This window comes from Capsulimonas sp. (assembly GCF_039929585.1).
Classification (GTDB): domain Bacteria; phylum Armatimonadota; class Armatimonadia; order Armatimonadales; family Capsulimonadaceae; genus Capsulimonas.
This window is the reverse complement of the sequence record NZ_JBDSQY010000187.1, coordinates 1-56465: the sequence shown is the minus strand read 5'-3', so window position 1 is coordinate 56465 and position 56465 is coordinate 1. Positions and strand designations below refer to the sequence as shown.

Here is a 56465-nt window from a genome sequence, read left to right as displayed (position 1 = left end):
ATATACACCCCGCCGGGCTATGAGCGGGGCAAAGGCAAATATCCGGTGCTTTACTTGTTGCACGGAGCCGGCGATAGCGACGACTCCTGGCCATCGGTGGGGCGCGCCGGATTTATCCTGGACAATCTGATTGCGCTGGGCAAAGCGAAGCCGATGATTGTGGTGATGCCTGCGGGACATACTCCAAGAACGCCGGGCATCACCATGAATGGGATGTCCGATGAGTTTCTTAACGATTTCGTCGGCGACATTATGCCGTATGTCGAAAAGAACTACCGCGTTATTAATGACCGCGACCATCGCGCCATCGCCGGGCTCTCCATGGGCGGCTGGCAGACGCTCAATATTGCAGTGGCTCATCTCGATACGTTCGCGTATGTGGGGGTTTTCAGCTCCGGCCTGTTCGGCATTGCGCCGCGAGCGGGCGCCAATAGCGCGACAGTGTCTCCCAACTCGCACTTCACCTGGGAAGACCAGCATATATCGGACCTGAACAATACCGATACGAAAAAGGGCCTGAAACTGCTCTGGTTTAAAACAGGCGTGGACGATTTCTTGCTGGGCACGACGACGGCGACCGTGGAGCTCTTTCGGCGACATGGTTTCGATCCGGTGTTCGGCCAGTCGCCCGGCGGCCATACCTGGAGCAATTGGCGCAAATACCTGGTAGAGTTTGCGCCGCAGCTATTTCAATAGAATGACGGCCTATCGCTAAAAGAACGGGCGCACTTCGGCGGCTTCCACGGCTTTACCCAGACGCGAGAGCCGCCGGATCCCGGATGATATCACGGGCAAAGCCTTGGATGTAAACCCGCGATACAGATGAGCTTGCGTAACATCAGTTACCAGGTGAAAGAACTATAAACATTGATCTCGAAATTTATCTTAAGTATCGGTATCACAGTGCTTTCGGGCCTAACGCTGCCGAGTTTGTCACACGCTCAGGCGGCCTCAACCTCAACGAGTAGCACCATGATCGAACTGAACGGGACAGCTGGTGGCGACCGGTTCGACGGGATCGGCGCCGTCAGCGGCGGCGGCGCTACATCGGTTCTCCTGAAGGACTATCCGGCGAAACAGCGAAGCGAAGTGCTGGACTTGCTGTTCAAGCCGCAGTTCGGCGCTTCGATTTCGACATTGTACGTCGAAGTGCCAGGCGACGGCAACAGCACGCAGGGCACGGAGCCAAGCCATATGCACTCTAAAACCGAAGAGAACTACTATCGCGGCTATGAGTGGTGGCTGATGAAGGAAGCCAAGAAGCGAAACCCGACGCTCAGCCTCGATGCCTGTGCGTGGGGTTGTCCGGGCTGGGTCGGTAACGGCAACTTCTGGTCGCAGGATATGTGCGACTACTATGTCAAGTGGATCAAGGGGCTCAAGAGTGCGCACGGAATTACGCTAGACGCCATTGGATGCCGCAACGAAAAGGGCGTCAACGAAGACTTTATCAAGATGTTCCGCAAAACTCTGAGCAGCCACGGCCTGAACGCGGTTAAGCTGCATGGCTTTGACAACTGGGGCGACAAGAAGTGGGACTGGTGCAAGGATCTGCTCACCGATCCCGAACTGGCAGCGTCCGTTGACGCCATCAGCAACCACACCATGACCGAGGTCGGCACGCCTGCGTCGGTCCGTCAGATCAGCAAAGATTTGCACAAGCCGATCTGGAACAGCGAGGAGCATGTGTACAAGGACGGATTTGATTGTGAAATCAGCATCGTCCAGGCGTTCAATAAGAACTATATTCGCGACGGCGTTACCAAGATCACGAACTGGTACCTCGTGGCTTCCGTGTACGACACCGAGCCTTATGGGGTGCAACCCTCTATGCTGATCGCTAATTCGCCGTGGAGCGGCGAATATAGCATTCGGCCCGCGCTGTGGGGGTATGCACACTATGGCCAATTTACCAAACTTGGCTGGGAATACCTGAACGGCGGCTGCGCCAATCTGGCCGATGGCGGCAGTTATGTGACGCTCAAATCGCCGGGCTCCGACTACAGTGTTATCGCCGAAACCAAAGGCGCATCCCAGCCGCAGACTGTGCACTACCATGTCAGCGGCGGTCTATCAACTGGCAAGCTCTGCGTCTGGCGCAGCAACGCTACCGAGCAGTTTGTAAGACTGCCGGATATTCAGCCTGTGAATGGCGCCTTCTCGATAACGTTAGAGCCTGACGCCATCTACTCGCTGTCCACCACGACCGGCCAGCAGAAAGGCTCGTTCGAGCCGACTCCGCATGCGGCCTTCCCGCTTCCGTATCATGAGACATTCAACCACTACTCCACCGCCAAGGCGTGGGGTTACCTGCCTCACTATACGGCCGATATCGTGGGCGTTTTCGAACTGGCGGATCGGCCGGACCATAAAGGCGGCTGCCTGCGACAGGTGATCGGTGACAAGGCGCAAAGCTGGGCTCCGGAATGGATGCCTTATACCGTGATTGGCGATTCTGACTGGAAAGACTATGAAGTGAGCGTGGAAATGCTGCTGGACAACGGCGGCTCGGCCGGCCTGCTGGGCCGTGTCATCAGCACCGGCAATGGCTGGAACAACTCGCCCAAAGGCTACTACATGACCGTGAGCGCCGATGGCAGCGTGGACTTGCGCTCGTCCACGCAAGCCGGCAACAACCCGCCGGGTGATCAACTCGATTCGGGGACAGTCCCACAGTTCGATTCCAAAGTCTGGCACACGATCAAGCTCCGATTTGTCGGCGGCCGTATCGACGGATTTGTTGACGGCAAACAGGTCGTCAAAGCGGATAGCACGGTATGGGATCATGGCATGGTCGGCCTACTCACTGGCGGATTGGACGACAAGCGCAACACGGCGTTATTTGATAACCTGATCATTAATACGATCGACGGTTCGCTACCGCCCGCGACGGTGTTTGCGCAGGATATCAGCCCGATGTATAAATAACGACAGAACGATGGCAGTGGAAGTATCAAGAGGGCTTGGCCAACCGGCTCGCCATTTTAAGATATCTGGCGAGCCGTAATTATTCGGTTCCTAAAAATAGCGCGCTACTGTATCTGCTGACGTGAAGCCAATGGTTGGCGGGTCTGTCAAATAAACAGTGCTTTTGCTTTGAAAATTAATCGTTGAGTTTGCCCCGTCCCTCGAAAACGATCGATAACTGCGTCCGGATTTGCCCTCCAATGGACAATGCGCATCGTCCATTCTATGAACTGTTTAAGCTTAAGGTGGTTGCGTGAATGCATAAAATCACATGCCAAGAGTGTGCAAAGAACACAGTGGGAGGATAGACTACGAGTGCGCGCCCCTACCCTCCAAAGAGCAAGGACTGAGACGCCACTCGATACCGCCGCTAAAGCGTAAAATTACTATTCATCATAGAAAAGGTTTTATTTGCAGAAGAACTCACCGCCGCCGAGAAGCAAAGGGGCCTCGCTGGTATCGTCCAGTATGTCAAACCGACCGAACACCGCGTTGAAATACAGCTAAGGGGCTCACTGAACAAATGAGACTTTTCATTCTTCACACCTACTTGTCGAGCGAGCAAGGACAATAATTATCAGCACCCCTTTTACCCTGCGAAGCCGCTTGTTGGGAAAAAGAGCGGGCGCCCCTTGGGCGGACGCGCTAAAGCGCCTGGGGAATAGGGACTAATGGCAAATAGGAACGAACGGAATAGAGCCTACTCCGCCTCCCCCAAATACTTATTCACCACCCGCACCAGATGATCCGGGCCGAACGGCTTGGTGATGTACTCGTTCACCCCCACATCCATTCCCTTTTGAATATCCTCTTCCTGGGCCTTCGCGGAAAGCATAATGATCGGCATCTCGCACGTCTCCGGATCCGCCCGCAGAGTGCGGGCGACTTCGTAGCCGTCAATACGCGGCATCATGATGTCCAATAAGACGAGATCGGGTTTGTGCTCGCGGACCTGGGCGAGAGCTTCCTCGCCATTGACCGCGACCAGCATTTGATGTCCCTGCCGCGCGAGAATGAATTCCATCAGGCGGACGATCGGCGGCTCGTCGTCCACTACGAGTATCTTGTAGGGCATAATATTCTATCTTTTCTCAACGGATTGTACCATACTTGGCGCCCAATGTTCAGACCGGATGGATCGCCGTCCAGACCTGTCGGAGCAGCAGGAAGAGCGACAAGGATGCGGCGATCACCGTGGTCGTCCACGCAACAAAATTCATGCCGATCGAGTTTTTGTGATGGCCCATGATGCGTCGCCGATTAATCAAGATGAGCATCAGGATCAGCTCCACCGGCAGCAGAGCGCAGTTCACAATCTGAGCATTCAGAATGATCTGGATCAGGTTGGAATGCGCGGGCAGGAACATGATCAGCAGGCCGCTCATTAAAATCAAGGCGCCGTAGGTGCCATAGAACAACGGCAGTTCGCGGATGCGCCGGCCCAGGCCGCTCTCCCACCCCAGCGACTCCGTGACCGCGTAAGCCGAGGACAGCGGCACGACCATCGCGGCCATCAGCGAGGCGTTCAGCAGGCCGAAGGCGAACAGGATCGATGCGTACTTGCCGGCAAGCGGCTGAAGAGCGACGGCGACTTGGCCGGCGCTTTCGATATGCGTGATTCCGGCGCCGTGCAGCTCCTTCGCGCAGGTTATGACGATAAACATCGCGACGATGGACGACAGCAGGCAGCCCAAAATGGTGTCCCATTTCGCCAGCGCGTAGTCCTTCATCGAGATGCCCTTGTCGCGGACAGCCGACTGCTGATAGAACTGCATGTACGGAGAAATCGTCGTGCCGATCAGCGTCACGATCATCACGATCAAATCCCCGCTCCAGGGAAGTTTGGAGAGCGGCGGCAGAAACGTCGCGTGCAGGACTTGTCCCCACGGAACACCGATTTTGAGCGCCGTCACGATATATGTCAGGAATATCAGCGAGGCAATGAGGAAGACACGCTCAATCTTCTGATACGATCCCCGCGAGACGACACCCCAGACAATCAGCATGGCGACCGGCACGATAATCTTGCGCGCGGAGTGGCCCAAAAACATTTCGCCCACGGCCGCAATGCCTGCGAATTCCGACACGGTGATGGCGAAGTTGGCGATCAGCAAAACGATCATGGCGAACATCGTGACTTTGAGCCCGAAGTTTTCGCGGATGAGGTCGGCGAGGCCCTTGCCGGTGACGGCGCCCATGCGCGTGCACATCTCCTGCACGACGATCAAGCCGATCGTCACGAGGGCGAGGCACCACAGAAGCGTATATCCGTACGTAGCGCCGACTTGGGAAAAGGTGGTGATGCCGCCGGCGTCGTTACCAGCCGCAGCGGAAATGATGCCGGGACCGAGGACCGAAAGCAGGGCAAGCCAGCGCGACCGCCGCCTGGGCGCCGGAGCGGGGCTCGGCGTGCTGGAGACGGACCCGGACGAGGCCGGCGGAGGCGTGGCCGACGACGCCGACATGGTGGCGAGCGGCGACCCTTCCGCTTCGCGAATGTCGCGTGGCTCGGGCATGGGCGTTATTCATCGACGAGCCGCTCCGGTGAGCGGGCTCCTGCGAACGATTGTGGCTGGGACTGTGACTGTCCATGGGATTGATTTTTCGGACGCCGGGAACGATCTGTATGAGGACGACATTATAACCCTGACGCGCCAAGTGATTGTAGCCGCGAGGCGTATGTTTTGTCAACGCCTCCGTTGGGGATAACGTGGGGATAATCACGCATAAACGCGCATCTGCCGGTATAACCGAGAAATCTACGGTTATTTAGAAAAGATACAGTCATGAACAAGGATGTACAGGCGTTGATCTACGGATCCAGCCTTCTCTCAATCGTCGCCGCGATCTACATATTCGTCAGCGGCAAACGCGATTTGGGTATTTTCGTCGGCCTTTGGGCCCCCACAATCTTGAGCCTCGGCGCATTTTTCAATACGGAGCGACCACCGTTCAAAACAGATTCGGCTCAACCGGGCGAGAAGGCTTGACTTCCGCAACAAGCGGGGGTATACTCATTTTCGTTCTCGGGCGGTTGGCGCAGTGGTAGCGCACTTCGTTGACATCGAAGGGGTCACAGGTTCAAATCCTGTACCGCCCACCATAACGCAAGAGCCCGCTCATCCATCGCTGGATCGGCGGGTTTTTGTTTTTCTATCCATCATACATATTGTCTTTAAATCGCCGCTTCTACGCCTATCAAAATCCACGGCAAGACCCCGTTTGAAGTCTTACCTTCACGTTGATATCCTAAAAGACTTCTAGTTTCTTTGCCGATAATTATGCCGGGCTGATAAATAAATTCGTTGCGCCTCGCTTGCTTGCAGGATTTTTTCTTTTTTTGTTGCAATTCTCTCTTTTCGCACCAACCATTGGCGGCCTCCGAAGAGGGAACAGGAGAATTGCATGTCGGATTGGAAAGAAGCGGCGATCAGCGCCTATGAATCGGATAAAGAATCGAAGCTTCAGCGGCTTCAAATGATACGTGTGAAGCAGGCCAGCCAGTTTCGCGAGAATCTATCGCAGCTGCTTCAAACCGAGATTGAGGAAGACGCAATCACCATTCCCGGCGCGGACAAGACCGGATGGCCGGAAGCCGAAATGGGCGAAGTGACATTCGTCTGCGAGTCTGGCGCCGAACATGTCGATATCCGCTACTCCTGCCTGCAATGCGGCCAGGTGATTGTGGAGCGCGTCACGAACCTCACATCCGTCGGACGCATCCTCAGCGGCGACATCGAGCACAAATGCCACGAAGCCGTTGCCACAGATCAAACCGAGCACACGCCGGAACAGCAATTAATCAACGCCCTCAGGGCCGTTCTTTCATAGGGAAGCGCGGCGCGGGGCCAGCAAATGGTCACACGCCTTCGGTGGACCGTCAAAGGAGAAACCGATGGCTACGAACCATGGAACTACAAAAACCGTCGAGGAAATCGGCGATCATCTTTACCGGGTGACATTCACCACACAAGATGAATCCGCGCGCCTGTTTTGCATCGTAACCGGCCGCTTGACTGCGGACGGCTCGGTCAACCTCGGCAACATTGAATATGGCCGCCCCGGCAATATGCCGGTGCTGGTGGATAAAATTCGCGAAGAAGCGATCGCAGAAATCAAGGCGAAGGCCGCTTAGTAGAATGGCCGGCGATGGAAGTCGCCGGCCATTCTCGTATCAAATTCCCTCAAGTCACAGCGGCTTCAGACCGGCTTCGATCTGTGCCCGATGCGGCTCAAGGAATGGCGGCAGCGCAAGCGCTTCTCCCATGTGCTCTTTCGATTCGTCCGTTGCGAAGCCGGGACCGTCCGTGGCGATCTCGAACAGAACGCCGTTCGGCTCGCGGAAGTAGATCGACTGGAAGTAGAACCGGTCGATCTGGGACGACGCCTGCAATCCCGCCGCCGTAATCCGCTTCAGCCACTCTCGCTGCTCCTCGGCATTGGGCGTCCGGAACGCAACATGGTGCACGCCGCCAGCGCCCTGCCGCGCCTGCGGCAAGTCGGAGCGCTCGATCAGATGCACTTCCGTCCCAGCCCCACCCGCTCCCGTCTCATAAACCACGGCGTCATACCCGTCGGCAGTTTTGTACGTTCTGGTCTGGCGGAAGCTCAGCACGTCCGTCAGCACCTTCGCCGTCGCCGCCGCGCGGCGCACGGTGAGCGTCACCGCATCCAGACCTTTGATCCCCTGCTCCACCGGCACGGGGCTCTTATCCCATGGCGTTCCGCCGGGAGCGCCGTCGTCCGTCACCAGCGCCAAACGCTGTCCCTCGGGATCGGTGAATGTCAGCCGCGCCCGCCCCGAAATCTTCTCAATCTCGCCGTGCGGGACGCCTAGACTATCAAAGCGCGCCGCCCACCAATCCAGCGCCTCACGGCTTGCCACGCGCAGAGCTGTCGTCGAAACATCTCCCGCTCCAGGACGATGCGGCGCGGACAGGGACCAGTCAAAGAACGTCATATCCGTCCCGGCGTTCCCAGCCTCGTCGGCGTAGAAAAGATGATACGCAGACACGTCGTCCTGGTTCACCGTCTTCTTCACCAAACGCATGCCCAGCGTCTGTGTATAAAACGCCAAATTCTCCGAGGCGACCTTCGTAATCGCAGTCACATGATGCAGGCCAGTCAGTTCCATATCAGCGCTCCTTTGCTCTTGCGAGCGACAAATCAATCAATGTTAATTTGCTCAACATTAAACTAACATACTCACCAGACAATAGGTTCCCGAACGAATAGGATGATATAATACTTCATTGGCGCCTTAGGTGGATACGATGACAATCAGGCAAAGCTATCGATATATCGGCGCCGACGATCTCCTGGATCTCAACACCGATCGCCAATGCGTGCGGCGGCAAGCAGATGTTTTGTCCTGGATTGCCACAACATCACAGCGTCTTCAGAACCAGTCCATCACAGCGACTTTTGTAATCGATACTGAAGGCTGGCTCTGGATCGCCGACCGCCGTTCCGAACATGTCGCCTGCGCACGCGGCGGCCGCGTGCTTTCGGCTGGAGAAATGACGTTCGACATGCAGAACGGCGTTTCCGTTACTGATGCCACCAATCAGTCGTTAGGATATTGCCCCGAACCTGAGTCATGGCTCGCCGTCGCCGACGCGCTGACACGCGCCGACATTCCGGGTCCACCGGACTTTACTAACGCATATATTATTCGGCTTTGTGAGACGTGCAAAACGAAGAATATCGTCAAAGAGGGCGTCTTCGAATGCGAAGTGTGTGAAAGCGCCCTGAGCGGTCAATGGAATCTTGATCCTGCATGCGTGTAAATGCCCTCTCGCTAAAAGTCCGTGAACATGACGCGACGCACTTCTTCGATAGTGGTTATACCGGCGACGACCTTACTCACGCCATCCGCAAGTAAAGTACGCATGCCGGCTCTAACCGCAATCGTCATGATTTCCTCATGGCTCCCAGCTTGGAGGATTTGGGTAACGAGCTTCGGGTCACATTCGAGTACTTCCTGGAGCCCCATCTGTCCACGGTACCCGGTATTACGGCATTCGGAGCACCCGCCGCTTCATAGAGAATTGGATTTTCAGGAATCACATACCCTCCGAACGATGGATGGCGGCGCACTTTTTCCAGAATGATGCTTGCATCATCAGGACCGACGACAGTCTTACACACTGGGCAGAGACGCCGCACCAAATTAAGGCTGACAATCCCTGTCACAGACGCGGCGATTAGGGGCGGTGCGGCGCCCATGTCCGCCAAACGCAGCAGCGTGCTCCGAGCATCGTTCGTATGCATGGCTGCCATCACAAGACATCCGCTGAGGGCAGCTTCGACAGCCGTTTGCGCATTGTCCAGATCGCGCAGGGCTTCCATCGTAACGAGCTGAACCGCCGGATCGTTGATCGTGGACAAACATGCGTTCAAGAAGGTCGTTTTTCCTGCCCCAACCCGCCCTGCAGCGATTACCATGCCGCTCGGCTTCGACAGGACACGCTTGACCGTTGTCATTATCACCAGATCAAAACCAAGAGTGTCGATACTGAGCGGGACAGATGAATTGTCGATCACGCGCATGACAATCTTCTCCCCAAAAAATGTCGGTATACAGCTGACACGCAGGTCGTACTCTACCCCCAAGAGATTGATCTGTATTCTTCCACACTGTGGCGCTCGCTTTTCCATCACGCTCAGGCCGGCCATTCCCTTGAACCGCGCCATCAAAGCATTATGTAACGACATGGAGATACGACGTCCGGGATACAGCACGCCGTCAAAACGATGGCGAATGAGGAGTTCATGGCGCTTCGGCTCACAGTGAATATCGCTGGAGCCAAATTGGAGCGCCTCTAGGATCAATTGATTGGCAATCGACGCAATCTTTTCTTCATCGCCGCCCAGCGCCGCCAACACTCCCATTTCGGCGGCCAATGCATCCAGATCTGCCCATTCGCGCATATCCACGCCTTGCAAACTTCCATTCGTCATTGCCGCCTCGCTTCTATTATGCTTCTGCGCTTTCCTCAATTTTAGTACGAATGGGAGTAATCAAACTCTTTAGCAGGAAGAACAAGATCCGCTTTCGTCCACGTCTTATTAATCGGGCCAAGGGGCATTGCCTGGCTGAATTCGACAACGGCGGTTTGCGGGAGGCTCCTAATATTCGGCGGCAAGGACAGGACTACTCCGCCGGGTTTGTCGAGCAGGCGCCAGGTTCCACGAGCCGTTTTGAGTTGTTGGTCGGTCGAACGGTAGTACGTTCCCGGTGCGGGTTCTTGACACTCGAATTGATCCCAATATTTTTTTGGATTTTTCCATGCCTCGACCCCCGCATCTCGTGGAGGGTTGCCATGCTTCTCGCCGGAGGTATTCAGCCGGGCCTTCGAAGCCAGAGTGTTCCACTGACCTGCACTGTGCTCCGACCAGGATGTCCCTGCACTCTGCAGAACAGAATCGGCCTTGATCCCCTCGTCCGTATCCTTCGCCTGATCGTAGGAGCCGTCCGGATGAAGACAGAACCGATCCGTGATGGTGGTCTTATCGTTCGGCTGCTCGGAATGTTGATACAATGCAAGCGTTGATTTATGGCGATCACCGATACGCTGAAATTTATCTGCGGGAATGACGCAGTCTCTCCGTCCGGCGTTTTCATTCGGCCGCCCGAACGGCAGAGTTTGATCGAGCTCAACAATGGCGGCGGCGGGAATGTCACCAGCGGTTTGAGGCATGGAAAGCAGAGTTCCGCCAGGCTTGTCTCGAAGCCGCCAGGTTCCCTTTTGCGTCGCCACTATTGGGTTGGAATCATTGTCAGCAATGGCAGTTGTGTCAGAAAAGGCATTCGGGCTTGTGAAGTCAGTGACCATCCGTTTCTTCCTCTGCTCGTAAGTGCCGTCCGTATGAAGTTTCACAATGTCAACAATCGGATCGCCCGCGCCGCTCGTATCCATTTGTTGGTAAGACGCCACAATTGCCGATGCCGGAGTTCCCTGGCATTGAGAGGCAGCGAGCAGGCAGCCGCCTAGTAAAAATATCGTGCCTATCTTGCGTGCAGTCATGGTATGATCCCTCACATCCGCCGGCGATATTTTTTTTATTATGCCATGATATTTCCGGTGCAGATAATTATCCAGCAGATGCAATCGACTTCGCGCTAAAGATTGCCTGCTTGTATTAGACTTAGGAAAGATCTATGACAATGGCTACTCATGATTTGACATGAGCGGAAAGCGCTGACCTGCATGATACTCAAATTATCCCTGGATTTGCCGGAGGAGATTGAATACATCCGTCTCACTCGCGTGCTCGGTAAAAGTACGCTGGAATGCATGAACGTCATACTCACTGATATTGAAGATGTCGAAACGATTCTCAGCGAGCTGACAAGCAATGTCGTCCGCCACGCTCACTCCATCGACGGCCGATATGGCCTCGTTCTGGAATACTACGCCACAAAGCTGGTCATCATCGTAAAAGACAAGGGGCGCGGCTTCTCAGCTGCGGACGAAAGCAAAAAGCCCGAAGAGCGAAAGGGCCTGCATGGCGAAGTGCGCCTCGGCGGTTACGGTCTCAAAATCGTCCAGGGTCTCTCCGATCGCCTGCAATTCACACAATCCGACCGGAATGGGACAACCGTCCGCGCCGTAAAGCTATTATCATACAACTCCAGTGACGACGCCGCCTTCGCCAATAAGCTAAACGCCGGCCCCTGCGCCTCTCCGCTGACGGTTTCGATATGAATGGTTTTACGGCATCGTAGAGATTACGGCGCCGGAATAATGTACATATCATAAGGCGTTGACAGACCGGACCCCACAATGACGCTCAAATGCTTGCTGTCCGGTGTCCACTGCAATGCACTGGGATAATCTCCACGCCCATCCTGTGGATCGGCATAGCCAGCCGTACGCCAGTGCGCGCCGTTCCGATTAGACACCCAGATCTCCATACGCTTGCCGGCGGCCCCTTTGTTAACCACGCGCCACACCAAACTCTTTCCATCGGGCGAAAGCATCGGCAGCGGAAACGCGGGCACGGGAAGCGAAATCCGCCTTGCCTTTGCCATCACCTGAGGACGATTGAGTGCGAACTCGTACAGCGTGACGCTGCGGTCTACGGTATTGTTATCGCCCGACCCGACAACCGCCGCACCGGCCGGGGTAAAGCCGACAAGATACGTCGGCGCATTGGGACGATGCATCACATTGGGAATGCGTTTTTCCTGCGGCGGCAGCTTCACCTCCACTCGCCGCCACCTGTCTGGGCGCATACGATCGAAGATCGTGGCGTAAAGCAGGCCATGACCGCCATCGGACACAATGACCCAATGACGGTTATCCGCCATCCAGGGATGCACATCGCCAATCAGCGCCATGTCGTCAATGCCATTCTGAAATCGGCTTGCGGGAATGTTGAACGGACGCATCTTGCCGAAGGTCGGCATCAAATACCAGTGAAACACGTCCGTCGCCTGAGGGTCCGTCGCGACGGCCCACTGACCATCCGGCGAAACACCCAACGTCGATCGCAGCTCAGGAACAGCCATCGGCGTTTCCTGCTTCGTGATGAGATTGTATACAACCCACCCTTCCTGGGCCGGACGCCCCTGCTGCGGACCCCGAAATCGAAAACAGACGAGTTCACTGGCGTTTTTCCACGAGTAATTCTCAACAATCCCCGGCAGCCGAATTTTTCTCGCGTGCGCAAAGAGGGATACCGTGGGAGGCGGCAGAGCGCGTTTCGATTGCGGCGCGGCCACAGAGGGCGGAGTTGTCAAGATGAGACAGCTGACTGTCAGTCCAAAAAGCAGACGAAAGTTTGAGAATATCATTGAGGGGCCTTATTTGGTCCTGACGGGTCTGGAAATGTGCAGTGGCATTATCTTACCAGAATCTTCGACGCCTCGTGATTAGGATGACATTGCTCGCAAAAATCCACGTGAAGAAGCGAACCCGTATAGGAAACTTGGTGTTCTTGAAAGTGCAACGCGGAACTTCGAAAGCGTCAAACTAAGGAGACAGAACAATGGCTGACAAGAAAGTCGCATTGATTACCGGAGCGAATAAAGGCATCGGCAAGGAGATCGCCCGGCAGCTGGGAGTGCAGGGTTTCACCGTACTGATCGGCGCGCGGGATGCGGGCCGGGGCGCGGAAGCGGTCGCGGATTTGACGAAGGACGGCATTGAAGCCCAGGCGATCCAGCTTGAGGTGACGGATCAGGCGAGCATTGAAGCCGCTGTCGTGAAAGTCGAAGCGGATTATGGCAAGCTGGATGTGCTTGTCAACAATGCTGGGGTATATTTCGAATCGGGCGCCGCGAGCGAGACCGATATCGAAACCTTTAAGAAGACCTATGACACCAATGTCTTCGGCGTGTTCGCTATGATACGGGCGTTTCTGCCTTTGGTCAAAAAAGCGGAAGTGGGACGGATCGTCAACATGTCCAGCGGTTTAGGGTCGATTACGCAAAACAGCGATCCCAACTGGGCGTTTGCCGCCGCCAAACCCGTCGCTTATAACTCGTCGAAATCGGCGGTGAACGCGATCACGGTGATCTTCGCGGCGGAACTCAAGAACACGCCGATCAAGGTCAACGCCGCCGATCCGGGATATGTCGCCACGGACCTGAATGGAAACAGCGGCTACCGTACGGTGGAGCAAGGCGCGACCGCCGCCGTTCGGCTCGCGACGCTCCCCGCCGACGGCCCGACCGGCGGCTACTTCGATGAAGACGGCGCGATTCCGTGGTAAACGATTCCGCCCCTTATCCTGCGACTGGATAAGGGGCGATTTTGAGAGGAATCCCCTGCCCCGCCGCCGAATTGTTCTCCACTCTGCAATGAAGCGATCCGCAAGCCTCAGTTTTATTTTTGTCACCCTTTTGATCGATGTTCTCGGCTCCGGACTTCTGGTTCCGATCCTGCCGGGCTTCATCGGCCGGCTTTCGCACCATGGGCTCAGCGCGTCGGCGCGCGACTATGGGTGGCTGCTTTCGCTTTACGGCGCGATGCAGTTTCTGTTCGCGCCGCTCTTCGGCGCGCTCAGCGACCGTTTCGGCCGCCGCCCCATTCTCCTCATTTCCCTGCTGTTCACGGGGTTCGACTATATCATCATGGCCCTGGCGCCGACACTGCCATGGCTCTACTTCGGACGGATTCTTTCGGGGATCACGGGGGCAAGCTACACGGCGGCGACGGCGTATATCGCCGATATCAGCCCGCCGGAGAAACGGGCGCAGAACTTTGGGCTGGTCGGGGCGGCGTTCGGAGTCGGGTTTATCATCGGACCGGCCGCCGGCGGATTTCTGGGAGCGATCGACACTCGCCTGCCGTTCTGGGTGGCGGCCGGGCTGTCACTGACGAACTTGCTGTATGGATTCTTCGTCCTTCCGGAATCGCATGCCGTGGAGAACCGGCGTCGCTTCTCATGGCGCGAAACGAGCCCCATCGGCGCAATGATTGTGTTGGGGAAGTACCCGATTGTTTGGGGACTGACGGGCGCGCTGGCGGCGGCGAACCTGGGAATGCAGTGTCTGAACAGCACGTGGGTGCTGTTCACGACAGCTAAGTTCGGCTGGACGGTCCGGGATAACGGCATCGCGCTCGCGGCCTTCGGCCTGATCGCGCTGGTCTCGCAGGTCGGCCTGTCGCGGCTGATCCTGCCGCGGCTGGGTGAGAAACGGGCGATGCTGGTGGGTCTGGCGGTGGGGGCGTTTGAATACGCCGCCTATGCATTGGCGCCCCAGGGCTGGATGATCTATCCCGTCATGATGCTTGGAGCGATCGGCTTCGTCTCCGGTCAGGCCACGCAGGGTCTGCTCTCGCGGCAGGTCAGCGAGCGCGAGCAGGGCGCATTGCAGGGGGCGCTGGCGAGCCTGGCCAGCCTCACAGGAATCCTCGGCCCAGTGATCGGCGCCGGCATCTTCGCTTACTTCACCAGCGACCGAACGCCCTTAACCCTTCCCGGGGCTCCGTTTCTGCTCAGCGCCTTCCTGAACCTCGTCGCCCTGGCCCTGGCCGTGCGGACCATGCAAAGACTGCGCACGTCCACGAATCAAGATCGGCCCTTGGACGTTAGTTCGTAGCACACGGCGCCGGGAACGGTGTTCACCGTAAATTGCCGCCACTTTGCTCCGACCTTTGATGACGTGATTGGAACACCCTCAAGCACGCGGCCATCCACGCTCATCGCTTTCACCACCAGCTTCCCAGAATGCAGTCCAAGCGCGGCGGGATCGAAGGCGACGGTGAATAGTATGTCGCGCGGCATGGGAGTCACACGCCACTTCAAGCCGCCATAGCACTTCATCATCACGCTTTCGTCGGTGGCGATCGGCCCGAAGTTGATCGGCGTAGAAGGGCGTGTCGGATGTTCCACGGAGGCAATCGCCGAAACTGGCGCCACACGCTGAAGCTCGATCTTGGCGCCCTGGTCACGGACATGGAGAACGCCGATCTCATAGCGCCGGCCGCCGTCGTCCTTGGAGTTCAGCGCCAGCCGGTCGCCTTGTTCGGGCGAATACAGCCCCGTGCGAATGGAGTAATCGCCGTCCGGCAGATCCGCCGGCAGCGTGACGGCGGCGTTCTGGCCTTCCGTGCGGCCCGTCGGCCAGTCCTGGGGCGCAGGTATGGCGGCGGGCATTTGAAACAAAATCACATCCGACGACTCTGAACGCACGACATGCACGAAGGTCGCTTCGCCGATGGGGATCTTTTCACCAGTGTTCCATGCGAAAGTGATATCGAATGTCCGTGCGCCTGTCTGAGTGAAGCGCGCCACGGATGGCTTGGCGTCCCATTGTTTCGGCGCCACGGTCATGGAAACGGCGCGGCAATTGGCGAAGATGCTATCCGGCGTCCGCGCAAAGTCCACGATCCGGCCGCCGCGCCGCGCGGTATACGCCAGCAGGTCATGCCCCTCGGCGATCCAGCCAAACGGCGCCAGCGTCACCTTCCCGCCGCCCGCCGGCACAACCCAGTCTTTGTCTCGCCCATTAGCCGTGACTGTCAGACCGTTGGCGTAAGTCACGCGCGCGCGATCAAACGACGCCCTCGCCGCTACCGCCGCATTTGTGTCGACCATGGCGCCATTCACTTCGTATTGGATGGAGCGTACGGGTGTCGCGGCATAACGACGTGTGACGGGCAGGACTAGATTGTGTTCCTGCCAGAGAAACGGCAGGGAATCGACGAGCGGATTGGCGACAAATCCCGAATGCCCATAGATTAGTTCTTGCATTCGGTACTGGTCCAGCAGGCGCGCGGGAAGCGTCCAGGTCGCCGGCGGCGTCATCCAGCGCTCCAGATATCCCATGCCATGATTGAGCATTCGGGGATGGACCTTAAGCAGTGCGAAATCGACGAACAGCGGCGCGGTCTGGCCGCCATTGCTGGGAACTCCAACGCCGAACTGTCCTTCGACCCCATCCAATAAGCCCGCCCAGATCCAGTCATGCGATCCTTCCCCGAGCGCTGGTCCGCCGTAAATTTTTCGTGTCAACGCCCAGAGCTGCGTGTTTGCCTTGCGCATCGCCTGCACCTTGCCGGCGTCGGGCCTGCCTGCCTGGAAGTCGATATGGAAGCTGGGACCGGTGGAGGAGTTCACATCGAGATATCCCGCGTTGGGCGCCAGGGTGTCATGAATTTTCGCCGTATGAACGCCCGCGATCTTCACAGTCGACGCAGGCGCGACGGCGTAAGATTGGATGAGGTTCTTCCATGCCAGCATCGGCTTGCCGTCGGCCTCATGGGCGACATCGGCCCAGTCGAACGAAGGGGCGTTCGGGTAAAGATCGGCGTAGTTGTCATGCAGTGCAATCATCTCGCCGTGACGCTTCGCCGCCGCAATCCAGGCGCGCATTCCCTCGTCGCCGCCCAGCGACGCCTGCGCAGGCGTAGTGTCCGGCAGCTTGTTGTCGTAGCCGCCGTTCTGCCAGTCATGAACGATGGTCAAAGTGTCCGTCAAGCCGTAGCTTGCCAGCAGATCCAGCCAGGCGGCATTCTCGGCGAAGGGGACATGACGCCAGTGGTCCACGATAATCTTGCCGCCCAGCGCCGCCCGGTACGGCGAAACGGGGTTCGGCGGCGTCGGAAGCACCGACGCGAAATCGGGTGTGACGGCGAAGTACGCAGTCTCGCGCACGGGATTGCGCGTCCCATCGGTCAGCGCGCCGTAACGCGCCGTCGCTCCATCGATAGTGCTCGCCTGAGAGCGAGCAAAATCCACGAACACGCTGGTGAACATGGCCTGATCCGGAAGATACTGCACCGTCCCATTTTGCAGATAGGGAACCAGAATGCCGCGCCGCATCGCCGTCGGACCAATCATCCCGAAGTAAACTGAAGCGATATACGGATCGTCGCTGCGCACATCAATCCGCGCGCTCGATCCTTTAAACGAGTAGATGTCGCACGCCAGCCGCACCACACGAGAACCAATCGTATATGTCATTTGGCGATGGATCACGCCGTCCCGGGTGATATTCTCCGTCACCTCGGTCTTCACGGAAGGATTGCTGGACGACATGATGCTTCCATCCGGCGCGACCAAAGTCACCGCTGCAAAATTACCGAAGGGTAAATTCAACGGCTCCGCGTGAGAACCTTTGGGGCGAGTGACGACAAAGCGCAGCCCACCCGCGAAATCACGCGGTTTACGAACGATCTGCGTATCGACCTGAACGCCGGGCTTTACGGACACAGGAAAAGTCGGCGAGGATGTCCCCCACCCCGCAACCTTGGAGTCCAAACGATACTGAGGAGCGTCGCCCATTACTTTCGTCGCCGCAGCAGCGCCGGAAACTTCAATACGACGGTTGCCCCACAACGCGTAGTCAAAGCCCGAATCATGGCTCGGCCCCGGATCGGTCTCAAACGTCACGACCACCGTGCGCCCCGCCTTGGCGCTCAGATCAATGTCCGCATCCGCCCACGTATCCGACGCCGTATTCTTCTCGAAAACACAGGCGCCGTCCACCATCACCCGGAACGTCACGCCATCCGACTTCCCCACCGCACTCGTCCCGATCGCCACCCCAAACTTCAGATGGACGCTCTGGGCCTTCGGCAGAGTCCACTGATAGCCCTGGTCGGCGTTCCCCGCCTGCCCACGCCACATCGGATGCAGCAGAAACGCCCGCCGACCATTCTGCTCCCCATACTCCGTCGCGGACACCCCCGTCTGGTCGTCGAACATCCCGACCCACCCAATCGGAAACGCCCCCGTCTTCCCATCCAGCCCATGCCACTCGACCGAGTACAGTCCAATCTCCTCCACCCACGTCGTCCCCGTCGGGATCGCCACCGCCAGCGGGTCGGACGCAGCGCCGTGTGAAGGAGTAGCGCACAGTGCTCCGAATACTGCAATAAAGACAACATGCTTCAATGCCGATCGTGATTTTCCAATCAAAGGGTGTCTCCTAACCGACGCGCACTAATGAAATCGCCGGGCTTTGTTCCCAATCGACATATCGAGCATTGACTAACGCCGTACATTTCACAAGCTCCGCCACTATTTCTGGTAAGCGTTCGTTCAAATCTGCAACGTGATGCAACTCAATATGAAGCACTTCGTCGTCCGCGAGTTTAAAGCATGTCATGCCATACTCGTCACGCAGATCGGAAAAACAATCGATCCACGCGTCCATGTTCGCTCCGTAAAAATCTGGGAAGCCGCAAGCTTCCTTGAATACTAAGTGAAACGACGCCCAATTCGTAATCTGTTCGCAATCGATATTTACAACAGCCATAAGCTTACGCCGCCATCAGTTCTTTTTGGTTGGCAAGCACAAACGCCTCGAACTTCTCGGCAAAGTTGTCAGGACAGACCAGAAACAGCGCGCCGATCTCATTCATGCTTTCTTTCACATCCGCGCCCATCGCCTCAATCTGCTCGCATCGTTTCGCCAGATCGAGCGGCGGCTGGCCACCGGGAAACAGCGCATTCGCGCTGCGGATCAGCGCCGACGACTCCAGGGCGCCGATCTCTTTGAGCGCTGAGACAGCAAACGCCGCATTTTTGCCCGCCTGGCTGTCGTAGTAGTCGTACAGGCTGTACTCGGCGACCATGCTGTCCAGATCGGTGATGGCGAAGACGACCCGCTGCGCCCGGTTAAGAAGACCAAAGCGCCCTTCCGCCCCCCGCGCCATCACAAACTCCACAATTTCCGATACTTCCATCTTTGCTACATCCTTAACTTATGGTAGTTTGCTGTCCTGGAAGCGCCGCAATTACGTCCCTAATCGTTGTAAACTCAGTCTTGCCGCAAATAGCGTGCGCGCCGGCCGCCATCAGCGCTTGATTGCCGAAGGCGTGCGAGGAAGTAGCGATGATCCCAGGCTGTGGCGTAAGCGCGCTAATCTCCTCAATCAGAGCGTCACCCTTGCCATCGTCCAGATCGTAATCGATCATCACCACATCGAAGACGGCTGGCTCCAGAACGGCGCGCGCCGCTGCGAGACTTGGGACAACGGTGACGTTGTGCTCGGCGAGGAACGTCTTTATGGCGATCTTCGCAAATCGATCGTGGTTTTCAACCCATAGGATGTTCATCGTGATATTTTACTGACCGTAAAACGACGACAGTGGCTTGTGTCTAATCATGGTGATGGCGAACAAAGCAATCACCACTGCAATGGATAGCGGCGCCTGCGCCAGAGCGAATGCCCGATCGCCACGGCGGACCATCTGGCGAGTCCACAGCACATCCAAAGCCACGCAAAGCGAACCTAAGAAAATCACGCATCCCGGGCCGAAATTGACCTGATCGAAAATAATGTCAGTCAAAACATGGGGTGAGCGTGGCGTGATCCAGCTCAAAGCACCGATGATAAAAAAGACGGGGAAATATAACAACAGGGCCAAGCAGTATAGCGATACGCCAAGAGGCGCCCCTAGCACTAAACCGAGCCCCCAGCCGCGAAGACCAAACCAAGACGCACGCCCTACCTCTCGATTTATCTCCGGTCGCGGAGAGCTTCCGTCCGCACGGCGTGCGAGAATCGACGCCTGATTGTCCGTGATTTTCTTTGTTTTCATCATGATCGATCCCACAGCTGCCGATAAAAAGTTCACGCCCGCTGCCCCACGAACACAAGGCATTCGTTTGGGTCGTCGATATGAAATTCACGCATTCCATAGCTCTGGGTGAACAGATCGCGGATGCGGTACTGGCCCTTGAACTGCGCGACATGCTCCCAAAGCGCGTCGATTCCTTCGACTTCGATGTAAATCTCCGTATGGCCGCGCAGGCCCTTTAAGATCGTTTCGTCCTGGACAAGGGAGAAATGCACGCTCGCGCCGTTCTTTTCGACAATCGAGTAGCCAGGAGACTGCATGGCGATGTCGAACAGCAGAACAGTAGTATAGAATGCGAGCGTCTTCTCCATGTCGGAGACGCCCAGCATGGGGCTGACGCGCTTGAATTGAACGTTTACGCTCATTACTGTCCTTTCTGAGATGACGGATCTTCAGGATGCGTGGGAGGCGGTGGCCACACGCCCGCTGGGGGCGCCGGCGGCCCGGACTGATGAGAGTGCGGACGTCGATCCGGGAAGAGCGCTTTTCGGACACACCAGATCGCGAAGATCCACCCCGCTACGAACAGTGGAAGGAGCAGAATGAACAAGACCACGGAAAACATAATGTCTCCTCACGAACGCTCTTCGCGTCCGCCGCGCCATCGGCGGCATCAGAGCAGGCCGCCGTCACGATACTTGTGCGCCTTGATCGCGACACGGACATCGTGCAGGGTTTTGAAGTCTCCGTAGATGTTCCCGGACCATCGCAGGTCGGCCTTTTTGCCCGTGTAGTGGAACAGCGAAGCGCAGCGGCTGTAGGCGATGCCGCCGCGTTCGTAGGTGACTAAACAATAGTCCTTGGAGACGGCGACGAAAATCAGACGGCGAAATGGCAGGCTCGTATCCTGCACGGCGTCGCCGACGTTCCACGGCTTGCCGGGCTCGGCCATGGGAAACGTCATCTTGGCGCCGGACGGAGGCGGCTCATTCAGCGGCGGGGCGGCGTAGAGAGCCTTCACCGACGCCGGCAGAGCATGGCTGGTGTAAGAAGTCTGGAATTTGTCGTTCAGCAAGTGTTTTCGGTCGGCCGGCGTCAGTGTCTTCTCACCTGTGGGCGAGGCGTGGAGCGTGACGCCGGCGGCGATCAGGCAAAGCGCCGTTGTGAACGCCTTCGGAAACTGTCGGATCATAGAACGATTCTCCTGGGTTAAAATCCTACTCCACCAGGTACGGCGGAAAGGGACGACTGGGCGCCGGGACGCATGTGGACGGTTTGCGTGTCCAGCTCCTCGGCGAGCTGTGCGTAGTCGCCTTTCCATTCGACGATCTTCTCGCGCTTTCCGTTCCAGGTCCAGAGATAGCGTCTCAAAATCTTAAGCTCCAGATGCTTCGTCTGATAGAACGTCACCAGCACGCCCGTCGTGAGCGGCCAAACGAACCACTGCGCGTCCGCCTTGGGAGAACGCTTGACGAACTTCTCCAAACACGACTCCAAGGCCTGTGTCACGTCGTCCGGGCCTTTGTCGGTAAAGATCTGCGCGGATGGATCCGACCAGGCCCAATCGGGCAGTTCCCGGATCTGCCAATCCCCCTCACACTTGTGCCAGCGCTCGATGTAAGCCAGCGGGTGCGGATAAGTGACTCCCCAGGCGAAGACAGCCCCATCGGGCTGAAGCGCGGCTTCCGTCTGGTCGCGGATAATATAATTCCAAATTGCGGCGGCGAGCGTATCGCCCTGAACGATGTGAACGACCGAATGCACGGTCTTTTCGAAAACGATGTAGTGGTTGGTCATAGATCTCATATCTGCGCGGAAGCGCTCTGAGATTATACTTCCCCAGACAGCAAAACAGCCGGCGCCTCACGGCGTCGGCTCACATTCGTTTTGAGTTTTGTGTGTGTGCTTCTGAACGGCTACTTCGGCGGCGCGGTTCGCGAGCGTGCTGCGCTTTCGGCTTGCTGCTGGGCCTGCATCTGTGATTGGGCAGCGGGATCAAGTGTTGCGGCGCCCGCAGGCGGAGGCGGTCCTGCGGGTTCTTCTTTATGACCGCAACCGACAACGCCCACAGAGGCGACAAAGATAGCGACGCACAATAATTTGAAGGTTTTTCGGTGATCGTACATAATCTTCGTTTTCATTTACAATCGAATGGCGAGAGCAATCAGAGTCGCTCTCGCCATATTATTTCCTTAGCCAAGGCAATTAAGAAGGATTGGGATTGGCCCAGCTGTATTCCTTCGCAGTGCTGCCCTCATACACCTGTGGAATATAAACATTCTGATACCACTTGATGCTGCCCTTATGCATGGCTTTAGCGTGACCATCACAGAACAGCACGTTCGCCATATCTGTATGACGATAGCGAACAGTTCGGCCCCCTTCCCAAGGAGTGCCGCTGCTGACATCACGGTTCATGGTATCGGAAGCCGAAATTGAGCTGTTGTCTTTCGACGGATCGTAAACGCCGCCAGTCTTGACGCTCGTCGCCCACCAATTTTGCATAGTTAGAAACTGCTCATAGCCCCAAGCAGCCCCATTTAATCCCTTTTCCGCAACCATAATTTTATCGGCAGGAGCATCCACAATCGCTAAGCTCCATGGTTTTACGAAGCCTGAATTAGGATCGTTGGGATCCTGTCCAGCATTGTTGGGAAACAGCCCGTCGCTGGCCCCGTAGTTTTGTCCCTGATCAGTATTTGGGAAAGATGGACAATGCCAGACACCCCCCGTTCCGTAGCTAGCACCGTTGAATTTGGCGCCGCTTTTAACGTACGGATCGACATGGTCATACCACTGGATTCCCCGCTGGTCATTGGCCTGAGGATATGTTTCATCGTAATCTTGTGTGTACTGAAAAATAGCGAGACCAATCTGCTTCAAATTGGATGTACAGGAAATCTGGCGGGCCTTCTCTCGGGCCTTGGCAAAGACAGGGAAGAGGATGGCGGCTAGGATCGCAATGATAGCGATCACAACGAGAAGCTCAATAAGTGTAAATCCGGCGCGTCGTTTCATCGGTGGAACTCCTTCTGGATAATGGCTGTGATATATGTCTCTAGTGTTTAAGCGGTTAAACTATCCTGAGTATATCAGACACTTGCCAATTTGTCAATAACAGTTTTTTTGAAATTATTGCGTATTTATCATATGGCAAATTGCACAGCTGAGCGAAATACGAGCGCTTGACAACTCAAGGCGGCCATGATACAATTGGCCCAACGTTTAACCGCGTAACCGAGGTGTGTGATCAGACAATGACTACTATCAAAGATGTCGCCAAGGCGTGCGGCGTCTCTACCGCCACCGTATCCTATGTATTGAACGGCAAGCGCGTGCTGCTGCCCGAAACGCGGGCGCGCGTGCTGAGGGCCATGCAGGAGCTGAACTACCATCCCAGCGCCGTGGCGCGAGGGCTGTCGCATAAGCGCATGAACACGATCGGCATCTTGTTTGGGACCGTCAATACGATGGTGGTCGTCAGCCATCCCTACACGTCGTTTATTCTGCAAGGGGTGCTCACGGCTTCCTCATCGGCGGGTTATAACGTCACGTTTTGCACCGATCCATGGCGGACCGCCGAGCTTTCGGCGGCGACTTACCGAGACCAGCGCACCGATGGACTGATCGTTGTGGCGCCGCCGATGGACGCCGATATTGTCCCGGCGCTCGCGTCCTGCAACATCCCCATCGTTACTGTTTCCTATCCCGGAGATCCTTACGGGATCGCCTCGGTGGATACGGACAATTTACATGGCACACGGCTTGCCTTGGAGCATTTGCGCGGTCTGGGCCATACGCGCATCGCGCATCTGACGGGGCCTGTGAACATGCTAGGCGGACGGACGCGCACGGAAGCTTATCATCATTTCATGTCGGCGGAAGGATTCCATTTGCCGCCGGAATACGCTGCTGGTCCAGGCGCGTTCGATGCAGATCTGGCCTACGCGCAGACACGGCGTTTGCTGACTCTGCCTAGCCCGCCGACCGCCATCTTCGCGGCGAATGACCAAAACGCCATGGGGGCCATGCAAGCCGCTCGCGATCTGGGCATCTCCGTACCGATCCGCCTCTCCGTGGTCGGCGTCGACGATACGCCCGAAGGCGCGATCGGCATTCCCGCGCTGACATCCGTGCGGCAGCCGCTGATCGAGATCGGCGAGACGGCGGCGCGCCTGCTTTTCCAAAGACTGGCTGGAGACGCGCCTGATCCGTCAACCTGGCTCCTCAAGCCCACGCTCGTCGTTCGCGACTCCACCGCTCCACCTGTCTCGTGAGGATGTGGTCTCGATCGTACGCAATTCTCTCGCAGTCGCCGGCCGTGTCGTCTCCGGCCGTCGGTCTCCACGACGCAGTTCTTATGAAAACACTTCTTCCCTGCCTTCTCGCCCTTTCGGCGACTTTGCTTCCCATCGCTCAGGCTCAGGCCGCCAAGCCATCTATGCTCCGCGCGCAGGGCGGCGCAATTGTGGACGCCAAGGGCAAGCCCGTGACGCTGCGCGGCGTCAACCTCGGCGGCTGGCTCGTGGAGGAGATGTGGATGCAGCCGTTCGTCACCAAGCCGCCCGAAGGCTCGTCCGAAGCGCCCGTCAAGGACCATGTGACCCTGTGGAAGACCGTGGAAAAGCGCCTCGGCGCGAAAGCCAAGACGCGCGTGCAGACGGCGTTTCGCAATTCCTGGATCGAGGAATCCGACTTTGACAGAATTCAGGCCGCCGGATTCAACTGCGTCCGCGTGCCGTTCCTCGCCGAGCTTGCCGACGAACCCGGCGGCCTTGCCTGGCTGGACCGCGCCGTCTCCTGGGCCGACAAGCGCGGCATGTATGTGATCTTGGATCTTCACGGAGCTCCTGGGGGTCAAAGCGATCAAGACCATACAGGACAATCTGGCGTCAATCTTTTCTTCAAGGAGCCTAAGAACATTGAGGCCGCCCAGGCGCTCTGGACACGACTCGCCAAACGGTACCGTAAGAGCAGCGCCGTCGCCGGCTACGATCTGCTGAACGAGCCGATGGGCGCAGCGAACTCCGCCGCGCTCTACCAAGTCCAGGACACCCTGTACAAAGCAGTTCGAGCAGGAGATCCCGACCATCTTGTCTTTATTGAAGATGGATACAAAGGCATCCAGCACATGCCCGACCCGACAGCGATGGGATGGACCAATGTCGTCCTCAGCGTCCACTACTATAACTTCAACGCCAAAACGCCGGAAGATCAGACCAAAAGCTCCGATGGGATTATCGCCGATATTCAGGCCGAGCGCGAGAAGCGCAAAGTCCCCTACTATCTCGGCGAGTTCTGTATGGAGCCGCACGGAACCTCGGACACGCTGACGCGTTTCGTAACCTCCATGCAGGGGCAGTCGATCTCCTGGTCGCCATGGAGCTACAAAGTGACATGGGCGAAAGGCGGACAATCGCAGTGGGGGCTATACAGCAATGCGGCGCCGATCACACCGATCGATCCGTTTCAGGATACCGAAGCGCAGATGATTGAAAAGTGCCGGCGCTTGCGAACAGAGAAGCTCGACGAAAACAAATCAATCACGACGGTGTACAAAATCACGGCTGGTAAGCAAATCGTGGATAGATGACGGATTGTGGCCAGCGCGGATCACCGCGTCGGCCGTACTTTTTATCGATATTAGCGCGCGGCGGCGACGCTCGCGATGTGAGTTACCGGAAGCGGGTTCTTACCCTCCGCGTTCAGCATCTGCATGCACAAAAAGTGAAGCGTGACAGCGACAACGGCAAACGTACCAAAAACTAAACGAAGCGCACTGCGGGGTGACATTTTTTACCTCATTTCAAAAGCTGCCCGACAAAATTGAAGGGACAAGACGATCTTATTGCTTGTCGCTCCGAACAGGGAGCAGCATAAAAGGCGTCAAATCCAAGTGTCGATCCGCATTCAGCGCTGGATGCGGAAGAAGCGTGAACTCTGAAAGCTTCTGCCGGCGAACGCGACATTTGTCTGAGCTTTTGGACATGACACGCGAAATATTTTGGGAGGCCGCCATCGGCGTGGGCGCCGCATGGATCGGCTTCACTTGATAGGACGCCGCAGCAGCCATTGCGGTTCCCGTCGCACAGACGCCGACGGCGACAGTCGCCGTAAATATCGTTTTCAATATACTAGTCATTTGTTATTCCTCAATCCTCGTTGATTGCTTCGTTCCAACGCCCCTCGGCTATACAGGGCATTGGAGACGCCTGCGAGAAGAGTATATGCGCCCACCGTGAGAAGGGCGTGATAGTCGCGTGAGATTTTCGTCCCTTGTTCGTTTTCCTGAGATGCGCCGAACGTAACGCGAATAGCGGCGGCTATTTCGCCGGCGCGTCGCTCAAGTCGAAGGCGAAGACGCGCGCCACGCGGGCGTCGATCTGTTTGCCTTCGGAAAGCTTCAGCGTCTTTCCCGCGACACTCTTGGGCAGGGGGAAGAAGAAGCGGATCCGGGCTTCTTCGCCCGGCGCCAATTCGCCGTATGTCGACTCATCTCGGGTCGCCTTCAGAAGCGCCTGGGTATAGCTGGCAGACTCGCCGTCGGCGTCGCGCAGGTCGGGGAGAAAGTCGCTCCAAACGTAGCGCTGCGTTCCCTGGCTGCGATTCTTGATGGTGAAGATCGTCGTGATATAACGATTGTTCTCCCCGGGCGCGCGCCCCAGCAGCGGGCCATCGACATATGCGACTTCGTCGAGACGCGTGTCGAAAACGCCGGTCGCATAAAAAATGTCGCGCTGTGCGGGGACTTCCTTCCTGGCGGTCGCCCCGCTGGCGTCCGAAGCGTCCGCGACATTGGCGGGCAAGGGCTTCACGTTGCCCGAAAGCGCATAACGAACGACCGGCGCGCCGCTTTCACGCAGCACGATTAGCTTGGGAACCACGCCCATCGCTGGAACGACGATCGCCGTCACGACATCCAGCTTCTGCGCCGGCTTCAAGCTAATGGAAAGCGGCTGAGTATCGCCCTCACGCACCACGGCCTGAATAAACTCGTGGTTGATATCTTTCGCGTCCACGGCGGTGAAGCGAATATCGCTCCAGCTGTAGGACTGCTCACGCGGCATCGGATTATGAACGGTATAGCGCAGCACCAGCAGCTTCTCATCCCCACGCGGCTGCCATGTGTTCAGCCCAACCGTAAAGGGAACAACGCTATACTCCGCGCTCTTCAGCGTGAAATTGATCGGGGTCGACTTGCCGATTGTGTAAGTCGTCCCAACCTTGCCGAAGTCTCCGGCCAACTGCGTCGTTCCCAGGACGATGGGTCCGGCTGCCTTCTTGGCGGAGGCGGCTTTCTTCACAGACGCCGGCGTCTTTGCCTGCGCCGGCGCTGCGCCGAGGGTTCCCGCAAAAAATGCCGCCGTAAATATCCAGCCACTTCTGAAAATCATGTTTGTGTGTCTCCCCTGACTTGGTTGAGTACACAATACACCCCCATCGTGTACAGAGCGTGTACAGAACAGGCCATTTCCCGCATAATTTCGGTTTGCCGAGAACAGCTTTGCATAAAATAAAACAGCCTCGACAAGATTGCTTGTCGAGGCTGTGGATAGCACTGCGATTTCGGTATTGGGAATTGGGTTCGTCACTCGTTAACGACATACGAAATCGTCGCGCTGGTATGATCGGGATTTCGGACCAAAATGGTGTGCGTTCCCTTGACCAGCTTGCTGGCCGGAAGGAACGCCACGATCAGGGATTCCGCGTGCACCTTCGCGTCGATCGCTTTGCCGTCAAATCCCACGACGGCGCCAAGTTGAAACCCTATTCCGGCGATCGAGATGTACTGGCTTGGGCTGCCTACCCGGACTGGCTGCGGCTGCGCCGAAGCAATCGTGAGCGGACGCGCCGGCGTGCTTCCAGACGGAAACAGCATCAGGCCGTGGAACTCATTGACGTTCGGAAATTTGCCAACAGCCAGGATCGCGCCACTGTTGTTGACCCCAATGGCGTCGTTGATATTGGGAACCGAAGTCCCCGGCGCCAGCAGCGCGTTCAGCGCATATCGCAACCCGCCATGATCGAGAAAACCCGATGGGGAAAAATTCGGCTGCGTGGCTGTGACAGGGCGAACTTCCATACCGACAATTTCGTTGGCCAAGTCGACGGACTTCGGCCGGGAAAGGGCGGCGTCATGGTTAGGATTGTCGGCGGCCCCGGTCTCATGATAAAGAGATCCAAGATTTACTTGTGTGAGCGTTCCCACATACGGGTCCAGCGCATACACAACGGTAACGGCGCCGCTAGGATCGATGAACAAACGGTCGTATCGAGGGATCGCGGCGACGGGAATGGCGCTCGCCTGAGCTGCGACGCCTGGCGTGATGGTCACGAAACGGCCGACCCCGGTCGCGGCGTTCTGCGTCGGGATCCAAACGAAGAAGACATGCGAAGCGGGGGTCGTGACCGTTCCATAGATGTCGCCCGAAGCATTTCGTCCATAAAACGAGACCGAGCTGTTCGACATCGAGAACCCCGTCGGCAGACCTGGATTGACATACGCACCAGCGTCATAAATCGCCAGCACATGATTGCGAATTCCGTAAACCCGCCCGAAATTATCGATGGCGCAGGGCGTAAACTCGCCCAGATCCTTCATCTGCACATTGCCTGGAACGCCGTCGTGGCTCAGATATGTGTAAAGGAAACCATGCTGCGGCAGGGCGCCGGCGGTAACTCCGACGACCTGACCGCGGTAATTGATCGCTGTCGGCTTGAGAGACTGATCCACTCCACGTGTGAGGACACCAAGATCGATCATCGAGCCGGATTTTTTATCGACAGAAGGAGTCCACAAAAACGGGTGAACGGTCGCGCCTGTCACTTGCGAGTAGCCGATGATCTGCCCACGATCGTTCATTCCCGCCACGGAAAACAGAGACCGATCGTTCCAGTTTGCGTACGGCAGATGAGGGAGATTGACAGTTCCGCCTGCCGCGCTCCAGAAAACGCCGATCCCGCCATTGATGTTTGTCCCAATGGCTCCATTGGGCGTGAGGATCCCCATGCCGTACGCGTCACCGGCCTGGTTGAGTCCCAGAGGCGCGTTCATGCCGACATCCTGATAGGTATACTGAGGAATAATGGATGCGGCCACGGCTGAGTGCAGCGCGCAAAAGATAAGTCCGGCGGCGACTGCGCCGCGCTTCCAAAGACGATCCGCCATAAATCGATTCTCCTAAATTCTGTCCAACCGCCTCGCGGCGGCGATGTACTGTCGAGAAACGATGCCTGCAAAATAACCGCTGGTTCGTATCACCGCTTTCATTATACGATCATACCAGGGGATATATAAGACTGCCTGCAATAATTATTTACTAAAATCTCACGATTATCTCACGATAGCGCGTTATGATAAAGCAGTAAACGCCGGAGGAGAAAGGGCGAGAAAATGACTCCCGAACAGAAAGACTTGATCGTGCAGAGTTTCAGCGACGTGAAACCACGCGCCGTCGAAGTGGCGGCCGCGTTTTACGCCCGCCTTTTCACGCTGGACCCAACCCTGAGGCCGATGTTCCTCGGGGACATGAAGTCGCAGCAGAAGAAGCTGATGGATGTGCTGTCGACGGCGGTGGATAGTTTGGAGCGGCTGGACGAGCTCGTCCCGGTTTTGTGGCAGCTCGGAAAACGCCATGGCGGCTATGGAGTTCAGGACGCCCATTACGACACCGTGGCGACCGCCCTCCTCGGCGCACTGGAGGCGGAACTCGGTCCGGAGGCGTTCACGGCGGCGCATAAGGCCGCCTGGACCGATGTCTATACATTGATGGCGACGGTGATGAAGCAGGCGGCGTCCGAAGGGGTCGTTGCGCGCGGCCGGCGATAGCATGGGGAGACGGCTGGGAGCGGTCCGAAATCTCAGAAGGAAAAGCACTTATTATTACCGAAATTATCCTTTGAGATTTTGTCCGGTACTTCCCTTCGCATTTTATGGACACCACACCCCAACCCATGCTCCAAATTCAGCTGCTCGGCGACCTTGTCGTGCCCTGCCCTGGCGGCGCCAATGCGCGTTTTGAAACCCGGCGAGCGGCCTCGCTGCTGGCGTTCCTGGCGGTGCATCGCCGCCGATCTCACCCGCGTGAAGAGCTGATCGAAATGCTGTGGCCCGATGAGGACGCGGACGCCACCCGGATTCGTTTTCGGCAGGTGCTTTCCACGCTGCGTCGGACACTGGAATCGGCCTGCGTGGATGCATCGGATCTGCTGATCGCCGACCGTGTTTCGGTGCGCCTGAGCGCTGATGTCTCCACGGATGTCTCACAATTTGAGGATGCGATGGCGTCCGCCTCCCGCGCCGACACGGCGGAAACGCGTGTCAAGGCGCTGCGCCGGGCGGTGGACGCTTATGGCGGCGAACTGCTGCCGGGCTATTATGATGACTGGGTGCTCGGTGAGCGTCGTCGTCTGGAAGAAGAATATCTGACCGCGCTCAGCCGCCTGGCGCAGGCGCTGAGCGACACCGGGGACCGAGATCAGGCGCTGGAATATGCACGCAAAGCGGTCCGACTGGACCCGCTGCGCGAGGAGAGCCATGCGGACGTGATCCGTGTGCTCGCCGCCGATGGCCGCATTGCGGAGGCCCTGCGGCAGTTCAGGGATCTGGAGCAAGTGCTTTGGAAAGAGCTGCGTGCGATGCCGGGCGCGGAGATCCAGACCCTGATCGAGCCGCTGCGCAGCGCGCCCACGCTGGTATTCGCTCCGGCGCCGGTCGCTGAAACAGCGCCGCCGTCCGGAACTCCTGTCGGGGCAGATGCGCCCCGGCGTGAAATCCCCATTCCTCCGATCGGCGGCATGCCCACCCGCCTTACCCGATTTTTTGGACGCCAGACGGAAATTGAAACACTTTCCGTGCTGCTCACCTCGGCGATTGATGACGAGACCAGCACGCGGCTGCTGACGCTCGTCGGCTCCGGAGGTTTGGGGAAAACACGTCTGGCTTTGGAAGTGGCGCGCCGGGTGGCGGCGCATTTCCCAGGCGGCGTTTGGTTCACTCCTCTCACCGATGTCGGGGACGCCAGTCTCCTCGTTTCGGCGATCGCCGACTCGCTGCGCCCTGGCCCGCCTCCCGGCGGCGATCTTTGGGAGCATTGTCTGACGCGTCTCGGCGGCGGACGGACGCTGCTGGTGCTTGATGGGATGGAGCATCTGGTGGACGAAGGCGCGCAGACCGTCCGCATGCTGCTGGAGCAGCGGGAAGAACTGACGTGCTTGGTCACCTCACGGCGACGTCTTAACCTTGGCGGCGAACAAGACTATCCCGTTTCTCCCCTCCCGGCGCCGAACGAGTTCGAGGAACCGGATTTGGCGGCGCTCACGCCGAGCATGCAGCTGTTTCTGGACCGCGCCCGCCAGGTCAGTCCGCAGTTCGCGCTGACGCCTGCAAACCAGGCGACCGTCGCCGCGCTCTGCCGCCGACTAGAAGGCATCCCCCTTGCGCTGGAGCTGGCCGCCGGCTGGGCGGGAGCGCTTACCCCCGCGCAGATGCTGCCGCGACTGTCCCAGCGATTCAATCTGCTGGTGAGCCGACGCGCGGATATGGACGCCCGTCACCGCAGCCTGCGCGCGACGCTGGAGTGGAGCTGCGAACGCCTCGATCCAGAGCTGCGTCAGTGCTTCGCCCGCCTCGCGGTGTTCCGAGGCGGCTGGACCTTGGAAGCCGCCGAGGAGGTCTGCGAAGAGCCACAGGCGTTCGATATTCTCAGCCAGCTTGGACAGCATTCTCTGCTTGTCACCGACACGCTTGGGGAAGAGATCCGCTTCTCCATGCTGGAGACACTGCGCGAGTACGCCTGGGAGCAATTGTTACCCGACGAGGCCCTGCCGCTCAACCGCCGGCATGCGCAGTGGCGACAGGCGCTCGCCGAGGAAGCCGCGCCGAAGCTCACCGGCCCCGATCAAATCCTCTGGCTGGACCGATTGGACGCCGAAGCCGAAAACCTGCGCGCCGCGCTGCACTGGCGCAATCGCGACGGACTGGGCCGATCCACCGAAGACAATGAAGCCGGCTTGAGCCTGGCGGGCTGCTCGTGGCGCTTTTGGGATGTTCGCGGCCATCACGAAGAAGGCTTGAAGTGGCTGGAGACATTCTTAACATATCACGACGACGCCGTCCCCACCCTCGCCCGCGTGCGCGCTCTAGAAGCCGCCGGCTCGCTGGAGCTTGCGCGTCGTGAGCCAGACCGCGCGCGCCCCTGGCTGGAGGATGCGGTCGCCGCCGCACGTGCGCTGGGCGACCAAAAACGGCTCGCCAGCGCCTTGTGCAGTTTGGGCGAATGCCTCTGCGACGGCGACGACATCGCCGCCGCCCGCGCAGCCTTCGACGAGAGCCAAACGCTGTTTCAATCCACACGCGACCACTTCGGATCGGCGCGCACCCTCGCCGGCGGCGCTCGTATCGCCCTGCGCTCGGGCGATTACCAGGACGCCCAGTCTCTGGCCGACCGCAGCGCGGCGATGCATCGTATCGCCGGCAACCTCAAAGGCATGGCGGGCGGCGTCCATATGAACGGCGTCGCCGCCCTGCGTCTCGGCGATCTTCCGACCGCCCGCAAGCGCCTCGCCGAAGGCCTCCTCCTCTGGCGACAGCTCGGCGACAAGCTAGGCATGCGTCAGGCGCAGACCGACCTCGACTCCTGCGACGCCACTCCCGTCGCCTGACCTTATTTCAAGGCCAAGGTCGACAGGATCTGCGCCGCCGCCGCCACGGCAAACAGCGCGCCCATATACCCGTTCACCACCCAATTCCCATACATCGCGCCGCGCGAAGGCGTCTCCCAATCCTGAATATCCTGCCGCGCGGCGTCTGCCTGCGCCGATGCCGACTGATCCTGTAAAACGAAATTGTTATCCATCGAACTCCTCCTTCGAAGCGCTTCGGTTATGAGAAGAGTATAAACGCCGACGGTGAGACAAACGTGAGAAGGGCGTGATTTGCGCGTGAGTTTCAGGCAATTTTCGCAAAATTATTTCCTTTGCCTGAACGGAGCCCTGCAATATTTCTGTTGACAAACAGTCTGTTAATTCTTATAATGCGTTTACCCAAACGTGTGGGGGAGGTTCAAATGCACTCAAATCACTTATTTTCGAGGATTGGCGGCGGAGCGGCGATGCTGCTGTTCTTGGGCGCGGCGAGCGGTTTCACGGCCCATGCGCAGAGCGCGTCGCCGGCGGTGGACCGCGTCGAGCCGCCGAGTTGGTGGTCGGGATCGACGATGAACCCAGTCCGCGTTTTGCTGCACGGCAGGAACCTGGCGGGCGCGAAAATCACGGCGCCGGGGGGAGGCGTGTCGGCGCGGGACGTTAAGGTCAATGGGAATGGCGATTATGTCTTTGTCGATATCGCGATTGACAAAAGCGCCGCGCCGGGCGTGCGGTCATTGAAGATTACGACGCCGGGCGGGTCGGCCACGGCGGCGTTCGAGGTGACGGCGCCCCTCCCCACATCCGGGCGGTTTCAGGGCTTCTCGCAAGACGATGTGGTCTATCAGATCATGCCCGATCGTTTCAGCGACGGCGATGCGGCGAACAACGATCCCGCCATCGCGAAGGGCCTGTACGGACGCAGCAACCCGTTTCTGTATCATGGGGGCGACTTCCAGGGCGTGATCAACCATCTGCCGTATCTCAAGGATCTCGGCGTGACGGCGATCTGGATTACTCCGGTTTATGAGAACGTCCACCATGCCAACACCCTTCAGGCGAAGGGACCGGAGCCTTACAGCGACTACCACGGGTACGGCGCCGTCAATCAATACGGCGTCGAGCAGCATTTCGGCGATCTTGCGAGCATGCGGGAGATGATCGACAAGGCGCATGCGCTAGGGATCAAGGTCATTCAAGATCAAGTCGCGAACCATGTCGGCCCCTATCATCCATGGGCGGACGCCCCGCCGACGCCAACCTGGTTCAACGGAACGGCGAAATCGCATCTCAACAATACCTATCAGATCTGGACAGTGATGGACCCGCACGGCGCGCCGGACGCATCGGCGGCGACGCTCGGCGGCTGGTTTGCGAACGTCCTGCCTGACATCAATCAGAACGATCCCGAAGCCGTCCGTTATCAGATCCAAAACGCGCTCTGGTGGGTGGGAATGACGGGGCTCGACGGCATACGGCAGGACACCATGCCCTACGTTCCGCGCGCCTTCTGGTCCGAGTGGTCCACGGCGATCACGCGCCAGTATCCGCGCGTCAACGCCGTGGGCGAAGTGTTCGACGGCGACGCCTCGCTCGTTTCTTATTTTCAGGGGGGACACAAAGGTCCGGACGGCGTGGACACCAAGATGGATTCGCTCTTTGATTACCCGCTCTACTTCCCACTGCGGCGCACGTTCGCGCAGGGCGGCTCGTTTCACGATCTCGTCGCCGATGAAGCTCACGACTGGCTCTTCCCGCATGCCGATCATCTGGTCACATTCCTGGGTAACCACGACGTCAAACGCTTCGCCAGCGAGGACGGCGCCACCACGGCGGGACTGAACCTCGCGCAGACATTTCTCATGACCAATCGCGGGATCCCACTGGTCTATTACGGCGACGAGCTGGGCATGAAGGGCGGCGACGATCCCGACAACCGCCAGGACTTCCCCGGCGGCTTTCCCGGCGACACGCGCGACGCTTTCACCGAAGCCGGCCGCACGCCCCAGGAGCAAGAAACCTGGTCCCACCTGCGCAAACTCACCCACCTGCGCGCCGAATTCCCCGCGCTGCGGCGCGGCGCACAGACAACGCTCTTCCAAACCGACAAGCAGTGGGCCTACGCACGCACGCTCGGCGGCGATTCAGTCATCGTCGTTTTGAATAACGACGCAAACCCGGCAACGTTTACCATCCCCATCGAAGCGGCGAACTTGCGCGAGGGAACAAGGCTGACGGATCGACTGGGATCAGCGGAATCGGCTGTGGTTACGGAGAACGGAATGAAGGTGACGCTTCCGGCGCGGACGGGGGCGGTATTTGTGAAATAAGACAAGCCGGCGGGCGACCCCATCGGCTTTCTTTTTTAATGTGATGTTAGATATTTGCGCGCGGCGGCGCGGTGCTGCCGCGCTCTTCCAAAATGGGCTGAAGAAACACCTGCTTCTTCTCCACGACTTCGCCCTGCACCATCTTCGCAAGCAGATGGCCCGCCTGCGAAGCGACTTCGTTCAAGCGCACGTTCAGCACCGTGAGATGCGGAGCCACAAGACGCATGAAGCGCGCGTTCAGGCAGGTCATCACGCTGACATCCTCGGGAACACGCAGACCGGCTTCCGTCAGGGCGCGCTCGGCCCCAAGGGCGCTGATCTCGTCCTCGGCAAAAATCGCCGTGGGGATATTAGGCTCCTGAAGACGCTGAAGCAGCGACGTATACACACCATTCTGATGGTGGACATCGTCCCGGTACTCCAGCGTCGCATGCAGTCCGAACTCTTCACGGGCGCGGCACATTCCCTCGAAGCGTCCCTGCCCCACCATCAATTCACGACGAATGTTATAGAACAGGATACGGCGATGTCCGAGACTGTACAAATACTTGACGGCTTCATAGCCTACAGCGGCGTTGTCCATCCCCACCGCGACAGTATCGGGCTGCGGCGATGATCCGCGTACGACATAGGGCAGGCCGGTCTGATCCAGAATGGCCGGACGGACGTCGTCGATCATCATATCGGTGATGATCAGTCCATCGCAGGTATGCGAGCGAGCGATCTGCTCCATAGCGACATTGGGATCGATGTTCGGGCCGCCGCACTGCGCCAGCATGAGGTGAATGCCATATTCGTTCAGCGTATATGTCAGACCGCCCAGGATCTCGTGATAGTGCGGAGAAAGTTCGTCGGGCGCATCGTGATCTTCCAGAAACGGCGAGGCTTTCGCCTGACGGTCAATGACGATCATCAGCGCCGCCGTGTTGGTGCGGCCGCTCACCAGACTTTGAGCGGCGCGATGGGGGCTGTAGTTCATCTCCCGCGCCGCTTCCAGGATCCGATCGCGCGTCGCCGCGCCCACACTCTTCCCGGCCCGCGCCCGCCCGTTCAGCACGCGGGAAACCTCCGAGCGAGAGACCCCCACCCGGGCGGCGATGTCTTCGAGGCGAGTTGGCGCTGACAAACGATTTTCCATGACATATCCTTCGGCCGGAATCTCCTGCGAATAAGAGTATACCGTAACACTAATAACTATACCGTTTTGGTACACGCGAAGCACGGAACCCAGTCCGCATCAGTGGGACAGTTCCGACTCCATCTGTATAGTAAAGATAACAACGAGATCAAGATGCGGAAGTGGCGTTACCAGCGCCTCTCGGGCTTACCCAACCGTGTGGGGAACGAGCATTCATCCATTATACCTCGGATTTCGCCTCAAAATAATTTAAAATCCCAGTATGATTTTGCTTGACATAGGACCATTTCCATGCTAATATTAGCCAAGTTACCCAAACGGTTGGGGGAGGAAAAATACGATGCAATCCTATCAGTTCGGAAAAACGACAAAAACCAGTGGATCGGCGAGAACGCAGCGCGGCTTCACGCTCATTGAACTTCTCGTTGTGATCGCTATCATCGCGATCCTCGCAGCCATTCTCTTCCCCGTGTTTGCTCAAGCCCGGGAAAAGGCGCGCGCCATCGCCTGTCTATCCAATACAAAGCAGCTTGCGCTCGGAGCTATTCAGTATTCACAGGACAATGACGAAAAGTGCGCTGGCGGAACCAACAATTCCGGACTGGGATCGGGATGGGCCAGCCAGCTTTATCCCTACGTCAAGAGCGCGGGCGTGTACCGATGTCCAGACGATTCCTCGGCGGAAATCAGCAAAGGGAAACCCTCATCGTTTGGGTTCAACAGAAACTGCGCGGTGTACGACCCTACCGGCACTCATAGCGACGGACAGAGCTTGGCGGCGTTTACCTCGCCCGCCAAAACAGTCCTTCTATTCGAAGTCACCAAGAGCGGCTATTATGATATTACCGTTGACCCGAATACGAACGCCGCCGGCGGACCTTCCGGTCCGTGGAACGGCGATGGATCGTATGGCGGAGGCTCGGTCGCAGGATGTGGCCTCGGTGGTCAGTGGGATATGGTCGGCTACAACTGCCACTTCGGCGGAGGCGCCAACGACGGCACGCATGTCCAGTACGCCACCGGCTATCTCAGAAACTCTGACCCCAGCACCGACGGCAAGGCAGACTTCACTCCCAAAGGGCGTCACAATGAGGGGGCAAACTACTGCATGGCGGACGGTCATGCGAAATTCTTCCTGCCTTCCAAAGTATCCGGCGGCTACCCCAACGGTACTTCCGGCAATTGTGGAACTCCCGGCAATACAGCCGCAGCCGTGGATTGCGCGGACGGTACAATCGCGGCGACATTCAATATTAATTAACGCTCACTGGCGCTGTGCGCTCACTTCCTGATGGCGGTGAGCGCATGCGCCTGATAAGGTTTCCATGCAAACACAATCGTTACGGCGAAAAGAACGAGTGGCTGTCGTTCTGCTTGCGGCCGCCATGGTGATGGCTGGCTGCGCCAGCAATAATCAAGACGGCGCCTCACAGAGCGCGGCCCCCTCACAAGTGCAGCAGTCGATCCAGGAAAACGCCGCCCGGCAGTCCGCAGCCGCAAAGAACATGCCGATGCCTGGCGCCCAAAATTCGGCAGCCGGCGCTCCGGCGCCTGCGGTTCGCTAATTAGCAGCGCCATAAGCGCCGCCCCTCCGAAGCAAAGACGGCTCGATCGAGCGCCGGAAAGTCCTTATTTTATGAACAGTTGGTTTCGAAAAGCAGCGGCGGCGACGCTGCTGAGTCTGACAGCTTTTTCCTGCATGCCCCATCTTGCGACGGCAGCTTCCCCTGCTCCACCCTGGCCGACGAATTCCGTCATTTACACGATTTACCCGAGCATCTTCTCTGCGAAAGGCGACTTGCCAGGAGTGACTGCCCAACTGGACCGTTTGAAAAAGCTCGGCGTCAATACGATCTGGCTGATGCCAATCACTCCCTCCGCGATCTCTAACAATGGCCATCCCAATGTCGGCAGCCCTTACAGCGTCCATGATTACTTCGCCGTCAATCCCAGCTATGGAACGCCCGACGATCTGCGCGCGCTGGTGTCGGCGGCGCACAAGCGTGGGATCAAGATTCTTCTCGACGAGGTGCTGAACCATACGTCGTGGGACAATGCGCTGATCACGGAGCATCCTGAGTTTTACGTCCATAGCGACGGCGACGCGAAAAATCCCGCCACGATCGAGATGGCCTTCACCTATAGCGATGTTGCCCAGCTCAATTACGCTAACCCCGATTTGCGAAAATATATGGTCGGGATGCTGCGCTACTGGATCACGGATTACAAGATCGACGGATTTCGGTTCGATTGCGTCAATAATCCCGATGGCCCGAACCGGCGCATCCCTGCGGACTTCTGGCAGGAGATGGGCGACGCAGTGCGCCAAACCAAGCCCGATGTTCTGCTGCTGGGGGAAGAAGCGACCCCGGATCTTGCTTTAAAGCCGTTCTCACTCGACTATGCATGGCGGCTCTTCGATGCATTGAAGAAGTCGGGGACCGACGCCGCTGGAGTACGGGCCGCATGGCAATATGAGAAAGATCAGTATCCGGCCGAGATGACGCACATGTCCATGCAGGACAACTGGGATTCTCCACGCGATGTGAATGTCCAGGGCGGACCGGCGGGAGCGCGCGCCGCCGCCGTCTTCAATTTTACCAATACCGATGTCCCGCTCATTTATAATGGCATGGAGATTGGAAACGCCGCCGGGGAGACGAACCCCCATGGCGCGATCGATTGGACCGTCGGCGATCCGCAGATGCCGAGTTTCTATCGATCACTGATCGCATTTCATGGTAAAAACAAAGCGATCCGGCAAGGCGAGCTGACCTGGCTTACGAACTCGACGCCCGCGCAGGTTCTGACTTACGTGCGATCCGGCGGCGGCTCCGAAGTGCTGATCGAGATCAATTTTTCGACGAACGAGGCAAAGGGCTCCGTCCAGATTCCCGAGGGATCGGGCTGGAAAGAGGTGAAACTTGACGAGACTGGCTTCGGCACTCATACGGTGAGTACACAGTTTACGCTCGCGCCCAAAGAGTTTGCGATTTTCGAGCGGCGCACGCCGAGGCGATAGACGTCCACGGGGAGATCAGCGCCGGCCGGCGCTGGAAAGTAAGATAGGATCAGATATGGCGTCGATCATCAATGACGATATTCACACGGCTCAGCCGGAACCCGAGCAGAAGGCGCTCGGGTTCCAGCAGTTGTGGGACATGAACTTCGGCTATCTGGGCATCCAGTTTGGCTGGGGCTTGCAAATGGCGAATATGGCGGCCATTTATGTCAAGCTGGGCGCGGATCCAGACAAGATCCCCATTTTGGGTCTTGCCGGGCCGGTCACCGGCCTGCTGATCCAGCCGATCATTGGCGCCATGAGTGACCGGACCTGGAGTCCGAAGTTCGGACGCCGTCGCCCATACTTCACGCTGGGCGCGATCTTTGCGTCGATTGCTCTGTTCGTGATGCCGTCGTCACCGGCGCTGTGGGTGGCGGCGGTGCTGCTCTGGATCCTCGACGCCAGCATCAACGTGAGTATGGAGCCGTTCCGGGCGTTTGTCGCAGATAAACTTCCCGTGCGTCAGCGCGCCACGGGGTTCCTGATGCAGAGCTTCTTCATCGGCCTTGGCGCAACCCTTGCGAACGCTCTTCCCTGGCTGCTCAATCACTTTGGCGTGGCGGGGCAGTCCGCTAACGGCGTTCCCCTCTCCGTACTCTATTCATTTCGGATCGGCGCCGTGGCCTTCCTGCTCTCCATTCTTTGGACCGTGCTGCGCACTCCGGAAGATCCGCCGGCCAACCTGGCCGAGTTCGAGCGGCGCAAGCGTGAGACAGGCGGGGTCGCCGCCGGCGCCCGGGAGATTGCGCATGCGCTGCGGGTCATGCCGCATACAATGAAGCAGCTCTTCCCGGTGCAGTTCGCCACCTGGTTCGGCCTGTCGTGCTTCTGGGGCTTCTTTACCCTGAGCGTTGCCCGACACGTCTTTGGAGCAGTCGACAGCAAGTCCGCGCTCTTCGACCGCGCCACCGAATGGGCAGGCGTCTGCATGGCGGCGTACTCCATCGTCTGCTTCGTCGTCGCCCCCTTGCTGCCGGCCATCACGGCGCGCATCGGCCGTCCCAAGCTGCACGCCCTGGCGCTGGCCCTCGGCGGCGCCGGTCTGCTGAGCGTGTCGTTGATCCACACGCCCACCCTGCTGCTGATCCCCATGGCCGCCTTCGGGATCGCCTGGGCGTCGATCCTCGCCATGCCGTACGCCATTCTTTCCGTGGCGCTGCCACGGGAACGGATGGGCGTTTATATGGGGATCTTCAACTTCTTCATCGTCATCCCGCAGATCGTCTACTCGCTGTTTATGCCGATGATCATCAAATCGGTCTTTCACAGCGATCCGATCAAGACGCTGACCCTGGGAAGCATTTGTCTTCTCATCGCGGGACTGCTCGCCACCCGCGTGACGGAGGCGCCGCCGGTGAGCGATTTGGAGCCTGCGCTCTAGCGCGACGGAAAACTCTGCTCACGACAACCTGCGCCCCTTGCTCTGCGAGAGCAAGGGGCGCATTCGATATGTTTTCGACCATTCGACATCGCGTTAGTAAAGATCAACATGAAGCTAAGATACATTTGCTCCACTTTCGTCCTCATTTATGCGCTTACCGGCGCGGCGCGCGCCGAGGGCGTGGACACTCCTCCTCCTGCATTTCTAGACGCGAGCGACAAAGTCGATCTCTGGATGGATCGTCCTATGAGCTCTGCGGCCATGGCGGGCCATATCACCGTGAAACTCGGATCGACGACGGACGCAGTCTCTCGAATTGAAGCGATTGATGATGCAGGTCAGCCGACCGCCGCGCCGAGCCGCCGCATTCAGCTGACGCTTGCCCGTCCGGTCACGTCCAGCCAGATCGCCGGCGCGATGTCCGCAGAGTTCGGAGACGCGCCGGCGCGTCCGATCGTTGCACGCGATGTGCTGTCCGAACCCGCTTACTTCTACTCCAAGAGCGATCTCGGGGCGGCATATACTCCTTCAAAAACGACGTTCAAAGTCTGGAGCCCGGTGGCGTCCGCCGCGCAGGTGCTAATTTTCAAGAGCGCAAAGGGCGAAGTGGCGCGCCGCATTCCCATGATCCGGGGCGCAGCGGGCGTTTGGAAGGCCGCCGTCGCGGGGGATTTGAACGAAGTTTACTATCAATATCGATTCACCTCGTACGGAGTGGAGCGCGCCACGCCTGACATTTACGGTCACGCCGCGAGCGCGGACCTGAAGCGTTCAATGGTCATCGACCTCAGGCGCACGGACCCGGCCGAATGGAGCTCGAACGCAGGGCCGCGCCTGGGCAAAGCGACCGACGCCGTCGTCTACGAAATGCATGTCCGTGATTTTACGGTCAATCCCGCTTCCGGCGTCCCTGCCAACCTGCGCGGGAAATATCTGGGAGTCACGACGCCGAGGACACACCTCCCAAACGACAGCGCGCCGACGGGCCTGGCATATCTGAAGATGCTCGGCGTCACGCATGTCCAAATCCTGCCGTTCCAGGGCATTAATCCTGAACACGCCGGCGGCTACAACTGGGGATATGAAACCGACTTATTCAATGTCCCCGAGCCTCGTTATGCGACGAACCCAGGCAATCCCGCCCAGGTTATTCGAGAGATTAAGGCGATGGTTGCGGGGCTGCAGCAGGAAAAGATCGGCGTGGTGATGGATGTAGTCTACAACCATACAGTCCCCGTCTCGGGCGACGCGTCGCCGTTCTGGGCGACCGTCCCCTATTACTACTTCCGCACAAACTTTCAGGGAGATTTGCTCAACGAATCGGGGGTGGGAAACGCGATGGACGACGAGCGGCCGATGGTGCGAAAGTTCGTCACCGACAGCCTACTTTACTGGATGCGGGAGTACAAAATCGATGGCTTTCGGTTCGATCTGCTTGGCATGTTCGCCCCGGAAACTGTCCGCGCCATCTCGGCGCGTCTGCATCAGGTCCGCCCGGATGTGCTGCTCTACGGCGAGCCATGGACCGGCGGCGGCCCCACCCGCTTCGGCAAGGGCGCGCAGCGAGGGCTGGGCGTCGCCGTGTTCAACGATAACTTCCGAAACACACTGCGCGGCGACCTCAACGGCGACCGCGCCGGCTTCGCCCTCGGCGGCGACGCTTCATTCGATTCGCTGCGCACGGCGATGACCGGCTCACCCGAATTCACCAATTCACCCCAGGAATCGATCAACTACGTCTCGATCCACGACGACATGAGCTACTGGGACAAAGTGGTGAAGACGCTGCCCGTCGCCGATCTCACAACGCAAAAGAACGCCATCAAATTCGCCGGCGCCATAGTCCTGCTCAGTCAGGGCGTCCCGATCCTGGAAGGCGGCGTCGAAATGGGTCGCACCAAAAGCGGTGTGGCCAACTCCTACAATCGCGGCGACGACATCAATCAGTTTGACTGGACACATGGAGCCCAATTCGCCGACGTTTCCAATTACTATAAAAAACTGATTGCGATCCGGCGCGCCCACCCCGCCTTCCGCTGCGCCTCCGCCGAAGATGTCCAGCGCACCCTCGCCTTCCTCCCGGAAAGCGCTGTCCCCGCCCAAACCATCGCCTTCACCCTCGACGGCGTTCCTCGCAGCGATAACTGGCGCAAAACCCTCGTCATCTTCCACGGCGCCCTGACGCCTTCTCAAATCACGCTGCCCCCAGGCGCATGGAAAATAGCGGTCGATGGCGAACATGCAAACCCTAACGGCGTAAAAGTCTCCTCAGTCTCAATGCCGCTAGAGCCACTGTCGGCCTACGTGCTTTACGAAGATGGTCATTAGGGTGTGCCTGGTTTTGTTAAATCGGTGGCTCCGTTTCCCACAGCTAAAGCAGTGGTCTAGTCAGGGGTAAGGCGGCTGAAGCCGACTGCCAGATTTCGGATGGTAGCGAACGCCCATCTTCTCCGATCCTAATCTGACAGCCTGCTTCAGCTGGCTTGCCCCTGATCAGCCCACTGCTTCAGCTGTGGGAAACGGAGCGGGAGAATGATTGAACGACACCTCACTTCACCCGCACCAGTGAGCAGGCGTGGGGGGCGAGGAGGACAGGGTAGCTGTCTTTGACGTGGCCGATGAGGGACTGGGTCCAGTAGTCCCAGATTTCGTAATCACCGTTCTTTTTCATTTGGGAGAAGTCCAGAGTCACGACGGTGTTTAGGTCGCTCAGATTGAAGAGGCCGACGGAATAGGAGCCGTCGGGATTGCTGATCGCCCAGATCGGAGCGTCGTCCCCCTGGATCTCTTTGGCGGCGTAACCGGCCTGGTTGATGGCGATCAGGCTTTTGTTGGTCAGGATGGACAGGCCGAACGGGTCGAGTTTCGTCAGGTCGTCACCGGTGTAGAGAGGGGCGCACTGCAGCGCCCAGAAGGCAGCGGCGGTTTGCTTTTCATCGTTGGTGAGGCCATCGAAAGAGCCGTTGGCGATGTTGAGGGAGTCAAGATCATTCCAGCCGGCGCGGGGCGCCCCATTGGTTTTTCCGCCGCGGCCGGTGTGGCCGGCCCAGGCGGCGGCATCGGTGAAGCGGGCGCGGATTTGAGACCAGGTGGCGAGCTTGTCGTTGTAAGACTCGACGTCGTCATCGATCCGGCGGGCGTGGGAATGGTTCTGCCAGAACGGGATCTGGGTCGGCGAAATCTTCCAGGAAACGGTCATCCAGATCGGGCGTGGCGACTTGCGGATCGCGGTCCAGTAGGCGGCGACATCGGCGCGGTTGTCGCAGTAGGAAATATCTTTGTCTGAACCAGGGCAAACGCCGTCCAGTTTGAGGAAATCGACGCCCCAGGAAGCGAACTGCTCGACGATCGAGTTGATAAACGCCTGCGCTCCCGGCTTCTTATAATCGATTTTAAGGTGCCAGGCGCCGAACGCATTGCCCGGGCGAAGGGGCTTTGCGACAATGTCGCGGACGTGATACTTTGTCCCCTTGATCGGCGGGTTGGCTTTGTAGACATCGCTCCCCACACCCGGGATCCAGTAAATCCCCAGCTTCTGGCCGTTGCCGTGGACGATCTTGGCCATCCCCGCCATGCCGCCCGGGAACGTCTTCTTATTCGGCGCGGGCCGGCCATAGGCGTCAAAGCCGCCGGACCAGCCCGAGTCAATATTGAAGTACTTATAGCCGTAGGGCTGCAAGGTTTTCTTCAGCGCGTTGGACTGCTCCGTCAGATGCTTCTGCGTCAGCCACTTCCCGCCGTAGGGCGAGACTTTCGTCGATTGCAGGCTCCAGCTACTCCAGCCCATATAAGGCTTCGCCCCGACCTCTTCTTTAGGCCCATTGGCGGCATGGCCGGCGACAGAAGCCGTCAGCAGCAGTATCCCGAAAAGTAACCCGCGCATATTACCCGTCCTTCTTTGGATTGACAGTATTGGTATTTATTTCACGACCGATGGATACGCCACTTCCAATCGCCTGAGCTCGTCTTCCGTAATCGGCACAACGCTGCAGTGCTTGGACCCTGGCGGTGTCGACACTTCTATCTTGGAATAGTGCTTGAAATCCGTCGTTTCCCAAGCTTCCATGGGACTGTGGAATGGGTCGGCGTAGACATACCAGCGGTCTTGCCCGATCAGCTTGACGGCTTCCGGTCCTTCGATGGGCTTGGGCTCATCGGGAAAGATATCCTGCCCCAGCCCCTCTTTGCCGAATTGGTCGATCTTGGGGTTGAGGCTGCGCGAGGTCGTAAGACGGTTGCCCATGTGATCGTCCACATCGCCGGGCTTGTGAAACGCATAATAGATTCCCTTATGCTCGACGATGTCAATATCGATATCGTGTATCCCAAGATCGTAGTACACGGCTGCGCGCTCGGGGGTGATATCCGTCCAGTCCTTCGTCGTGACGTAATAGATCGTGTTATGCCCATTCTGCTCGGAGGCCCAGAACAGATAGAATAGCTTTTCCTTCGGGGAATAGATAAACTCGGGAGCCCAGGCGCGCTTCTGTTCCGCCAAGACGACGGGGAACGAACGGCCCTCCCAGTGGATCAGATCGGTCGAAGACCAGTGAAAAATCTCCGTGGTGTCCCATGCCTTCGTATGCACCAGATGGAAAACGCCGTTCACGCGGGCCAGATAAGGATCGCGCAGACGCGCGCCGGGATCCAGCACAGGCTTGCCGCCATTCAGAGCGGTCCAATGGCGCGCATCACGACTGGTGGCGTAAAAGAGCTTTTCCTCGGGACCGAAGTACGCCATCAGATACGCTTTGTATTTTGCGTCTGGCGAACGCCGACCAAGCGCGGAACCGGCCGCGAGGCAGAGTGCGGCGGCGCCCAGAAGAGTGAACGCAGCCCGGGACGAATATTTCATGACGACAGCGTATCCCGCATGGATTTATTTTCGCGGGGAGAATTCCCAACGCATCTCTATCATAACACGAAACCAGCCCCGGGACGTTGGCCCAGCGCTGGTTTGATTTTCCATCCCTGTTTGCGATCTAACGCTTGGATGAGCCTCGAATTTCGAGACGCGGCTGCAGCACTTGCTGCTGGAGAGGAATATGCGGGGAATCGATCCGTCGCTTCAAGAATGTCCAGGCAGTAGCGCACACTTGCTCCAGCGGCTGCACGATGGTCGTGAGCGCGGGATAAAGGTAGCTGGTGTCTTTGATGCCGTCGCAGCCGACGACCGCGACATCATCGGGGATCACACGGCCAAGTTCGCGCAGCGCAGGGTAAGCGCCGATCGCAAGTTCGTCATTGTAGCAGAACAGCGCATCTGGGCATCCGTGCTTCTGAGCATACTCGATCAAGGTCGCCGTCGCCGATTCGCGGCGCTCGTCCACGGTGATAATATATTCGGGCTCCCGACCCAGCTTCGCCATTGCCTCCCGGTAACCAGTCAAGCGAGCGTCCGTGATCTCCTCAAACCACTCAAACCAGTCCGGCACCACATAAGCGATTCTCTTGCAGCCAGCCTCCGCGAGATGGAGCACGGCTTCGGCGGCCTTTTCCTGGAAGTCGACTTGGACATAGTCCGCATCGGCCAGGACGTAGGCGCCAATGTTGACAAACGCTTTATTTTCAATGAGGCTGTTGGACAGACCTGTCAATTTGCCTCGCGGCACATCGACCGCCAGAACGCCGTCCACGGGCCAGGAAGCAAGCTGGTTGGTGTCCACCACTTCACCGCTCCCCATGCCGGCGGCGCTGACAAAGAGCTCATATTCATGCCGAACGATTTCTTCATGCGTGTAGTAAATCACTTCGCCGTAGTACGCCGAACGCAAATTGGATGTCCAAAGCGCGATCGTCTGCGTACGCCCGGTGGCGAGAGCCCGCGCCGCGCGATTGGGCTGGTAGCCCATCTCTTCGGCCACATGACGGACCAGGCGGCGGGTCTCGGCGGAAATAGGAACATCCACATTATTCAGAACGCGTGAGACGGTGGCGCGAGAGACTTTGGCGCGCGCGGCAACTTCACGAATCGAAATGGTCACAGTGACTCACCTATTCTTGCGACTCGATCGCATCTCTGATTGTAGTCAGTTTGGCGCCCTTATGTCAAGAATGGCGCCTGCGTATTGGAATACCGAGTGAGAAAAACGCCCGCCCCACGCGTTGTGGGGCGGGCGACTTTGACGAGACCGTTCCCTTATTAGAGCTGGCTGAAAGTAAGAGTGGCTTTGCTATTCCCGTCACACATGATCAGGTTATTCGCTCCGGCGGCTGTTTTATTGCCACGATTTGCCGGAGTGTTCGCATCAGGAGCCGGGAGGCCACCGGAGACCGAGTTCGGCTTGAGCCACTTGACATGGCCGTCCAGCGCCGCGTAGTTGGCGCCGTCGGTGTGCACGCCCAGATTGCCGGACCAGTTCGGAATATCGTAGCTGTCAATCTTGCCCGTGGCGTACTTCGCACGGCAGTAATAGGCGTCGATACCGCTGCCGCAGCCACCAGTGCCGCTTGCTCCAACGCCGATCGCACTGGCTGTCTCACGAGGATCGGTCACGTCCACGTTCTGCTGTCCCTGAAGTTCGAACAAAAGCACCGTGCTGGCCGGAGCCGTCTGCGCCGCAAGAGCGGTGCTGCCCGCGCGTCCAAAATAGTTTCCCTGGTAGCCGTTCTGGGCGTTGTCCACGTAAGGTGACAGCACGTTCGCGTTCAAGCCATAGGAAACCCGGGTTGCCAGCGGGGTAGCGCCGCCTTCAGTCGAGAGCGGGTTCGTCGAATCGTCAGGGCAGGCGTAAACTCCCTTACTCTTGATGTAAGGATAGATCTCGCCGGTCCAGCCGCCACCCCATATGATGTTGGTAGTAGGCATGGATTCGTCATTGTCCTGATTGTATTGGATCAACCCCAGCGCCAACTGCTTCATATTGGAAGCACAGGAAATCTGGCGGGCCTTTTCGCGCGCCTTGGCGAAAACGGGGAACAGGATCGCGGCAAGAATCGCAATGATCGCGATGACTACGAGCAACTCAATAAGTGTAAAGCCTTTTTTCATGATTTCCCTTTCCTGATCGTCAGCAGGATAATAGCAGTGGATCTTCGATCCAGGCCGATAAGCGGACCACATTGTCGGTCGATTAAAAGTAACCGGTTACACACTCAGATAATTGCGAATGCGCTTATGTAACCGGTTGCATAAACATTATAAGACATAATGGCAATGGTGTCAACACCTATTTTTCAAAAGATTTTTGCATAGGCCACGGCTCCTGGGCGCGTCGCAAAGGAGCCGTGGCAAGCGGCCTCAATGACCGACGATCTGGATGCCATTGATCGGGGCGCGCAGATAAGCGTCGGTGGAGGAAACCGGCGCCGCAGACAGTGTGAAGCTGGAACCGTTCAGGGTTCCAAACCGGGCATAATTGCCGGCCGAGCCGTTTGCCTGAGCGTATGTCCCATTGAAATCGGTGTTGACGGCGTCGGTCACCTGGACATTGGATGCACCGATGGTGTATTTATAAACACGAGAAGCGCCCCCATTGGAGCCGTCGCTATAGACGTAGACATCGTAGCCATGGCTTGTGTAGTACCCAGGAAGCCCCGAGACCGTGACGGTGGTGGTAGAGCCGCTGTAGGTATCCAGGTATCCCTTCATCATGCGCTTGCCGCCCGCCGTGTCCGTGATCCCGGTGGAGTAAATGCTGCTCGCATTCCAGGACGCCGACGCGCCGGTCGATGCGCCGGCGCTGTCGATCAGACCGGCTCCGCTACCCGTCTGTCCCAGAACGCTGTTCCAGTTGACCACGCCCACGGCGCCCGCAGTTTCGGCCGCGCCCATCGCCGTTCCGCCGCCGACAAAGTTGAGACTGATGATGTGCGGCGCGGAGACCTTGATCAGTCGGCAGGCGTGCGCGGCGAGAGAGGCGCTGTAGCTGCCGTTTGCCATAGTATCCGTGTTCGCCCAGACATCGTGGACCTGCAGATTGCCGCTAAGGCCGATGGCGCTCCAGGTGACGCCCACATTAGCCGTGCTTCCGGCCAGGTTATAGAGACCGACGGTGCGCGTACCGTCTCCGTTATCCGTGGACCAAACCTGGGAGTTACCGCTTTGGACCTGCTTGGCGACGCGTCCGGCCTGATCCATGGCGATGACGAAGGGGTTCGTGAGCAGCGAAAGTCCGTAGCTGTCCAGATGGTAAAGATCGTCGCCGGTATAGAGCGGCGAACATTGCTGAGCCCAGAAGGTCATTGCTGTCTGGCGCTCGTTGTTGTTAATGCCGTCCATGGAGCCGTTGCCGACATCGATCGAATCCAAGTCGTTCCAGCCTGCGCCCATGGGATAATTACTGTTATAGCCGAGCGGCCCCGCCCACGGCGCCCAATTGGCCGCATCGCCAAACCGAATACTCGTCTGGTTCCAATTAGTGAGCGTATTGCTGTAGGATTCGATATCGTCGTCAATACGCCGGGCATTCGAGTTCGTCTGCCAGAATGGGATATAGGCGTCGGAGATTCGCCAGGAGATCGTCAGCCACATCGGGCGGCCGCACTGCTGGATCGCATTGTGATACGCCTGCACGTCGGGCCGGTTATCGCAGTAGGTAATGTCGTGGTCGGAACCGGGAACGACGCCGTCCAGCTTCAAGAAATCGACGCCCCAGGAGGCAAATTGGTTGATGACGGAGTTGATGTATTCCTGCGCGCCCGGCTTGTTGAAGTCGATCTTGAGATGCCAGCTGCCGAAGGCGTCACCCGTGGCGAGCGGCTGCGCTACGATGTCCTGAACGTGATAAGGCGTGCCGTAAATCGGCGGATTGGCGCTGTAGACATCGCTGCCGATCCCGGGCACCCAGTAGATCCCCAGCTTTTGTCCATTGCCGTGGACGATGTTCGCGATCCAGGGGATGCCGTCGGGAAACGTGCTGGTGTTCGCCGCCGGGCGTCCATAGCCGTCAAATCCCCCAGCCCAGCCCGAATCGATGTTGAAGTAGTTGTAACCGTATGGCTGGAGCGTTGTCTTCAACTGGTTCGACTGCACCTGCATCTGCCACTGTGTCAGCCAGCTGTTTCCATACCCCGAGATTGTGGTAGCCTGAAGGCTAAAACTGCTCCAGCCCATATATGGCTTCTGAGCGATGGATTGGGAATGAGCCGGAGAGAGCAGAACCGCGCCAAGGGCGGCGGAGCACGCAATTGTACGTGAGAGAATGGAAAGCTTCTTCATCGAGCGATCTCCTTCTATATCGCGATTGTCACAAAAGACATATCGCTATGAGAGCATATTTGCTCCCATGACCGATAGCGATTAGAACAAATATTGCAAATAGAGCAATATGAACATCATTGCTATGTAACCGGTTTCATGAATTATAAGCGATTGGAACGTACGTGTCAAGAAGTATTTGCCGCAAAATAGCCCGTCCCTCTATTCGTGGGACGGGCTATTTCGACGCTGCTAGTCTCGAGCGAGAAACTCCCCATTGGAGTTCTTAAAGCTGACTGAAGGTGAGAACCGCCTTGCTGTTCCCATTGCACATCACCATGCTGGAGGTTCCCGCCGCCGTGACGTTGGTCCGGCTCGCCGGGGTGTTTGTGTCGGGAGCAGTCAATCCGCCGGAAACAGCGCTGGGCTTCAGCCATTTGACATGGCCGTCCAGCGCGGCATAGTTGGCGCCGTCCGTATGTACGCCCTGGACTCCCGACCAGTTGGGGATATCGTAGCCGTCGATCTTGCCGGTGGCGTACACGGCGTTGCAGTAGCTCGAGTCGATGCCAGAACCGCTGCATCCGCCGTAGCCCTTGGCTCCGTCGCCAATCGTGCTGGACGTTTCGAGCGGATTGGTCACATCGACATAAAGCTGCTTCTGGATTTCAAACAGCAGGACCGTGCTGGCGGGCGCGGTCTGCGCCGCGATCGCTGTAGTGCTGCTTGTGGTGAAGTAGTTCCCCTGCCCCGTTCCATATGGCGGAAGCACGTTGACATTCAAGCCATACGAGACACGTGTGAAGCCGGCGCCCCCGGGATCGGAAGAGTCGTCCGGGCAGGCGTAGATCCCTTTGCTCTTGACATAGGGATAGACCTCGCCGGCCCAGCCGCCGCCCCAGATGGTGTTGGTGGAGGGCATGGATTCGTCGTAGTCCTGGTTGTACTGGAGCAGTCCCAGCGCCAGCTGCTTCATATTGGAAGCGCAGGAAATCTGGCGGGCCTTTTCGCGCGCCTTGGCGAAAACGGGAAATAGGATGGCGGCGAGAATCGCGATAATTGCGATGACAACTAGCAATTCAATTAATGTAAAACCATTGCGCTTGGACATGATGGTAACCCTTCTTCGTAAAGATAACAACGGGCCGCGATGCGGCCAGTTTTCGCTCCGCCCTTAAGCAAAGACTTCGTTTCACGCCCCCGGACCGGAACGTTCCAGATCGAGGGCGCATTGATCGGCGGCAAGCCGTCAAATCTCGCTCTCACAGGCAAGATTGCTATGGTTACCAATACCACGAGCGATACGATCAATAAGCTCGCTTGGGATGTTGATGAACAATAATAACATACGCCCCTGTGAAAAGCATCAAAAGTCTCCCGTGGATGATCCACGGATTTCCAATTTCGCCGTTAAAGTCATTTGCTGGACCGGGATATCCGGATCTTTGATGCGCCGCGCCAGGAATGTCCAGGCAACAGCGCACATCTCTTCAACAGGCTGTACGACAGTTGTCAACGGCGGATAGAAGTCCGCGCTGTCGTCGATCCCATCGCAGCCCACCAGCTTGACATCTCGCCCAGGAATCAATCCGACTTCACGCAGTGCCCGCGAGGCCGCGATTGTCATATTGTCGTTGAAGCAGAACAGCGCATCCGGCGCGCCGTGCAGCGCGATATGAGACTTCAGCACCGGACCGACGGCGACACGTACTTCATTTTCGGTAACAATGAACTCCGGCTCCAGCCCCAGCTGCTCAATCGCGGTTTCATATCCCCGCAAACGGGCGTCGTCCGCGGAGCGGAACCATTCAAACCAGTTCGGAACGAGATAGGCGATGCGCCGGCATCCAACGCTGTGCAGATGACGCACCGCCGCCGCCGACATTGGAGCGAAGTCGACATAAACATGGTCAATATTCTCCAGCACATAGGCCCCAATGCTCACGAGCGGTTTGCCGCCAAGCAGGCTGTTCGACAACCCGGGAACGTCTCCGCGCGGCAAGTCTACGGCGATCACCCCGTCCACCGGCCAGGAAATGATCCGGGACGTATCCAGCGCTCCGTCGGAGCGAAATTTGAAGTCGCTGATCGTCAGATCGTAGTCGTTCTTCATAATTTCGTCGCGCATGCAGTAAACGACCTGGGACGAATGCGGAGCGCGCAAATTCACGGACCAAAGGGCGACCGTCTTCGTCCGCCCCGTCGCGAGCGCCTTCGCCGCAAGATTGGGCGTATAACCAATCTCCGCCGCAATACGCAGAACACGTTCCCGTGTTTCCCGCGCGACCGGAGCGTCCACCCCGTTCAGCACACGCGACGCTGTCGCATCGGAAACCCCCGCCCGTTCGGCCACACACCGTAATGAAACTCGCAATCCAACCTCCGACAATCTCGATGTAGACGCTTACATATTATGAAAATCTTTCTGAAAGCGCTTACATCTCACATTTGGTATTCTATCACTTGCACTCTGGTCTGTCAAGGGCTTGCAGAAAATAGTTTCAAAATTGCTGTTTCTTACAGAAAACTCTGGAGGATGCAAAGATAAGGACAATACGCAAAACACACGAAAAACACCCACGCGCCGGCGGATTGCGGCCGGCGCGTGGGTGTTTTTCGTGTGGAGCTAGCTGTGGTTAGCGATATATGTTACTTCCGACGTAAAGTAGCCGGGAATGCTGCCCCAGACGTTGCTGGTGTCACTGAAGATACTGTCCGTCGTATAGAAGTATTCGTACCCGTGGCTAATAGACTGATCGATCGCGCCATTGAGGTCGCTGGAGTTCGTGTGGATCAGCGCAAGCTGTGCGTAGCTTTGAGTATTGATGTCCTGGTTCAATCCCGACCAATCATTAGTCGGTGAATTCGCGGCGGCCGCGTAAGTCTTCTCAAAGCTGCACGTCACATCGACAAGACTGGCGTATTCGCGCTGGTTCGAATAAAACCAGCCGCCGGCGTTACCGACAATTTTGAGCTGTGGATAAGTGGAGCGGATCCAGCTGGTCAACTGACTGAAGTAGCCACCTGCGGGATGAACGGGATTGCCGTTGAACAAACCATCGGGGTTCGCGAAGGATCGGTCCGTAGGCGCTAAGCTTTCTCCGTTTGGGTAGGTCGCGGATGAGCCGCTTGGCCCCGCGATCTCATAACGAGGATAGAATTCGTCGATCCAAATTCCGTCCAGATTGCTATAACCACTCACCCACGCGGTAATATCCGCTTTCACGTCGGCGAGCGGCCGATATGTGGTTCCAGTCGGCGCCCCTAGAGCGTGGACATATCCAATAATCTTCCCACCGTTCGCCCGGATCGGATTGAACCGAGTGGCGGCCGTGGCCCAATCGGCGGAGTTCGAGAACGGACCGTTGTTGGCGCTGTTGACGGTCACCCAGTAATCTTTGTATACGGTGCTGGAGCCACTTTGCATAATCGCGGCGTCCTCAGCGAGGATTTGCCATGTCGTTGTATCCGTGAGAGGCACATACGCGGGAATAATCATTCCCGCGGCGAATGTTGCCGGAGCCGCACTCCCGAGAAGCGCGGCCACCGCGCCGAGAATCCAAGCATTCTTGAGTTTCATGTTCCTTCTCCTTGTCTTTCCAACGGAGTCCGATCATTTGCTGCGCTGCTTATCTCGCCCTAATTTATTCGATCGCTTTAGGCCAAGCAATCAGCGCCGATACGTAAACGTTTACGTATCGGCGCAAGTATAGCATGCGATTTCCATACTGTCAAGCAATTATCGTAATTTCAGAGACAATATTTCATTATTCTGGCATGCTTTTCACTCAAGAATATGACGGCGTTACTGTTCCTTGCGTAGGAGGAACAGTAACGAAGGCGACAATAATTTTCGGAATTACGACGAGATTTTATCCCACTCCGAAAAAACTTCTTTCGCTGCGTGCAGCCCATTGATCGCCGCCGGAAATCCGGCGTAAGGAGCAACTTGAATCAATATCTCCACGATCTCCTCCCGCGTGACGCCCACATTCAGGGCGCCGTGGATATGCGCTTTGAGTTCGTGCGCGGCGTAGCCGATCGTCGCCAATGAGGAAATGATGATCATCTCACGCTGGCGCGGCTCCAGCCCCGGCCGGGAATAGATATCGCCGAAGGCGAACTCACGGATGTACCGCGACAGATCGGGGGCGGCCGCCGCGACTTCGGCTAAAAAGCTGTCACCAAAGTCTTTGTAAACGCGCGCTACAATCTCCGCGCCGCGCTCGTAACGGTCATCACTCATAGTTTTCTTCTCCATAATTACAATTTTCGAGTTTTTAAAGCATTAACTCTCATCTGGTGAGAAATTTGGAAGTTCGCATGCCGGCGAAATTCGTTTCTCCTTGCGCGTCTTACGCCGATATGAGACAATAAGTCCAGGCAAAACACTTGCCGGCAAGACTTGGTCTAATGAGTTTAGGAGGCGCACCAAAATGATGTGGCGACATGGCGATATTATGATTGCAGCGGTGGAAGAGATCCCCGCCGGGGCGGAAACAAAACCGGGAACGACGCTGGCGCATGGCGAAATGACCGGGCACAGCCACCGGATCGAAGCTCCGGGAACGGCGGAGATTTACGAGCGCAACGGAAACCTTTATGTGCGTGTCCTGGCGCTGGAGGCGCGGGTCGTACATGAAGAGCATAAGCCGATTACCCTGCCGCGCGGCGATTACCGGTTCTGGTATCAGCGCGAGTATACCCCGCAGGCCATCCGACGGATCGTCGATTAAGGAGAAGCGCCATGACGACGAATACTTTGGAGCGGGTGCTCACGCCATCGATCGCGCAGGCGTTTGACCGTGCGCAGATCGAAGCGATGATCCTGGCGGGAAACGCGCCGCGCGGGCTGCGAGTGCATGGGCATCTTTCTTTCGCCGGAAACCGCGCGCTGACGCAGCTGCCGGAAGATCTGCGGGTAGACAGCCTGGATGTCAGCGGATGCGTCAATCTGACGGCGCTGCCGGAGGGCCTGCGCGCCACCCGGCTGGATGGTACGGGCTGCCATGGACTGACGGAGCTGCCGCGCCGGCTTCATTGCTACGAGCTGACATTGCGCGATACGTCGATCTCCTCGCTGCCGGCCGATCTCCAGGTGGAATACAGATTGGATCTGACTGGATGCGCGGAGCTGCAAAGCCTTCCAGTCGGACTAAAGGTCGGGACGCTCGTTCTGCAAGGCTGCACAAGTTTACGCGCGCTCCCGGAAGGGCTGGAAGTTTATTTCCTGGACATCGGCGGATGCAGCCGTCTGGCTCAGTGGCCAACGCAGGCGACAGTGCGCATCGGGCGTTTGAATGCGCGCGGCTGCCGCGCGCTCACGGAACTGCCGACCTGGATGACGCAGCTTGCCCAGCTGGATCTGCGCGGCTGTGAAAGCCTGACATCGCTGCCGGAAACACTGCACGTCACCTCATGGCTCGATCTCGCCGACACGCAGATCACGTCCCTGCCGCCTCAGCTCGCGGGAGCGCGGCTGCGCTGGCGCGGCGTGCCGATCGACGCCCGCATCGCCTTCCAGCCGGAGACGATCACCGCGCGGGAGGTTCTGGACACAGTGAACTCCGAGCTGCGCCGCGTGCTGCTGGAGCGCATGGGCTACGAGCGATTTCTGCTCGACGCCCACGCCGAAGAGCTGAACCGCGACACCGATCCCGGGGGCGAGCGCCGTTTACTGCGCGTCAAAATGGTCGGCGACGAAGCGCTGGTCTGCATCTCCGTTCTCTGCCCATCCACCGGCCGCCAGTACATCATTCGCGTTCCTCCGCAGACAAAGACCTGCCGTCAGGCGGCGGCGTGGATCGCGGGCTTCGACCGCACGGACGACTACCGGCCGATCATGGAGACATAGGCAGCGCACGCCAGACTGGCTGGGCGGGGATGCGCTCCAGCAGGCCGTCCCCATAAAGATCGTATTGCCCCAGCCGATCCATATGGATATAGCCGATGTGGCAGCCGCAGGTCTCGTTCGCGCAGAGACGCGGCTGCAGCGCATCGGCGAAGTCCGGATCGTAAAGATTTCCAATCGGCTCACGCACAAAATGGCAGCGGCGCATAACCCCGTCGCCATCCACGGAGATCGCCGTATGTCCCGCCTGGCATGTCTCGCCCACGCTCGGATGGCGCACGGTGTTGACGGGGAATAACGGATCGATCCGCGTGTAATGCGCGATCTCGTCCGGCGTATAGTAATCCAATTGGCGCTTGTAGGCGTTCACCCAGAGATAAATATGCTCGGGAAGCGCGGCCCGCAAGGCCGCAATGTCTTCCTGATGCTCTTTCAGCCCCACGCTCCCGACACTGAAACGCACGCCGCGACGGTCGGCCTCTAAGCATTGCGCCAGAAACTTCTCCCGCGTGACTTCCCCCGGATGATACGTCGCCCAAAGCCCCAGCTTGCTCTTGTCGCAGCGCTCCACCCAATCCAATCGGCACGACAGATTTGTCTGGATGGCGATCTTCTCCACGTGATCCATATTTGTCAGCGTCACCAGGGCGTCTTGATAACGCTTGCGCACGAGCGCCTCGCCCCAGGGCGTGAACAGCACGGAGATACGGCGGTCACACTGCTCCCCCACCCATGCGACAAACCGATCCAGGGCGCGGCGGTCGGCGTCGTGCTCGGCGTCGGTTTCCGTGTGCTTGGCGAACGGGCAGTAGTCACAGCCGTAGTTGCAGCTAGACAGCGATCCGCGATAGAGGATACGCAGCGTCATAGCAGCACGAACTCCTCCGACTGACGCCGCGCCGCCGGTGAATAGAGCCATGGGCCGATGGTGTCCGAGCGCTCGATCCCAAGCTCCGTCAGCGTC

General features: G+C 58.0%; 54 protein-coding genes and 1 tRNA gene (1 of these 55 running past the window's edge). 22 read left to right on the top strand and 33 right to left on the bottom strand.

Annotation, left to right across the window (positions count from 1 at the left end; genetic code table 11):
* Positions 1 to 696: the 3' portion of an alpha/beta hydrolase-fold protein gene (locus ABIZ35_RS13580; protein WP_348220451.1), read on the top strand. The gene continues 504 nt to the left of window position 1, outside the view; only the last 696 of its 1200 coding nucleotides appear in the window; its start codon lies off the left edge, out of view; it ends in the stop codon at positions 694 to 696.
* A 276-nt stretch (positions 697 to 972) separates the two neighbouring features.
* Positions 973 to 2928 carry a family 16 glycoside hydrolase gene (locus ABIZ35_RS13575; protein ID WP_348220450.1) on the top strand — a complete coding sequence of 652 codons (1956 nt, stop codon included), beginning with the start codon at positions 973 to 975 and terminating at the stop codon, positions 2926 to 2928.
* A 739-nt stretch (positions 2929 to 3667) separates the two neighbouring features.
* Here ABIZ35_RS13575 and ABIZ35_RS13570 read toward each other — a convergent pair.
* Together ABIZ35_RS13570 and ABIZ35_RS13565 are read right to left on the bottom strand one after the other, a co-directional pair.
* The gene (locus ABIZ35_RS13570) at positions 3668 to 4042 is read right to left on the bottom strand and encodes a response regulator (protein ID WP_348220449.1); all 375 of its coding nucleotides are present in this window, start codon (positions 4040 to 4042) and stop codon (positions 3668 to 3670) included.
* 49 nt (positions 4043 to 4091) lie between these two features.
* Positions 4092 to 5483 carry an Nramp family divalent metal transporter gene (locus tag ABIZ35_RS13565; protein WP_348220448.1) on the bottom strand — a complete coding sequence of 464 codons (1392 nt, stop codon included), beginning with the start codon at positions 5481 to 5483 and terminating at the stop codon, positions 4092 to 4094.
* Positions 5484 to 5753: 270 nt separating this feature from the next.
* On the opposite strand from ABIZ35_RS13565, the gene ABIZ35_RS13560 reads away from it, so the two are divergent.
* Positions 5754 to 5957 (top strand): hypothetical protein, encoded by a 204-nt coding sequence (locus tag ABIZ35_RS13560; protein WP_348220447.1) that lies wholly within the window; start codon positions 5754 to 5756, stop codon positions 5955 to 5957.
* Positions 5958 to 5995: 38 nt separating this feature from the next.
* Positions 5996 to 6070, top strand: a tRNA-Val gene (locus tag ABIZ35_RS13555).
* A 72-nt stretch (positions 6071 to 6142) separates the two neighbouring features.
* Here ABIZ35_RS13555 and ABIZ35_RS13550 read toward each other — a convergent pair.
* Positions 6143 to 6316 carry a hypothetical protein gene (locus ABIZ35_RS13550; RefSeq protein ID WP_348220446.1) on the bottom strand — a complete coding sequence of 58 codons (174 nt, stop codon included), beginning with the start codon at positions 6314 to 6316 and terminating at the stop codon, positions 6143 to 6145.
* A 56-nt stretch (positions 6317 to 6372) separates the two neighbouring features.
* Here ABIZ35_RS13550 and ABIZ35_RS13545 point away from each other — a divergent pair, with 56 nt between their 5' ends.
* Both ABIZ35_RS13545 and ABIZ35_RS13540 read left to right on the top strand, forming a co-directional pair.
* Positions 6373 to 6798 (top strand): DUF6195 family protein, encoded by a 426-nt coding sequence (locus ABIZ35_RS13545; protein ID WP_348220445.1) that lies wholly within the window; start codon positions 6373 to 6375, stop codon positions 6796 to 6798.
* Between the two features lie 64 nt (positions 6799 to 6862).
* Entirely contained in the window at positions 6863 to 7102 is a 240-nt protein-coding gene (locus ABIZ35_RS13540) for a hypothetical protein (RefSeq protein ID WP_348220444.1), read from the top strand.
* A gap of 54 nt (positions 7103 to 7156) precedes the next feature.
* Here ABIZ35_RS13540 and ABIZ35_RS13535 read toward each other — a convergent pair whose 3' ends face one another.
* A complete protein-coding gene (locus ABIZ35_RS13535) occupies positions 7157 to 8101 on the bottom strand; it encodes a ring-cleaving dioxygenase (protein ID WP_348220443.1) in 945 nt (314 codons plus the stop codon).
* A 139-nt stretch (positions 8102 to 8240) separates the two neighbouring features.
* Here ABIZ35_RS13535 and ABIZ35_RS13530 point away from each other — a divergent pair, with 139 nt between their 5' ends.
* Positions 8241 to 8756 (top strand): hypothetical protein, encoded by a 516-nt coding sequence (locus ABIZ35_RS13530; protein WP_348220442.1) that lies wholly within the window; start codon positions 8241 to 8243, stop codon positions 8754 to 8756.
* Between the two features lie 124 nt (positions 8757 to 8880).
* On the opposite strand, the gene ABIZ35_RS13525 is transcribed toward ABIZ35_RS13530, so the two are convergent.
* Positions 8881 to 9930 carry an ATPase, T2SS/T4P/T4SS family gene (locus ABIZ35_RS13525; RefSeq protein WP_348220441.1) on the bottom strand — a complete coding sequence of 350 codons (1050 nt, stop codon included), beginning with the start codon at positions 9928 to 9930 and terminating at the stop codon, positions 8881 to 8883.
* A 41-nt stretch (positions 9931 to 9971) separates the two neighbouring features.
* Positions 9972 to 10997, bottom strand: coding sequence for a hypothetical protein (locus ABIZ35_RS13520; protein ID WP_348220440.1), 1026 nt, complete (start codon positions 10995 to 10997; stop codon positions 9972 to 9974).
* A gap of 183 nt (positions 10998 to 11180) precedes the next feature.
* Between ABIZ35_RS13520 and ABIZ35_RS13515 the strand changes: the two genes are divergently transcribed.
* Positions 11181 to 11678, top strand: coding sequence for an ATP-binding protein (locus ABIZ35_RS13515; protein ID WP_348220439.1), 498 nt, complete (start codon positions 11181 to 11183; stop codon positions 11676 to 11678).
* Positions 11679 to 11701: 23 nt separating this feature from the next.
* On the opposite strand, the gene ABIZ35_RS13510 is transcribed toward ABIZ35_RS13515, so the two are convergent.
* On the bottom strand, positions 11702 to 12769 hold the full coding sequence (locus tag ABIZ35_RS13510) for a hypothetical protein (RefSeq protein WP_348220438.1): 1068 nt from the start codon (positions 12767 to 12769) through the stop codon (positions 11702 to 11704).
* 194 nt (positions 12770 to 12963) lie between these two features.
* On the opposite strand from ABIZ35_RS13510, the gene ABIZ35_RS13505 reads away from it, so the two are divergent.
* Together ABIZ35_RS13505 and ABIZ35_RS13500 are read left to right on the top strand one after the other, a co-directional pair.
* Entirely contained in the window at positions 12964 to 13689 is a 726-nt protein-coding gene (locus ABIZ35_RS13505) for an SDR family oxidoreductase (RefSeq protein ID WP_348220437.1), read from the top strand.
* Between the two features lie 88 nt (positions 13690 to 13777).
* Complete coding sequence (locus ABIZ35_RS13500; protein ID WP_348220436.1) at positions 13778 to 15022, top strand: TCR/Tet family MFS transporter; 1245 nt, start codon at positions 13778 to 13780, stop codon at positions 15020 to 15022.
* Here ABIZ35_RS13500 and ABIZ35_RS13495 read toward each other — a convergent pair.
* From ABIZ35_RS13495 to ABIZ35_RS13450, 10 genes are all read right to left on the bottom strand, one after another.
* Entirely contained in the window at positions 14992 to 18345 is a 3354-nt protein-coding gene (locus tag ABIZ35_RS13495) for a DUF5696 domain-containing protein (RefSeq protein ID WP_348220435.1), read from the bottom strand. The genes ABIZ35_RS13500 and ABIZ35_RS13495 overlap by 31 nt on opposite strands.
* 10 nt (positions 18346 to 18355) lie before the next feature.
* A complete protein-coding gene (locus tag ABIZ35_RS13490) occupies positions 18356 to 18685 on the bottom strand; it encodes a barstar family protein (protein WP_348220434.1) in 330 nt (109 codons plus the stop codon).
* Between the two features lie 4 nt (positions 18686 to 18689).
* Positions 18690 to 19115 (bottom strand): DUF4375 domain-containing protein, encoded by a 426-nt coding sequence (locus ABIZ35_RS13485; RefSeq protein WP_348220433.1) that lies wholly within the window; start codon positions 19113 to 19115, stop codon positions 18690 to 18692.
* Positions 19116 to 19128: 13 nt separating this feature from the next.
* On the bottom strand, positions 19129 to 19488 hold the full coding sequence (locus ABIZ35_RS13480) for a response regulator (protein ID WP_348220432.1): 360 nt from the start codon (positions 19486 to 19488) through the stop codon (positions 19129 to 19131).
* Positions 19489 to 19497: 9 nt separating this feature from the next.
* A complete protein-coding gene (locus ABIZ35_RS13475; RefSeq protein WP_348220431.1) occupies positions 19498 to 19977 on the bottom strand; it encodes a hypothetical protein in 480 nt (159 codons plus the stop codon).
* A gap of 29 nt (positions 19978 to 20006) precedes the next feature.
* Positions 20007 to 20378, bottom strand: a complete 372-nt coding sequence (locus ABIZ35_RS13470; protein WP_348220430.1) for a VOC family protein — start codon at positions 20376 to 20378, stop codon at positions 20007 to 20009.
* Positions 20378 to 20578: a hypothetical protein gene (locus ABIZ35_RS13465; RefSeq protein ID WP_348220429.1), complete on the bottom strand. Its 201-nt coding sequence runs from the start codon at positions 20576 to 20578 to the stop codon at positions 20378 to 20380. Before ABIZ35_RS13465 ends, ABIZ35_RS13470 begins: the two co-directional genes overlap by 1 nt.
* A 48-nt stretch (positions 20579 to 20626) precedes the next feature.
* Complete coding sequence (locus ABIZ35_RS13460; protein WP_348220428.1) at positions 20627 to 21145, bottom strand: hypothetical protein; 519 nt, start codon at positions 21143 to 21145, stop codon at positions 20627 to 20629.
* A gap of 17 nt (positions 21146 to 21162) precedes the next feature.
* Positions 21163 to 21750: a hypothetical protein gene (locus tag ABIZ35_RS13455; RefSeq protein WP_348220427.1), complete on the bottom strand. Its 588-nt coding sequence runs from the start codon at positions 21748 to 21750 to the stop codon at positions 21163 to 21165.
* A 408-nt stretch (positions 21751 to 22158) separates the two neighbouring features.
* The gene (locus ABIZ35_RS13450) at positions 22159 to 22971 is read right to left on the bottom strand and encodes a DUF1559 domain-containing protein (protein ID WP_348220426.1); all 813 of its coding nucleotides are present in this window, start codon (positions 22969 to 22971) and stop codon (positions 22159 to 22161) included.
* Positions 22972 to 23210: 239 nt separating this feature from the next.
* On the opposite strand from ABIZ35_RS13450, the gene ABIZ35_RS13445 reads away from it, so the two are divergent.
* Complete coding sequence (locus tag ABIZ35_RS13445; RefSeq protein WP_348220425.1) at positions 23211 to 24230, top strand: LacI family DNA-binding transcriptional regulator; 1020 nt, start codon at positions 23211 to 23213, stop codon at positions 24228 to 24230.
* An 83-nt stretch (positions 24231 to 24313) separates the two neighbouring features.
* Positions 24314 to 25546, top strand: coding sequence for a cellulase family glycosylhydrolase (locus ABIZ35_RS13440; protein WP_348220424.1), 1233 nt, complete (start codon positions 24314 to 24316; stop codon positions 25544 to 25546).
* Positions 25547 to 25596: 50 nt separating this feature from the next.
* On the opposite strand, the gene ABIZ35_RS13435 is transcribed toward ABIZ35_RS13440, so the two are convergent.
* From ABIZ35_RS13435 to ABIZ35_RS13420, 4 genes are all read right to left on the bottom strand, one after another.
* On the bottom strand, positions 25597 to 25746 hold the full coding sequence (locus ABIZ35_RS13435; protein ID WP_348220423.1) for a hypothetical protein: 150 nt from the start codon (positions 25744 to 25746) through the stop codon (positions 25597 to 25599).
* 52 nt (positions 25747 to 25798) lie between these two features.
* Complete coding sequence (locus tag ABIZ35_RS13430; RefSeq protein ID WP_348220422.1) at positions 25799 to 26095, bottom strand: hypothetical protein; 297 nt, start codon at positions 26093 to 26095, stop codon at positions 25799 to 25801.
* Between the two features lie 181 nt (positions 26096 to 26276).
* Positions 26277 to 27347, bottom strand: a complete 1071-nt coding sequence (locus ABIZ35_RS13425; RefSeq protein WP_348220421.1) for a hypothetical protein — start codon at positions 27345 to 27347, stop codon at positions 26277 to 26279.
* A 194-nt stretch (positions 27348 to 27541) separates the two neighbouring features.
* Positions 27542 to 29122, bottom strand: coding sequence for a hypothetical protein (locus ABIZ35_RS13420; RefSeq protein ID WP_348220420.1), 1581 nt, complete (start codon positions 29120 to 29122; stop codon positions 27542 to 27544).
* A gap of 225 nt (positions 29123 to 29347) precedes the next feature.
* On the opposite strand from ABIZ35_RS13420, the gene ABIZ35_RS13415 reads away from it, so the two are divergent.
* Positions 29348 to 29782, top strand: coding sequence for a globin family protein (locus ABIZ35_RS13415; protein WP_348220419.1), 435 nt, complete (start codon positions 29348 to 29350; stop codon positions 29780 to 29782).
* A 125-nt stretch (positions 29783 to 29907) separates the two neighbouring features.
* Positions 29908 to 32616 (top strand): BTAD domain-containing putative transcriptional regulator, encoded by a 2709-nt coding sequence (locus tag ABIZ35_RS13410; RefSeq protein WP_348220418.1) that lies wholly within the window; start codon positions 29908 to 29910, stop codon positions 32614 to 32616.
* Positions 32617 to 32618: 2 nt separating this feature from the next.
* On the opposite strand, the gene ABIZ35_RS13405 is transcribed toward ABIZ35_RS13410, so the two are convergent.
* On the bottom strand, positions 32619 to 32810 hold the full coding sequence (locus tag ABIZ35_RS13405; RefSeq protein ID WP_348220417.1) for a hypothetical protein: 192 nt from the start codon (positions 32808 to 32810) through the stop codon (positions 32619 to 32621).
* A gap of 210 nt (positions 32811 to 33020) precedes the next feature.
* On the opposite strand from ABIZ35_RS13405, the gene ABIZ35_RS13400 reads away from it, so the two are divergent.
* Positions 33021 to 34928 carry an alpha-amylase family glycosyl hydrolase gene (locus ABIZ35_RS13400; RefSeq protein WP_348220416.1) on the top strand — a complete coding sequence of 636 codons (1908 nt, stop codon included), beginning with the start codon at positions 33021 to 33023 and terminating at the stop codon, positions 34926 to 34928.
* A gap of 46 nt (positions 34929 to 34974) precedes the next feature.
* Here ABIZ35_RS13400 and ABIZ35_RS13395 read toward each other — a convergent pair whose 3' ends face one another.
* Positions 34975 to 36066, bottom strand: a complete 1092-nt coding sequence (locus ABIZ35_RS13395; RefSeq protein WP_348220415.1) for a LacI family DNA-binding transcriptional regulator — start codon at positions 36064 to 36066, stop codon at positions 34975 to 34977.
* A 340-nt stretch (positions 36067 to 36406) separates the two neighbouring features.
* On the opposite strand from ABIZ35_RS13395, the gene ABIZ35_RS13390 reads away from it, so the two are divergent.
* The 5 genes from ABIZ35_RS13390 (at position 36407) to pulA (ending at position 42839) form a co-directional block, all read left to right on the top strand.
* Entirely contained in the window at positions 36407 to 37327 is a 921-nt protein-coding gene (locus tag ABIZ35_RS13390; RefSeq protein ID WP_348220414.1) for a DUF1559 domain-containing protein, read from the top strand.
* A 64-nt stretch (positions 37328 to 37391) separates the two neighbouring features.
* Positions 37392 to 37631, top strand: a complete 240-nt coding sequence (locus tag ABIZ35_RS13385; protein ID WP_348220413.1) for a hypothetical protein — start codon at positions 37392 to 37394, stop codon at positions 37629 to 37631.
* 71 nt (positions 37632 to 37702) lie between these two features.
* Positions 37703 to 39088, top strand: a complete 1386-nt coding sequence (locus ABIZ35_RS13380; protein ID WP_348220412.1) for an alpha-amylase family glycosyl hydrolase — start codon at positions 37703 to 37705, stop codon at positions 39086 to 39088.
* 55 nt (positions 39089 to 39143) lie between these two features.
* Positions 39144 to 40511 (top strand): MFS transporter, encoded by a 1368-nt coding sequence (locus ABIZ35_RS13375; protein ID WP_348220411.1) that lies wholly within the window; start codon positions 39144 to 39146, stop codon positions 40509 to 40511.
* A gap of 108 nt (positions 40512 to 40619) precedes the next feature.
* A complete protein-coding gene (gene pulA, locus ABIZ35_RS13370; protein WP_348220410.1) occupies positions 40620 to 42839 on the top strand; it encodes a type I pullulanase in 2220 nt (739 codons plus the stop codon).
* Positions 42840 to 43059: 220 nt separating this feature from the next.
* Here the strand turns inward: pulA and ABIZ35_RS13365 are convergent, their stop codons facing one another.
* The 9 genes from ABIZ35_RS13365 to ABIZ35_RS13325 all read right to left on the bottom strand — a co-directional run bounded on the left by ABIZ35_RS13365 (position 43060) and on the right by ABIZ35_RS13325 (position 53896).
* Positions 43060 to 44394, bottom strand: a complete 1335-nt coding sequence (locus tag ABIZ35_RS13365) for a glycoside hydrolase family 27 protein (protein ID WP_348220409.1) — start codon at positions 44392 to 44394, stop codon at positions 43060 to 43062.
* Between the two features lie 36 nt (positions 44395 to 44430).
* On the bottom strand, positions 44431 to 45366 hold the full coding sequence (locus ABIZ35_RS13360) for a glycoside hydrolase family 43 protein (protein ID WP_348220408.1): 936 nt from the start codon (positions 45364 to 45366) through the stop codon (positions 44431 to 44433).
* Between the two features lie 127 nt (positions 45367 to 45493).
* On the bottom strand, positions 45494 to 46495 hold the full coding sequence (locus ABIZ35_RS13355) for a LacI family DNA-binding transcriptional regulator (RefSeq protein WP_348220407.1): 1002 nt from the start codon (positions 46493 to 46495) through the stop codon (positions 45494 to 45496).
* A 158-nt stretch (positions 46496 to 46653) separates the two neighbouring features.
* Positions 46654 to 47502, bottom strand: a complete 849-nt coding sequence (locus tag ABIZ35_RS13350) for a DUF1559 domain-containing protein (RefSeq protein ID WP_348220406.1) — start codon at positions 47500 to 47502, stop codon at positions 46654 to 46656.
* 249 nt (positions 47503 to 47751) lie between these two features.
* Positions 47752 to 49671, bottom strand: a complete 1920-nt coding sequence (locus ABIZ35_RS13345) for a glycoside hydrolase family 27 protein (protein ID WP_348220405.1) — start codon at positions 49669 to 49671, stop codon at positions 47752 to 47754.
* Positions 49672 to 49936: 265 nt separating this feature from the next.
* Complete coding sequence (locus ABIZ35_RS13340; protein ID WP_348220404.1) at positions 49937 to 50761, bottom strand: DUF1559 domain-containing protein; 825 nt, start codon at positions 50759 to 50761, stop codon at positions 49937 to 49939.
* A 255-nt stretch (positions 50762 to 51016) separates the two neighbouring features.
* Complete coding sequence (locus ABIZ35_RS13335; RefSeq protein ID WP_348220403.1) at positions 51017 to 52024, bottom strand: LacI family DNA-binding transcriptional regulator; 1008 nt, start codon at positions 52022 to 52024, stop codon at positions 51017 to 51019.
* Between the two features lie 252 nt (positions 52025 to 52276).
* Positions 52277 to 53230: a spherulation-specific family 4 protein gene (locus tag ABIZ35_RS13330; RefSeq protein WP_348220402.1), complete on the bottom strand. Its 954-nt coding sequence runs from the start codon at positions 53228 to 53230 to the stop codon at positions 52277 to 52279.
* A gap of 279 nt (positions 53231 to 53509) precedes the next feature.
* Entirely contained in the window at positions 53510 to 53896 is a 387-nt protein-coding gene (locus ABIZ35_RS13325) for a carboxymuconolactone decarboxylase family protein (RefSeq protein ID WP_348220401.1), read from the bottom strand.
* 190 nt (positions 53897 to 54086) lie between these two features.
* Here ABIZ35_RS13325 and ABIZ35_RS13320 point away from each other — a divergent pair, with 190 nt between their 5' ends.
* Together ABIZ35_RS13320 and ABIZ35_RS13315 are read left to right on the top strand one after the other, a co-directional pair.
* A complete protein-coding gene (locus tag ABIZ35_RS13320) occupies positions 54087 to 54386 on the top strand; it encodes a hypothetical protein (RefSeq protein WP_348220400.1) in 300 nt (99 codons plus the stop codon).
* A gap of 11 nt (positions 54387 to 54397) precedes the next feature.
* Positions 54398 to 55504, top strand: coding sequence for a DUF6745 domain-containing protein (locus ABIZ35_RS13315; protein WP_348220399.1), 1107 nt, complete (start codon positions 54398 to 54400; stop codon positions 55502 to 55504).
* Here ABIZ35_RS13315 and ABIZ35_RS13310 read toward each other — a convergent pair.
* Positions 55491 to 56369: an STM4011 family radical SAM protein gene (locus ABIZ35_RS13310; RefSeq protein ID WP_348220398.1), complete on the bottom strand. Its 879-nt coding sequence runs from the start codon at positions 56367 to 56369 to the stop codon at positions 55491 to 55493. The genes ABIZ35_RS13315 and ABIZ35_RS13310 overlap by 14 nt on opposite strands.
* Positions 56370 to 56465: the final 96 nt, after the last annotated feature.

What these genes read in the sequence shown, in the direction of transcription:
- ABIZ35_RS13575 (WP_348220450.1), top strand. Translation starts at nt 973, where the DNA reads ATGATCGAACTGAACGGGACAGCTGGTGGCGACCGGTTCGACGGGATC.
- ABIZ35_RS13570 (WP_348220449.1), bottom strand. Translation starts at nt 4,042, where the DNA reads ATGCCCTACAAGATACTCGTAGTGGACGACGAGCCGCCGATCGTCCGC.
- ABIZ35_RS13565 (WP_348220448.1), bottom strand. Translation starts at nt 5,483, where the DNA reads ATGCCCGAGCCACGCGACATTCGCGAAGCGGAAGGGTCGCCGCTCGCC.
- ABIZ35_RS13560 (WP_348220447.1), top strand. Translation starts at nt 5,754, where the DNA reads ATGAACAAGGATGTACAGGCGTTGATCTACGGATCCAGCCTTCTCTCA.
- ABIZ35_RS13545 (WP_348220445.1), top strand. Translation starts at nt 6,373, where the DNA reads ATGTCGGATTGGAAAGAAGCGGCGATCAGCGCCTATGAATCGGATAAA.
- ABIZ35_RS13540 (WP_348220444.1), top strand. Translation starts at nt 6,863, where the DNA reads ATGGCTACGAACCATGGAACTACAAAAACCGTCGAGGAAATCGGCGAT.
- ABIZ35_RS13535 (WP_348220443.1), bottom strand. Translation starts at nt 8,101, where the DNA reads ATGGAACTGACTGGCCTGCATCATGTGACTGCGATTACGAAGGTCGCC.
- ABIZ35_RS13530 (WP_348220442.1), top strand. Translation starts at nt 8,241, where the DNA reads ATGACAATCAGGCAAAGCTATCGATATATCGGCGCCGACGATCTCCTG.
- ABIZ35_RS13525 (WP_348220441.1), bottom strand. Translation starts at nt 9,930, where the DNA reads ATGACGAATGGAAGTTTGCAAGGCGTGGATATGCGCGAATGGGCAGAT.
- ABIZ35_RS13520 (WP_348220440.1), bottom strand. Translation starts at nt 10,997, where the DNA reads ATGACTGCACGCAAGATAGGCACGATATTTTTACTAGGCGGCTGCCTG.
- ABIZ35_RS13515 (WP_348220439.1), top strand. Translation starts at nt 11,181, where the DNA reads ATGATACTCAAATTATCCCTGGATTTGCCGGAGGAGATTGAATACATC.
- ABIZ35_RS13510 (WP_348220438.1), bottom strand. Translation starts at nt 12,769, where the DNA reads ATGATATTCTCAAACTTTCGTCTGCTTTTTGGACTGACAGTCAGCTGT.
- ABIZ35_RS13505 (WP_348220437.1), top strand. Translation starts at nt 12,964, where the DNA reads ATGGCTGACAAGAAAGTCGCATTGATTACCGGAGCGAATAAAGGCATC.
- ABIZ35_RS13500 (WP_348220436.1), top strand. Translation starts at nt 13,778, where the DNA reads ATGAAGCGATCCGCAAGCCTCAGTTTTATTTTTGTCACCCTTTTGATC.
- ABIZ35_RS13490 (WP_348220434.1), bottom strand. Translation starts at nt 18,685, where the DNA reads ATGGCTGTTGTAAATATCGATTGCGAACAGATTACGAATTGGGCGTCG.
- ABIZ35_RS13485 (WP_348220433.1), bottom strand. Translation starts at nt 19,115, where the DNA reads ATGGAAGTATCGGAAATTGTGGAGTTTGTGATGGCGCGGGGGGCGGAA.
- ABIZ35_RS13480 (WP_348220432.1), bottom strand. Translation starts at nt 19,488, where the DNA reads ATGAACATCCTATGGGTTGAAAACCACGATCGATTTGCGAAGATCGCC.
- ABIZ35_RS13475 (WP_348220431.1), bottom strand. Translation starts at nt 19,977, where the DNA reads ATGATGAAAACAAAGAAAATCACGGACAATCAGGCGTCGATTCTCGCA.
- ABIZ35_RS13470 (WP_348220430.1), bottom strand. Translation starts at nt 20,378, where the DNA reads ATGAGCGTAAACGTTCAATTCAAGCGCGTCAGCCCCATGCTGGGCGTC.
- ABIZ35_RS13465 (WP_348220429.1), bottom strand. Translation starts at nt 20,578, where the DNA reads ATGTTTTCCGTGGTCTTGTTCATTCTGCTCCTTCCACTGTTCGTAGCG.
- ABIZ35_RS13460 (WP_348220428.1), bottom strand. Translation starts at nt 21,145, where the DNA reads ATGATCCGACAGTTTCCGAAGGCGTTCACAACGGCGCTTTGCCTGATC.
- ABIZ35_RS13455 (WP_348220427.1), bottom strand. Translation starts at nt 21,750, where the DNA reads ATGACCAACCACTACATCGTTTTCGAAAAGACCGTGCATTCGGTCGTT.
- ABIZ35_RS13450 (WP_348220426.1), bottom strand. Translation starts at nt 22,971, where the DNA reads ATGAAACGACGCGCCGGATTTACACTTATTGAGCTTCTCGTTGTGATC.
- ABIZ35_RS13445 (WP_348220425.1), top strand. Translation starts at nt 23,211, where the DNA reads ATGACTACTATCAAAGATGTCGCCAAGGCGTGCGGCGTCTCTACCGCC.
- ABIZ35_RS13440 (WP_348220424.1), top strand. Translation starts at nt 24,314, where the DNA reads ATGAAAACACTTCTTCCCTGCCTTCTCGCCCTTTCGGCGACTTTGCTT.
- ABIZ35_RS13435 (WP_348220423.1), bottom strand. Translation starts at nt 25,746, where the DNA reads ATGTCACCCCGCAGTGCGCTTCGTTTAGTTTTTGGTACGTTTGCCGTT.
- ABIZ35_RS13430 (WP_348220422.1), bottom strand. Translation starts at nt 26,095, where the DNA reads ATGACTAGTATATTGAAAACGATATTTACGGCGACTGTCGCCGTCGGC.
- ABIZ35_RS13425 (WP_348220421.1), bottom strand. Translation starts at nt 27,347, where the DNA reads ATGATTTTCAGAAGTGGCTGGATATTTACGGCGGCATTTTTTGCGGGA.
- ABIZ35_RS13420 (WP_348220420.1), bottom strand. Translation starts at nt 29,122, where the DNA reads ATGGCGGATCGTCTTTGGAAGCGCGGCGCAGTCGCCGCCGGACTTATC.
- ABIZ35_RS13415 (WP_348220419.1), top strand. Translation starts at nt 29,348, where the DNA reads ATGACTCCCGAACAGAAAGACTTGATCGTGCAGAGTTTCAGCGACGTG.
- ABIZ35_RS13410 (WP_348220418.1), top strand. Translation starts at nt 29,908, where the DNA reads ATGCTCCAAATTCAGCTGCTCGGCGACCTTGTCGTGCCCTGCCCTGGC.
- ABIZ35_RS13405 (WP_348220417.1), bottom strand. Translation starts at nt 32,810, where the DNA reads ATGGATAACAATTTCGTTTTACAGGATCAGTCGGCATCGGCGCAGGCA.
- ABIZ35_RS13400 (WP_348220416.1), top strand. Translation starts at nt 33,021, where the DNA reads ATGCACTCAAATCACTTATTTTCGAGGATTGGCGGCGGAGCGGCGATG.
- ABIZ35_RS13395 (WP_348220415.1), bottom strand. Translation starts at nt 36,066, where the DNA reads ATGGAAAATCGTTTGTCAGCGCCAACTCGCCTCGAAGACATCGCCGCC.
- ABIZ35_RS13390 (WP_348220414.1), top strand. Translation starts at nt 36,407, where the DNA reads ATGCAATCCTATCAGTTCGGAAAAACGACAAAAACCAGTGGATCGGCG.
- ABIZ35_RS13385 (WP_348220413.1), top strand. Translation starts at nt 37,392, where the DNA reads ATGCAAACACAATCGTTACGGCGAAAAGAACGAGTGGCTGTCGTTCTG.
- ABIZ35_RS13380 (WP_348220412.1), top strand. Translation starts at nt 37,703, where the DNA reads ATGAACAGTTGGTTTCGAAAAGCAGCGGCGGCGACGCTGCTGAGTCTG.
- ABIZ35_RS13375 (WP_348220411.1), top strand. Translation starts at nt 39,144, where the DNA reads ATGGCGTCGATCATCAATGACGATATTCACACGGCTCAGCCGGAACCC.
- pulA (WP_348220410.1), top strand. Translation starts at nt 40,620, where the DNA reads ATGAAGCTAAGATACATTTGCTCCACTTTCGTCCTCATTTATGCGCTT.
- ABIZ35_RS13365 (WP_348220409.1), bottom strand. Translation starts at nt 44,394, where the DNA reads ATGCGCGGGTTACTTTTCGGGATACTGCTGCTGACGGCTTCTGTCGCC.
- ABIZ35_RS13360 (WP_348220408.1), bottom strand. Translation starts at nt 45,366, where the DNA reads ATGAAATATTCGTCCCGGGCTGCGTTCACTCTTCTGGGCGCCGCCGCA.
- ABIZ35_RS13350 (WP_348220406.1), bottom strand. Translation starts at nt 47,502, where the DNA reads ATGAAAAAAGGCTTTACACTTATTGAGTTGCTCGTAGTCATCGCGATC.
- ABIZ35_RS13345 (WP_348220405.1), bottom strand. Translation starts at nt 49,671, where the DNA reads ATGAAGAAGCTTTCCATTCTCTCACGTACAATTGCGTGCTCCGCCGCC.
- ABIZ35_RS13340 (WP_348220404.1), bottom strand. Translation starts at nt 50,761, where the DNA reads ATGTCCAAGCGCAATGGTTTTACATTAATTGAATTGCTAGTTGTCATC.
- ABIZ35_RS13330 (WP_348220402.1), bottom strand. Translation starts at nt 53,230, where the DNA reads ATGAAACTCAAGAATGCTTGGATTCTCGGCGCGGTGGCCGCGCTTCTC.
- ABIZ35_RS13325 (WP_348220401.1), bottom strand. Translation starts at nt 53,896, where the DNA reads ATGAGTGATGACCGTTACGAGCGCGGCGCGGAGATTGTAGCGCGCGTT.
- ABIZ35_RS13320 (WP_348220400.1), top strand. Translation starts at nt 54,087, where the DNA reads ATGATGTGGCGACATGGCGATATTATGATTGCAGCGGTGGAAGAGATC.
- ABIZ35_RS13315 (WP_348220399.1), top strand. Translation starts at nt 54,398, where the DNA reads ATGACGACGAATACTTTGGAGCGGGTGCTCACGCCATCGATCGCGCAG.
- ABIZ35_RS13310 (WP_348220398.1), bottom strand. Translation starts at nt 56,369, where the DNA reads ATGACGCTGCGTATCCTCTATCGCGGATCGCTGTCTAGCTGCAACTAC.